52 protein-coding genes (2 of these 52 running past the window's edge) are annotated in these 57671 nt (G+C 59.0%); 16 read left to right on the forward strand and 36 right to left on the reverse strand.

Features of this window, described 5'->3' with window-relative positions; translation table 11 throughout:
- Both P9250_RS32150 and P9250_RS32155 read left to right on the forward strand, forming a co-directional pair.
- On the forward strand, positions 1–644 hold the 3' portion of the coding sequence (locus tag P9250_RS32150; RefSeq protein ID WP_310397512.1) for a type IV toxin-antitoxin system AbiEi family antitoxin. 472 nt of this gene lie to the left of the window's left edge; only the last 644 of its 1116 coding nucleotides appear in the window; the start codon falls outside the window, past its left edge; the stop codon is at positions 642–644.
- Positions 645–1553 (forward strand): nucleotidyl transferase AbiEii/AbiGii toxin family protein, encoded by a 909-nt coding sequence (locus tag P9250_RS32155; protein WP_310397514.1) that lies wholly within the window; start codon positions 645–647, stop codon positions 1551–1553.
- A gap of 876 nt (positions 1554–2429) precedes the next feature.
- On the opposite strand, the gene P9250_RS32160 is transcribed toward P9250_RS32155, so the two are convergent.
- The 5 genes from P9250_RS32160 to P9250_RS32180 form a co-directional block, all read right to left on the reverse strand.
- Entirely contained in the window at positions 2430–2924 is a 495-nt protein-coding gene (locus P9250_RS32160) for a ProQ/FINO family protein (RefSeq protein ID WP_310397516.1), read from the reverse strand.
- Between the two features lie 169 nt (positions 2925–3093).
- Positions 3094–3573, reverse strand: coding sequence for an RES family NAD+ phosphorylase (locus P9250_RS32165; protein ID WP_310397518.1), 480 nt, complete (start codon positions 3571–3573; stop codon positions 3094–3096).
- A complete protein-coding gene (locus P9250_RS32170; RefSeq protein WP_310397520.1) occupies positions 3570–4010 on the reverse strand; it encodes an antitoxin Xre/MbcA/ParS toxin-binding domain-containing protein in 441 nt (146 codons plus the stop codon). The genes P9250_RS32165 and P9250_RS32170 overlap by 4 nt, the downstream gene beginning before the upstream one ends.
- A 980-nt stretch (positions 4011–4990) precedes the next feature.
- Positions 4991–6238 carry an MFS transporter gene (locus P9250_RS32175; RefSeq protein WP_310397522.1) on the reverse strand — a complete coding sequence of 416 codons (1248 nt, stop codon included), beginning with the start codon at positions 6236–6238 and terminating at the stop codon, positions 4991–4993.
- A gap of 27 nt (positions 6239–6265) precedes the next feature.
- A complete protein-coding gene (locus P9250_RS32180) occupies positions 6266–7405 on the reverse strand; it encodes a Xaa-Pro peptidase family protein (protein ID WP_310397524.1) in 1140 nt (379 codons plus the stop codon).
- Positions 7406–7690: 285 nt separating this feature from the next.
- On the opposite strand from P9250_RS32180, the gene P9250_RS32185 reads away from it, so the two are divergent.
- A complete protein-coding gene (locus tag P9250_RS32185) occupies positions 7691–8842 on the forward strand; it encodes a porin (RefSeq protein ID WP_310397679.1) in 1152 nt (383 codons plus the stop codon).
- 15 nt (positions 8843–8857) lie between these two features.
- On the opposite strand, the gene P9250_RS32190 is transcribed toward P9250_RS32185, so the two are convergent.
- A complete protein-coding gene (locus P9250_RS32190; protein ID WP_310397525.1) occupies positions 8858–9745 on the reverse strand; it encodes a LysR family transcriptional regulator in 888 nt (295 codons plus the stop codon).
- A gap of 100 nt (positions 9746–9845) precedes the next feature.
- On the opposite strand from P9250_RS32190, the gene P9250_RS32195 reads away from it, so the two are divergent.
- Together P9250_RS32195 and P9250_RS32200 are read left to right on the forward strand one after the other, a co-directional pair.
- The gene (locus P9250_RS32195; RefSeq protein WP_310397527.1) at positions 9846–11168 is read left to right on the forward strand and encodes an MFS transporter; all 1323 of its coding nucleotides are present in this window, start codon (positions 9846–9848) and stop codon (positions 11166–11168) included.
- Between the two features lie 29 nt (positions 11169–11197).
- Positions 11198–11902 carry a DUF1028 domain-containing protein gene (locus tag P9250_RS32200; RefSeq protein ID WP_310397530.1) on the forward strand — a complete coding sequence of 235 codons (705 nt, stop codon included), beginning with the start codon at positions 11198–11200 and terminating at the stop codon, positions 11900–11902.
- Between the two features lie 473 nt (positions 11903–12375).
- Here the strand turns inward: P9250_RS32200 and P9250_RS32205 are convergent, their stop codons facing one another.
- Positions 12376–12582 carry a hypothetical protein gene (locus tag P9250_RS32205; protein ID WP_310397532.1) on the reverse strand — a complete coding sequence of 69 codons (207 nt, stop codon included), beginning with the start codon at positions 12580–12582 and terminating at the stop codon, positions 12376–12378.
- A gap of 227 nt (positions 12583–12809) precedes the next feature.
- Here P9250_RS32205 and P9250_RS32210 point away from each other — a divergent pair, with 227 nt between their 5' ends.
- Positions 12810–13070, forward strand: a complete 261-nt coding sequence (locus tag P9250_RS32210; protein ID WP_310397534.1) for a DUF4148 domain-containing protein — start codon at positions 12810–12812, stop codon at positions 13068–13070.
- Positions 13071–13544: 474 nt separating this feature from the next.
- On the opposite strand, the gene P9250_RS32215 is transcribed toward P9250_RS32210, so the two are convergent.
- The 4 genes from P9250_RS32215 to P9250_RS32230 form a co-directional block, all read right to left on the reverse strand.
- A complete protein-coding gene (locus tag P9250_RS32215; RefSeq protein ID WP_310397536.1) occupies positions 13545–14609 on the reverse strand; it encodes a porin in 1065 nt (354 codons plus the stop codon).
- A gap of 78 nt (positions 14610–14687) precedes the next feature.
- Positions 14688–16100 (reverse strand): MFS transporter, encoded by a 1413-nt coding sequence (locus tag P9250_RS32220; RefSeq protein WP_310397538.1) that lies wholly within the window; start codon positions 16098–16100, stop codon positions 14688–14690.
- A 171-nt stretch (positions 16101–16271) separates the two neighbouring features.
- Positions 16272–17156: a fumarylacetoacetate hydrolase family protein gene (locus P9250_RS32225; protein WP_310397539.1), complete on the reverse strand. Its 885-nt coding sequence runs from the start codon at positions 17154–17156 to the stop codon at positions 16272–16274.
- A 24-nt stretch (positions 17157–17180) separates the two neighbouring features.
- Entirely contained in the window at positions 17181–18419 is a 1239-nt protein-coding gene (locus tag P9250_RS32230; RefSeq protein WP_310397540.1) for an FAD-dependent monooxygenase, read from the reverse strand.
- 254 nt (positions 18420–18673) lie between these two features.
- On the opposite strand from P9250_RS32230, the gene P9250_RS32235 reads away from it, so the two are divergent.
- A complete protein-coding gene (locus P9250_RS32235; protein ID WP_310397541.1) occupies positions 18674–19618 on the forward strand; it encodes a LysR substrate-binding domain-containing protein in 945 nt (314 codons plus the stop codon).
- A gap of 18 nt (positions 19619–19636) precedes the next feature.
- Here P9250_RS32235 and P9250_RS32240 read toward each other — a convergent pair whose 3' ends face one another.
- From P9250_RS32240 to P9250_RS32250, 3 genes are read right to left on the reverse strand one after another with little or no spacing between them, the layout of a single operon-like run.
- The gene (locus P9250_RS32240) at positions 19637–20542 is read right to left on the reverse strand and encodes a VOC family protein (RefSeq protein ID WP_310397542.1); all 906 of its coding nucleotides are present in this window, start codon (positions 20540–20542) and stop codon (positions 19637–19639) included.
- Between the two features lie 30 nt (positions 20543–20572).
- A complete protein-coding gene (locus P9250_RS32245; protein ID WP_310397543.1) occupies positions 20573–21370 on the reverse strand; it encodes an alpha/beta hydrolase in 798 nt (265 codons plus the stop codon).
- Positions 21371–21398: 28 nt separating this feature from the next.
- Positions 21399–22796: an MmgE/PrpD family protein gene (locus P9250_RS32250; protein WP_310397544.1), complete on the reverse strand. Its 1398-nt coding sequence runs from the start codon at positions 22794–22796 to the stop codon at positions 21399–21401.
- A 252-nt stretch (positions 22797–23048) separates the two neighbouring features.
- Between P9250_RS32250 and P9250_RS32255 the strand changes: the two genes are divergently transcribed.
- From P9250_RS32255 to P9250_RS32265, 3 genes are read left to right on the forward strand one after another with little or no spacing between them, the layout of a single operon-like run.
- A complete protein-coding gene (locus tag P9250_RS32255) occupies positions 23049–24113 on the forward strand; it encodes a CapA family protein (RefSeq protein ID WP_310397545.1) in 1065 nt (354 codons plus the stop codon).
- 12 nt (positions 24114–24125) lie between these two features.
- A complete protein-coding gene (locus P9250_RS32260) occupies positions 24126–25469 on the forward strand; it encodes an MmgE/PrpD family protein (protein ID WP_310397546.1) in 1344 nt (447 codons plus the stop codon).
- A gap of 40 nt (positions 25470–25509) precedes the next feature.
- Positions 25510–26949 (forward strand): MFS transporter, encoded by a 1440-nt coding sequence (locus P9250_RS32265; RefSeq protein WP_310397547.1) that lies wholly within the window; start codon positions 25510–25512, stop codon positions 26947–26949.
- A gap of 66 nt (positions 26950–27015) precedes the next feature.
- Here the strand turns inward: P9250_RS32265 and acnB are convergent, their stop codons facing one another.
- The 4 genes from acnB to P9250_RS32285 form a co-directional block, all read right to left on the reverse strand.
- A complete protein-coding gene (gene acnB / locus P9250_RS32270) occupies positions 27016–29601 on the reverse strand; it encodes a bifunctional aconitate hydratase 2/2-methylisocitrate dehydratase (RefSeq protein WP_310397548.1) in 2586 nt (861 codons plus the stop codon).
- 215 nt (positions 29602–29816) lie between these two features.
- Entirely contained in the window at positions 29817–31157 is a 1341-nt protein-coding gene (locus tag P9250_RS32275) for an MFS transporter (RefSeq protein ID WP_310397549.1), read from the reverse strand.
- Positions 31158–31359: 202 nt separating this feature from the next.
- Positions 31360–32229, reverse strand: a complete 870-nt coding sequence (locus P9250_RS32280; RefSeq protein ID WP_310397550.1) for an isocitrate lyase/PEP mutase family protein — start codon at positions 32227–32229, stop codon at positions 31360–31362.
- Positions 32230–32240: 11 nt separating this feature from the next.
- Positions 32241–33482, reverse strand: coding sequence for an FAD-dependent monooxygenase (locus P9250_RS32285; protein WP_310397551.1), 1242 nt, complete (start codon positions 33480–33482; stop codon positions 32241–32243).
- Between the two features lie 182 nt (positions 33483–33664).
- Here P9250_RS32285 and P9250_RS32290 point away from each other — a divergent pair, with 182 nt between their 5' ends.
- Positions 33665–34519, forward strand: a complete 855-nt coding sequence (locus P9250_RS32290) for a LysR substrate-binding domain-containing protein (RefSeq protein WP_310397552.1) — start codon at positions 33665–33667, stop codon at positions 34517–34519.
- Between the two features lie 27 nt (positions 34520–34546).
- Here P9250_RS32290 and P9250_RS32295 read toward each other — a convergent pair whose 3' ends face one another.
- The 9 genes from P9250_RS32295 to P9250_RS32335 form a co-directional block, all read right to left on the reverse strand.
- Positions 34547–35761, reverse strand: coding sequence for a porin (locus P9250_RS32295; RefSeq protein ID WP_310397553.1), 1215 nt, complete (start codon positions 35759–35761; stop codon positions 34547–34549).
- Between the two features lie 124 nt (positions 35762–35885).
- Entirely contained in the window at positions 35886–37076 is a 1191-nt protein-coding gene (gene prpF / locus P9250_RS32300; protein WP_310397554.1) for a 2-methylaconitate cis-trans isomerase PrpF, read from the reverse strand.
- Positions 37077–37102: 26 nt separating this feature from the next.
- Positions 37103–37924 carry a class II aldolase/adducin family protein gene (locus P9250_RS32305; protein WP_310397555.1) on the reverse strand — a complete coding sequence of 274 codons (822 nt, stop codon included), beginning with the start codon at positions 37922–37924 and terminating at the stop codon, positions 37103–37105.
- A gap of 5 nt (positions 37925–37929) precedes the next feature.
- Positions 37930–38814 (reverse strand): VOC family protein, encoded by an 885-nt coding sequence (locus P9250_RS32310; protein ID WP_310397556.1) that lies wholly within the window; start codon positions 38812–38814, stop codon positions 37930–37932.
- 18 nt (positions 38815–38832) lie between these two features.
- Positions 38833–39624, reverse strand: a complete 792-nt coding sequence (locus tag P9250_RS32315) for a substrate-binding domain-containing protein (protein ID WP_310397557.1) — start codon at positions 39622–39624, stop codon at positions 38833–38835.
- A gap of 61 nt (positions 39625–39685) precedes the next feature.
- A complete protein-coding gene (locus tag P9250_RS32320) occupies positions 39686–40375 on the reverse strand; it encodes a class II aldolase/adducin family protein (protein WP_310397558.1) in 690 nt (229 codons plus the stop codon).
- A gap of 10 nt (positions 40376–40385) precedes the next feature.
- On the reverse strand, positions 40386–41183 hold the full coding sequence (locus P9250_RS32325; protein ID WP_310397559.1) for an alpha/beta fold hydrolase: 798 nt from the start codon (positions 41181–41183) through the stop codon (positions 40386–40388).
- Between the two features lie 31 nt (positions 41184–41214).
- The gene (locus P9250_RS32330) at positions 41215–42096 is read right to left on the reverse strand and encodes a fumarylacetoacetate hydrolase family protein (RefSeq protein ID WP_310397560.1); all 882 of its coding nucleotides are present in this window, start codon (positions 42094–42096) and stop codon (positions 41215–41217) included.
- A 9-nt stretch (positions 42097–42105) separates the two neighbouring features.
- Positions 42106–43377, reverse strand: coding sequence for an FAD-dependent monooxygenase (locus P9250_RS32335; RefSeq protein WP_310397561.1), 1272 nt, complete (start codon positions 43375–43377; stop codon positions 42106–42108).
- Between the two features lie 1147 nt (positions 43378–44524).
- Between P9250_RS32335 and P9250_RS32340 the strand changes: the two genes are divergently transcribed.
- Positions 44525–45376: a LysR substrate-binding domain-containing protein gene (locus P9250_RS32340; RefSeq protein WP_310397562.1), complete on the forward strand. Its 852-nt coding sequence runs from the start codon at positions 44525–44527 to the stop codon at positions 45374–45376.
- A gap of 91 nt (positions 45377–45467) precedes the next feature.
- Positions 45468–45716 carry a DUF4148 domain-containing protein gene (locus P9250_RS32695; RefSeq protein WP_409015000.1) on the forward strand — a complete coding sequence of 83 codons (249 nt, stop codon included), beginning with the start codon at positions 45468–45470 and terminating at the stop codon, positions 45714–45716.
- Between the two features lie 1000 nt (positions 45717–46716).
- Here the strand turns inward: P9250_RS32695 and P9250_RS32345 are convergent.
- Genes P9250_RS32345 through P9250_RS32360 form a run of 4 tightly spaced genes read right to left on the reverse strand, consistent with a single transcriptional unit; the run spans position 46717 to position 51992 of the window.
- Complete coding sequence (locus P9250_RS32345) at positions 46717–46977, reverse strand: hypothetical protein (RefSeq protein ID WP_310397563.1); 261 nt, start codon at positions 46975–46977, stop codon at positions 46717–46719.
- 35 nt (positions 46978–47012) lie between these two features.
- On the reverse strand, positions 47013–50081 hold the full coding sequence (gene mobF, locus P9250_RS32350; protein ID WP_310397564.1) for a MobF family relaxase: 3069 nt from the start codon (positions 50079–50081) through the stop codon (positions 47013–47015).
- Positions 50081–51637 carry a type IV secretion system DNA-binding domain-containing protein gene (locus P9250_RS32355; RefSeq protein ID WP_310397565.1) on the reverse strand — a complete coding sequence of 519 codons (1557 nt, stop codon included), beginning with the start codon at positions 51635–51637 and terminating at the stop codon, positions 50081–50083. Before P9250_RS32355 ends, mobF begins: the two co-directional genes overlap by 1 nt.
- Complete coding sequence (locus tag P9250_RS32360) at positions 51630–51992, reverse strand: hypothetical protein (RefSeq protein WP_310397566.1); 363 nt, start codon at positions 51990–51992, stop codon at positions 51630–51632. The genes P9250_RS32355 and P9250_RS32360 overlap by 8 nt, the downstream gene beginning before the upstream one ends.
- 449 nt (positions 51993–52441) lie before the next feature.
- Between P9250_RS32360 and P9250_RS32365 the strand changes: the two genes are divergently transcribed.
- From P9250_RS32365 to stbC, 3 genes are read left to right on the forward strand one after another with little or no spacing between them, the layout of a single operon-like run.
- A complete protein-coding gene (locus tag P9250_RS32365) occupies positions 52442–52852 on the forward strand; it encodes a hypothetical protein (RefSeq protein ID WP_310397568.1) in 411 nt (136 codons plus the stop codon).
- Between the two features lie 8 nt (positions 52853–52860).
- Entirely contained in the window at positions 52861–53565 is a 705-nt protein-coding gene (gene stbB, locus P9250_RS32370) for a StbB family protein (protein ID WP_310397570.1), read from the forward strand.
- Positions 53565–53954, forward strand: coding sequence for a plasmid stabilization protein StbC (gene stbC, locus P9250_RS32375; RefSeq protein ID WP_310397573.1), 390 nt, complete (start codon positions 53565–53567; stop codon positions 53952–53954). Before stbB ends, stbC begins: the two co-directional genes overlap by 1 nt.
- Before the next feature lie 93 nt (positions 53955–54047).
- Here stbC and P9250_RS32380 read toward each other — a convergent pair whose 3' ends face one another.
- The 5 genes from P9250_RS32380 to P9250_RS32400 form a co-directional block, all read right to left on the reverse strand.
- Positions 54048–54338 (reverse strand): TrfB-related DNA-binding protein, encoded by a 291-nt coding sequence (locus tag P9250_RS32380; RefSeq protein WP_310397576.1) that lies wholly within the window; start codon positions 54336–54338, stop codon positions 54048–54050.
- A gap of 138 nt (positions 54339–54476) precedes the next feature.
- Positions 54477–54896: a hypothetical protein gene (locus P9250_RS32385; RefSeq protein WP_310397579.1), complete on the reverse strand. Its 420-nt coding sequence runs from the start codon at positions 54894–54896 to the stop codon at positions 54477–54479.
- 64 nt (positions 54897–54960) lie between these two features.
- Entirely contained in the window at positions 54961–55788 is an 828-nt protein-coding gene (locus tag P9250_RS32390) for a DUF932 domain-containing protein (RefSeq protein WP_310397582.1), read from the reverse strand.
- A gap of 754 nt (positions 55789–56542) precedes the next feature.
- Complete coding sequence (locus P9250_RS32395; RefSeq protein WP_310397584.1) at positions 56543–57469, reverse strand: hypothetical protein; 927 nt, start codon at positions 57467–57469, stop codon at positions 56543–56545.
- A gap of 62 nt (positions 57470–57531) precedes the next feature.
- Positions 57532–57671, reverse strand: partial view of a ParB/RepB/Spo0J family partition protein gene (locus P9250_RS32400; RefSeq protein ID WP_310397587.1) — the 3' end only. It continues 976 nt past the right edge of the window; only the last 140 of its 1116 coding nucleotides appear in the window; its start codon lies beyond the right edge, outside the window; the stop codon is at positions 57532–57534.

Raw genomic sequence — 57671 nt, forward strand, 5'->3', positions numbered from 1 at the left:
TCACTGACGCCCGCGAGATGGTCGTCCATGCGCTTCTGATGCATCGCGGAAAGTGGCTCACGGGCGGCGAACTGGCGGAGATTGCGCAGACCTCGCAGTACACGTGCTCGATGGTGCTGCAAGAACTCGAAAAGCTCGAATGGTGTGAGTCAACTGGTGCGGGTCGCACGCAACGCAGACGCCTGACGAACGCGCGCGCGTTGCTCGACGCGTGGGTGCCGCGTTGGAAGTGCCGAATTGACAACCGCACTCGCTGGCACGTACTCGCCGATCGACCCGACCTGCTTCTCAATGGGCTCACCGAGAAAATTGATCACGCGGCCCTAGCGTATCCGTGGGCGTTCACCGGCTCGTCCGCGGCGAACGTCTACGCGCCGCTGCTGACCGGGACCGACACGGCCGAGATCATCATGCCGCCGGGCAAAGCTGAAGGGTTCGCGAAGGCGCTGAACCTCAAGCGCGCAGAGAAAGGGGCGAACGTAACCCTGATCGAACGCGACGGCACGAGTCTGCAATTCCGGAATGAGATCCCCGACTTCCCCGCGTATTTCGCAAGCCCGATCATCCTCTATCTGGATTTGCTCGATGGGCGGGGGAGGAATAAGGAATTGGCGGAACGCGTCCTCGAAAAACTGGAGATTTGAATGGCAGGGACGAAACCGAAAAGTGCCGACGGCTACTCAGCAGATGTCACCGCCGCCTGCGAGAGCACGTTGCTGACGCTCCTCGGCGCATTCGGGACGCTCAAAGACACGTTACGGCTCGTGGGAGGCCTCGTCCCGCGCTATCTCACACCTGAGCAGCCGCCGGACGTGCCGGCCCACGCGGGGACGGCCGATGTAGACGTCGTGCTAAACCTTCAGGTTCTCGCCGACGGTGACGGATACGCATCGTTGGCCGACCAACTCGAAGCACGCGGCTTTACGCGCCACATGAAGAACGGCGTAGTCTCGTCGTGGCAATGGCAGCAGCAGATCGACGAGAACACGATCGTCCTGGTGGAGTTCCTCCGCGACGCTGACGGCGACAAGCCAGGGCGGGCGGTCAGCGTTGACGGCGAGCGTGTATCTGCCGTGAACATGCCATATGCAGGCATCGTCCATGACTGGTTTGTCGAAAGGACGATCACTGGGACGCTCCTGTCCGACGGCGGTAAGGCGTCCGAGACTATCCGATGCGCTGACGTGCCTGCGTTCATCGTCCTGAAAGCGCTAGCGCTTGACCAGCGCAACGAGCCCAAAGACGCGGCAGACCTGATCCATGTGTTGCAATACTCAGGCAAAATCGATGACGTCGCCGATTTGGTAGTGGAGAGGGCGCTGTCCGGCCAGCATGAGGGCGCGGTGGAGGCGGGCCTCGCCGCGCTGCGCCGTCGATTCTGCGATGACGAACACAGCGAGGGATGGGAGAAGGTTGGCGCGGTCGGCTACGCGCGATTCCACGCGACTGGCGACGAGGACGAGCTAGCGCGCGATCAACGCGACGCAGCAGCGAGGGTACAAGCGCTGGTGGAGAGCGTCGAAGCAAAGGTCGCAGCGCGCCGCGCCGGCTAGCGAAACAATGGCCCGCACGATCCGCGGCGGGCGCGCGTGCCGAGCAGAGTAGCGATCCCGCAGAATTCGCAAGGAACGAGACAAGATGGAAAGAAGAGATGCGCGCCGCGTACGACTTCGCGCGCAACGCCGGCTGCGACTTCGTCATCGGCGTGCCGTCGATTGGCGGCTAAACGCCGGTATCCCTGACGCCGGACCAAGTCGCTCGTCTCGTCACAGACAAGCAAGCCGTTTTCGCAGAGATCATGGGCCTGAGCAACCCCAAATACATCGAGTAAGTCCCATCTCAAGGCTCCGTCTACTGCTCGGAAAAAACGCGGCAAGGTCGCCCCTGCCGCAACTTCATCGTCGGGGGACCGGGTTGAAGCCGGACGAATGGAAAGCGCTGCGAGCGGCCGGCGGACTTTGCACCGTCCACGGCGGATAGGCACCATTCGTTAGCATTCGAAATGCAACGCCACGACCGTGCGGCGACCCTCGTGAGCCTGATGCCTTTGCGCCACCTGCTCACGCTGACTGGAAGAGAGTCCAACCAGCTGAGACGTAAGCGCTTCTTCTTGCGTGATCACCGACCACGGCTTTAATCGGAAATGCTCTTTCCGCCTTCGAATGACGCATGCTTGCTGCTTTGAGACGGCGACACGTAGAACAGATGAGAAACTTAATTGGGCCCGTAAGCAAGATTGCAACGGGCTGGATTTAGATGACCGCATGGGGTCGAAAACGAGCGGTCAAGTGCTGCGAGGCTACCGTTTTATCTTTAGTTCGCGCGATAGACAAAGCGCAAAAGGCTCGATCAATAAGGACTACGAACGAAAAGGCGATAATTCGCTTTATGTCAAATACGATCTGCGGTTGAGCCTGTCTTCTTATCGGTCAACGCGGCCGACCATGTCGATTGTTCGCAATTTGCTCTTGCCTGCGCGCGAGCCGAGCCTTCTCCTGACTTGCGCCGTACTCCGCTTCAGCAGCGGATACAACGCCGGTGATTGCGCCGGTGAGATCCACGCGCATATTGCCTTCGACGAGACAGGTCCAATAGCGTTGGCCACGACACCAGAGCTTGACGCCATTACGAGCGTCTCGCTCGCTCAGCGCAAGCGAAGCCGCTTGGACAAGCACATCCTTGAGAATTCCAACCTTGAGAGGAACCTTTGGTGCGGGACTGCACGGAAAGGCGTGCGGAAAATGTCGCTGCAGCGTAGTGACTGCGCGCGTGGCCGCGTCAGCAGATGTTCCCGGACGCTTCGACGGCTGCTTAATTTCCCTTTCGACGCCTACTGGCGCCGACGTCCGGCGCGATGCGGCCTTTTTGCCCTTCGCGTCCTGGTTCTGCTGCGCCTTAAGCGCAACGAGCTGTTCGAATCCCATGGTGCATGCCTGCAATCAGTCGCCAGATTTTACCAGTCGCCTTCAAACGTCGCCGTTCGGCGCCCGTGGCGATTCTCCAAGGCGGCAGTGCCGAACGCGGCCGCAACTCTAGCTCAAACCCGTTTGCGAAAAACAAAATGAGTGCCGGTCGCGCGGCGACGACCCGTTGTCATACGTCGTTTCGAGCGGCTCGCCGCAACAACCGCGGATCAGTTTCCCATTCATCGCGGGCCCCAATCGCGATTTGCGCGAAGTCTGGATGACTGGGGTTGAGCACATAGTTAGTTTCGGCCGGGACGACCGCGCTCGGCACCGCAAGCACCGCGCTCGTTCGCTTCTGCGCCCACATAGCACCAATCTGTTGCAGCTCGGTCCTTGCGCTGAGCTCTCTCCAGTCGGGCGGCAAATTCGCAGCATCGACGCGCTCGATCAAGGTCTCAGGAAAACGCGCCGGGATCATCACATACCGGGCCCGCAGCGGTGAGTCCTGCACGAGCATCTCGAGGAGCGCAAGCGATTGTGTCTGTGCTGTATATACGAGCGCGACCCCTTTCGGGTTCCACCGCCCACCATAGAGGCGCGCACCTTCGCCGGAAAAGGCGCTATCAGCATACCGCTCTGTCACTACCCGCCATGCCGTCAAGGTCATGCAAAAACACCATGCTCGATGCGCCCAAGCGTATCCATCACGCTATCGGCGCCAATGTCCGTATCGAGAAGACTGAGCGGAGTAGCATCGCCTAGTGCCGCTGCCGGCGCCTTGAGCCACGCGATCGCCAGATCGAGATCTTCGAATACTTCCGCCGCGCGCGCCGCGACACGCGCGAGTCGTAGTAACTTGGCCGACTCCTCGCGGCTGAAGACGCCTTCGCGCTTGCGCCGCGCCAAGGTGCGCTCGGGAATATCGAGCGCCTGCGCCAGTTCTGACTGCGAAATCGCGATGGATTTGAGCATTGAGTCGAGCGCCTGGGAGGAGATGCCGTGACGGACGATATCCACCCATTCGAGGCCCGACCGCGGTGCGCGGCGCAAGACCGAGCGTCCGCCCAACAACGAATCCGCCGAAATTTTGTCGATGACGGCCATAGCGTCTCCTGCCATTTGGCATCTATATTACACCAAATTGGCAGCGTCGGTCGCTGGCGCACTTTCGCCGCTCAGAACGAGTTGACCGAGGCCGCGTGCAATCCGTAGGTATGGTGGTTGCGTGGCAGCCCTCGCTGTGCCGACAACATCTGGGAGACTGGAAATAAACACGACCGAGGCGAAAGGAATGTTGAAGGAGGCAACAGGCAAGGTACAGGAGGCCATCGGCAGCGGTGCCGGCGACGCGATGAGTCAAATCAATTGTAGAGTCGGGCAAGTCGCCGGGACCACTCAAGAGTTCGCGGGCTGCACGGTGGACATGGCTCGATCAGACCGGCGAAAATCCGCTGGCCGTGCTGGGCATCGTTGCGGTCTCGAGCTTTTTGCTAAGTCTGTTGATCGGCGGTGCAGGCGCGTCGAAACAATTATTTCGGTGAGGGCCCTCGCTCACCCATTGATTGAGTCAAAGGGGTGGCGCGGCGCTCGCCGCGCGAGTACAGTGCGCATGCTCGCTGATTGAACTAGCCCATGCAACCGAACGGCCTACGCGCGACGCAGTTTGGGTCATCAACCGATCGTGACCGTCCGTGAGGCTCCTCTGTGTTCGCCGAACCCGAAGATGCACCAATTGGCTGTTGCTAGAGGAAACATCTAGGACGACCCTCTCTTTTCCTCCAAGTTTGTGTGACGGTCTCTCGGAACACTACGAGCCTGCCAATTCGATCGCGTCCGCATCTTACGTTTGGGAATGCGAACGATCATGTTACTTATGTTAAATAGGATGTATAGATCGGTTTCTGTGACTCCATCTTTTCTGTTCGCGCAAGATGGTGTTCAAGAAATACTCGCCACCGCAACTCGCCGTTGCCTGCAAGAAAGCGGCCGCCGGCCCTTCAACTGCGGGAGGTGTGAGTGTAGGGAGGAGCGAACTCTTGGGTGACTTCGCTCTTCGACCTTAGACAACAAGTCGCCGCTGTCGCCTAAGGATGACGGGCGACAGGCACGCCGCCGGCGGTGCGCACGAGCAGCATCATCGTAGAACCTCCGATGACGGCCACCGCGGCAGCCAGCGCGAATGCGCCTGCGAAACTGCCGCTCCATGCCAGCACGTAGCCGGTGAGCACTGGCGCCACCACGCCTGCCAGATTCGCCGCGAGATTGATGAAGCCGCTCACAGCGCCCGACAACGTGTCGGGGACGATCCGGAGCACGAGCGCGTAGTACAGACTCGATGTCACATAGAGCGCGAAGATGCCAGCGGTCATCAGGGACATCACGCCGGCGACACTCGTCGCGCGGCCCGCAAGTCCCACGCACAGTGCAGTGGCGAGCAGGCAGAAGCCAATCATCAGCTTGCGCGCGAGTATTGCGTTGCCAATGAGCTTTGACAGGCCGTCGCACAACAGTCCGCCCATCGCGAGTCCTATCGAGCCCGCGAGCCAGGGCACCGTGCTGACGAAGCCCATCTCCGTCATCGAAAGGTGATAGCTCTTCACGAGATAGCTCGGGAACCACGAGAGGAAGAAGTACAGCACATACGCGTAAGCGAAGAAGGCGATGCAGGTCGCGACGATCGAACGATGGCGCAGCGTGTCGAAAAGCGCGCCCGCAGTCGGCTTCTGCGACACACCGGTAACGGCGGCATGCGCAGGCACTTCATCGATCGCGCCTGCCTTGCGTTCCGAAGCGAAGGCGTACCAGAACATCACCCATACGAGCCCGAAGCACGCAATGACAACGAACGACGCGCGCCATCCCCAAGCCGTTGCAACCAGTCCGACCACCGGACCGGCGAGCGCCGCGCCGAGCGGCTGCCCCGCATAGGCGAGGCCGATGGCGCTCGCCTGACGATCCGGCTCGAAGCGCCGTGCGACCATCTTCACGGCGGTCGCGCAGAACGGACCTTCGCCCATGCCGAAAATCAGCCGGATAACGATGAGCACGCCAAGCGACGTGGCGGCAGCGGTGGCACCGCATGCAATCGACCAGATCGTCATGGCCACGAGCATGACCTTCCACGGACCATGGCGGTCCGCCGCTGAGCCGCCGATGAACGACATCGGCGCATAGCCGAGAAAGAACACACTGAAGACGATGCCGAGTTGCTTCGGTTCGAGATTCAGCGCGGTGGCAATCAGCGGCGCAGCGACGGACAGCGCCGCACGGTCCAGATAGCTGATAGCGCCACCGGAGAACAGTAGGGATACGATCGACCAGCGAGCACGCATCGTGCGCCTCCTTCGAAGTGGAACGGCTCAGTGCGGCAAGCGGACGGGTTCGCCGAGAACGGGAATGTCGAGCGGCGCGAGACCATGCGTGAGGAGGCGGCAGCCGTCGGCGGTGATGACAACGAGATCCTCCGTGTGATAGAGATTACCGTCCTGATCGCGCGTCATGGGTTCGATGTTGATGACCATGCCGGGCTGCAGCAAGATCTTCTCGCCGGGCCGGATCATCGGGCGTTCGTGTGCCTCGATGCCGAACGAATGCCCGATATGCGGCAACGAGCAGGGCAGGCCGTGCTTCTCGAAGGCGGCGCGGCACGCGAAGTAAATGTCCTCGGCCGCGACCCCGGGGCGCATTTGGCCGATGGTATCCCGCTGGATCTCGATCAGCGTGCGATACACCTCGCGATGATGCGCCAGCGGTTCACCCGTTGAACAGGTGCGCGCAACATCGCTCGCATATTGTCCGTAGGTCCCGCCGATATCCAGACGCAGGATCTCGCCGGGTTGCGTGGCGTCGTCGGAAGGGTGGTTGTGGACCAGCGGCGTGCGTGGGCCCGACGCGAGATGCAGATGCTGCACGCCGTTCGCGCCATCGTCGAACATGCGCTTGATGATGCGGTTGGCGATGGTCCGGTCCGTGTCGCCGACACGGCTCTCTGCGAGCCCGCGCAGGATCGCGCCGTGCGTCTCCTTCGCGATCTTCTCCAGCAGTGCTATTTCCTGTTCCGACTTGATCGCGCGCACGGCTGCGACGGACTCGCTGGTATCGAGCAGATGCGCGTGCGGCAAAGCTTCCTGAAGGCGCGCGAACGAAGCCGCCGGCAGATAGTCGAGGTCAAGACCCAGCGTAGCGTGCGCGAGCTGCAGTTCCATGAGGGTGTGGGCGAGTTCGTCGACGGGATCGTCAGCGAATTCGGTATAGCCGCGCACCTCCGTGCACCAGCCCTCTTCACGCACGAGACTCTCTTCGATCGAACAGACGATCACGCGTGCCCGGCTGTCGCGCGTCAGGACGATGTGCGCCTGGCGCGGCCGGATAGTCTTGATGGTCGTGACGAATGCGCCTGCGAGATAGGTGAAGTTCTCCGGGCTGGTGCAGACGATCGCATCGATCTTGCGGGTGTCCATCATGGCTTGCAGAGCACGAACATCGGGAAGCGTCTTCAAAGCAGTCTCCTATGAGTGAAATCGCCATTCATTCTTCTCGGCGATAAAACGCACGGCAATCAGGAAGTCATTGGCGTCAGATTCGGAAATTCCTGACGATGCATGCTTCAGGTTTTGCCTGACGTACCTACGGAAATTTCCAGTTTGAACTCTGATTTTTGAGCATCAACACTCCGGCCTGCCGTGAATGTCGGATGCGCGGCACGAGTCTGCGCCATGCAAGCGCGCAGTCGGAGAACCTTCGTTAACACGCAATGTGCTGGCGATTCAATCGGTCGAGTGATGATGAAATCAAGCGTGATCGGCGGGTGCGCGGCGGCGCTAATCAGCGTCGGCGCACAGGCGCAAAGCAGCGTGACCCTCTATGGCGTGGCGGACGACGGCTTCGTCTATGCCAACAATGCGGCAGGGCACGCGCAGTTTCAGATGAACAGCGGCAACATCATGGGAAGCCGTTGGGGATTGCGCGGAACGGAAGACCTGGGCGGCGGTCTTGCCGCGTTGTTCGTGCTGGAGAACGGCTTCAGCGTGGCGAACGGCAAGTTCGGACAGGGCAACGATGAATTCGGCAGGCAGGCTTATGCCGGACTCGCTTCGACACAGCTTGGTTCATTGACCCTGGGACGCCAATACGATTCGGTGGTCGACTATACGGGACCGTTCGAAGCGGGCACGCAATGGGCGACGTCGTTCGGCGCGCATCCCGGCGATCTCGACAACATGAACAACTCGAATCGCGTCAACAATGCCATCAAGTACGCGAGCGCGAGCTTCGGCGGATTGAGCTTCGGCGGCGTGTATGGTGTGGGCGGTGTGGCAGGCGCGTTTCATCGCAATCAGGTCTGGTCGCTCGGTGCGCGCTATGCGGCCGGTGCGCTCACGGTCGGCGCGGCCTACCTCAACGTGTCCGATCCGAACTACGGGTTCTTCGGCAACAACGCGTCATCCAGCGCCACCGCGAGCAATATGACGTCGCGCGTGTACAGCGGCTATGCGTCGGCGGGGAAGCAACAAGTGATCAGCGCAGGCGCGGCGTATGCCATCGGCGGATCGACGCTTGGGTTCACGTATAGCAACACGCAGTTCAAGGACATCGGGAGCGAAGCGGTGAGCGGCGTTCCAGCCACCGAAGGCAGTGCGCGCTTTCATAACATGGAAGTCAACTACAAGATCCAGATCACGGCTGCGCTGCTGCTCGGGGTCGCGTATGACTTCACGTCGGGCTATGGCGTGAATCACGCGCACTATCACCAGGCGGTCGCGGGGCTCGATTACTTCCTCTCGAAGCGCACCGACGTGTATCTCACTGGCATCTATCAGCACGCGAGCGGAACGGATTCCACGGGCAACCGCGCGGTCGCGAACGTCAACCTGCTGTCCCCGTCCTCGACGCCATCCCAGGTCGCGGCCATCGCCGGATTGCGCGTGCGCTTCTAGGCACGATGGCGGCGCTCAATGCGCAGCCGCGATCAGGCAGTCCAGCAACGAAGCCGCCGTATTGGGCAAGTCGACGCGGCGCTGCACGACGGCCGCGGTGTCGTACCCGACCCAGTCCTCGGCCAGTTCGATGATGCGGCACTGCTCCGGCGAGAAGCGCAGCGCCACGCGCCGCGGCACGATGGCAACGCCGACGTTGTTGAACGCAAGACGGCAGATCGCATCGAGATTGCGCGCCCGCGCGCGATAGCGCATCGACGCGCCGAGTTCGCGGGCGCGCGCTTCGAGTTTTTCCTGCAGGCGGCTTCCGGGGCCCAGTCCGAGGAAGTCGAAGGAGAGGAGATCGGCGAACGTGCTGCGCGTGCCGAGCGTGTCCGCGAATTGCGGACCGCACAGTGCAACGAGCGTGTCCTGCAGCAGCGGGATGATTTCCAGCGCGCCGGTTCCGACGAAGTCGCCAATGATGCCGATCTCCGCCGCGCCGCTCGTCACAGCGAAGACGATGTCCTCGCTGTGCTGTTCTTCGATGATGAGGTCGGAGTTGGGGTTGTCGCTGAAGAACGCGGGCGCGGCGTTCTGCAGGATTTCGGAGACGGCGTACGTGGTGGTGTAGAGACGCACGTTGGTGCGCAGGCGGCTCGTGAAGTTGACAAGGTCTTCGTTCATGAAGTCGACCTGCTTGAGCACCTTCACCGCGTGATGCAGCAGCACCCGTCCCGCTTCCGTGGGCACCACGCCGGAGCGCGTGCGCGAGAGCAGCGGCACGCCGACCTGATCTTCCATCTGCCGGATGCGTTCGCTGACCGACGCGACGGTGAGGTGAACGCGGGTTGCCGCTTTGGTCATGCTGACCGAGTCCACGACCGCCTTGAAGATGCGTAGATCAGTGACGTCGAATCGCATTGCGCTCCTTAGGAAAAACTTGAAGTCGTTTAACTTTTTCTCGATTGTACAAGCAATTTTGAGCCTCCAGACTTCAATGAAACGCCAGAATGGATCGAACATGAACTCTGCAATGGATGCTGCCGACAAGACTCTCGGGACCGTGCCCCGCAAGGTATCGGGCACGGAAGTCATCGTCGCGACGACGATCGGCAACGCACTCGAATTCTTCGACTTCACCGCTTATAACTTCTTCGCGGTGCTGCTGGGCAAGCTGTATTTTCCGACCTTGAGCCCCTTGTTCCAGCTGGTGATGTCGACCGGCACGTTCGCCATCGGCTACTTCTTCCGGCCGCTGGGCGGCGTGCTGATCGGCGCGTATGCGGACAAGATCGGCCGCAAGGCGGCATTGACGCTCACCGTGGGCATGATGGCGCTGAGTTCCGCGCTGATCGGGCTTGCGCCGACCTATGAAACCATCGGCATCTGGGCGCCGCTTTTGATCCTCTTCTCGCGCATCCTGCAAGGCATCTCGGCGGGCGGGGAAGTGGGCGCATCGACGGCGTTGCTGGTCGAATATGCAGGCCCGCACCGGCGCGGCTTCTTCGGCAGCTTCCAATTCGCGAGCCAGAGCCTGGGCATTGCGTTCGGTGCAATCGTCAGCGCGTTGCTGTCGCGCTATCTCGATCCGCTCGCACTCGCATCATGGGGATGGCGCACCGTGTTCCTGATGGGCACCATCATCGCGCCGGTCGGCATCTACATTCGCCTGCGTATCAACGAGACGCTGCATGTCGGGGACACGGCGCAGCAGAAGCAGACGCTCGGCGGCATCCTGCGCAGCCATGTGAAGGAGCTCACGCTTGGCACGCTGCTGACCTTCGGCGGCACCTCGGCCAACTTCATCATCCTGTTCTCGCTGCCGATCATCGCGATGAAATCGCTCGGCATGTCACAGGCCGACGCGGTCCTCGCAGGCGTCGTGACGGGTATCACCGGCTTTGTCGTCAGCCCGCTCGGCGGCTATGTGTCGGACATCGTGGGCCGCAAGCCGGTGATCTGGATCTCGCGCGTGCTGGTGATCGTCGCGGTCGTGCCGCTGTTCGTCTGGCTGAAGCACGACCCGACGCTCGCACGCCTGCTGGTCGTCGAAGGCGTGCTTGCGGCACTGGCCGCGTTCGGCGGCGCAACCGCGATCGGCAGCATGACCGAACTGTTCCCTGCCTCCGCGCGAGCCACCGGCATGGCGATCATCTATAGCCTGGGGGTGGCGTTGTCAGGCGTGGTCGCGCAATTCGTGTCCACCTACTTCGTCGGCGTCAGTGCGGACATCATGCCCGCGGCGTGGTACGTCGTGATTTGCCTGTTCTTCACGAGCTTCGTGCTGTTCTGGCTGCCCGAGACGAAGCATTCGAACGAAGCCGCCGATGCTTCGGCGGTCTGAAGGGTTGTTTCTCTGTTCAAGGAAAATCGATGACTTATAGCATTCTGGCCCGGTGCCGTGAAACGGGCCGCTTCGGCATGGCGATCGCAACCTACTCGGTGGCGGTGGGTCAGTGGTGCGATGGCCTGCACCGTCATGCGGGCGTGACGATGAGCCAGGCGTTCGTGCGCACGACCAACAACGCGCTTGCGCTGAACCTGCTGAAGCTCGGACATTCCGCACGCTACGTCACCGAGGCGCTGGTGCGCGACGACGATTTCGCCTCCTACCGGCAGATTGGCACGATTTCGGAGGACGGACGCGCCGCCTGCCACACCGGCGAGCACACGCGGGGCTGGGCGGGGCATTGCGTGGGTGACGGCTTCGTGGCGATGGGCAACGTGCTGAGCGGAGAACCGGTGGTGCTCGCGATGGCGGAAGCCTACGAGCACGGCGCTGCCGAGCCTTTCGAACAGCGCCTGCTGCGCGCGCTTGAAGCGGGGCGCGATGCCGGCGGTCAGAGCAACGGCAGCAGGCCGCTGGCGGAGCGCTCCGGCGCGCTGCTGGTGAGCGCATCGGACTCGCTCGACGCCGTGAACATCCGCGTCGATCTTCACGAGTGCGCAGTGGATGAGCTGCGGCGCGTGTATGTGTTCTGCAGTCAGTACGCGGACTACTATCGCTCGCGCGGTGTGCATCCGCCCGGTGCACCCGCGCAGGAGGCGTTCGAGCGAGAGAGCGGGATAGCGGCGTAGCATCCGTGCGGTGTTGGCGGCGGGATCGCCGGCGCTTCCGACTGGTTCGGTTTGCTCTCTCACATTGCCAAGACCCAGGCAACATGACTTGCCGTACCGGCACGTGCGTGGCCTGGATCGCACGCTGCTTGCGCGTTTGCTTCTAGGCGGATAGATCCAGGCATAATAAAAGCTGATCGTAATTGCCAAGCGCCTGAACTCGGCGGGAGCCGAATGGCTTGAGCGTGCAACATGCTCGGATGCCGTCCGGGCCTCGCGCAACGAGGCCAATGAACTTGGACGCTGCTTGAATTACAGTCTGTTTGGCGACACGCAAGCCAGCGAGTGACCAAACCCGAGTCGCACGTCAATATTATAAGGACTACATACGAAAATGCGTTAATCATAATTATGTAAAGTTTATTGAGGCCATCGCCCGGAAGATGTACTCAATCTTCACTGCATTACTTTGCATGCACACCCGCTCTTATGATTCAATCGACAGCAACGTGAAAACGAGGCGCCATCAGCGCTTCAACGGCTTCCGACATAATCACGCCTCGGAGTGAACCGACCAGCGCTCTGAGTTGACGGCGACGCACTTCGCTGACGAAGGCTCCGGCAACGATCGCGAACTGCACTCCATGACCACGCATGCTTTCTTCTTGATCTTTGAGCCGTCCGTTCAGCGAGTCATCCAACGGGTATGACGGCGCTGAAACCCTATGGCTGCGCCTCGACGGAAATCACAGTAGATGAGCGGACGGCGAACAGTTACGCGTCATGTGAGTCACGTTGGCCGTAACGCCCTGTAACGTCCTCACGACCTTGACGACGAGAGAAAGCCATCCATCGATAGCGTTTACCCGTAGACTGATAACGATTTAGATCGCGTCGCTATCACGCTTAACTCTTTCGGAGGTTGTCGATGAAATTAATGTTATTGTTCGCAGCGTTCTCTGTCGCTATGGTCATTCCCTCGCTTTCGCGCGCAGTTGATAAGGAGCCACTGACTCGCGAGCAAGTTCAAGCACAACTTGTCGCTCTTGAGCAAGCCGGCTACAAACCTAGCGTTGATAACGAATATCCCCGGAACATCCAGCAGGCCGAAGCCGCGGTCGCGCGACAAGATGTCGAAAAATTGAGTTACGGTGCAGTTCGGAACGCAGTTGCCAGCTCGGGAAAATAGGTCAAAAGGCGGCAGCGGCAAAGGAGTTCCCGCTATAAAAGGTGCGCTCATATCTGGCAAGGACGTCTCAAAGATGGGCGCCTTTTGTCGGACGAGACGATGGTGGCTTAAAAGCTATCGTATAGGGCCGGTTAGACCGCATCGCGTCGTTCAGCGTAAGTGCTGCAAATCGTTAGAGAGCATGGTTCGCAAGCGCATAACGGTCTAGACGACCAAGCCGAGCTTTACGGCTTACAACAAAGCGGAAATATCGCGCACAGCTTGCGACGAGTTCTAAAGAGAATCACCAGTGTCTGATGACCGCCTCTAGCGAGCCATCGACTGCCTGCGTCAGACTCCTTTCGGAATGACGCCGAGTAGATTCAAGTCGAGCATCTTAAAGTCTACGGACGTCTCAAGCGCTGCTTCATGATATCTGCCGATTCAACACGTCCGATCGATGCTGAGCGGACGTGCTTTGAAAATTGACGAGTTTTAGAAGCGATGCCGCACGCCCAACATCGCACCGGTTTGAAATGCTCCTTCCGTCACGGTGTTGTAGCCGCCAAGACCGAGGCTGCTATGCTGCTTATTCGCGACCACACCTAGTTGCAGATAGATGTCCGTCCCCTTCGAAAGCAGGTAGCTGCCGAGGAAGGAAACCAGTAGCGGATTTCCATGACCGGTGTTGCGATCGGACTCGTAGAAAACGTCGCAGTTGAGATACAAGAATGGCGTGGCTTGGTAACGTGCCGCCACCCAATAGAGCGCTTCCGACGTATTTCTCGCTGCGCGTTGCGTGTACAGACGATACGCAGCGATGAATTGCACCGGCTTGAAATCGTACGCGAAAGCCAGGCCGTAACGCGTGGTTCGGGTGTTTCGCGCGGCGACCGTATTGCCGTTCTGCACGTCGTACAGCAGGCCGATGTTTGCTGCGCGGTGATCGTAGGTCAGCAGCAAGCTCTCTTCCTTGCCGATCTTATAGTCGCCCGCAACGGGCCCCACGCCCGTGACTGAATTATATCCGAAGCTATAGAGATTCTTGATGCGGAACGTGCCGCCGCCAATGCCGAACTTGTTCACGTAAGTCACCGAATTGTCGGCGCGGCTGGTCATGGCGGAATCGAGCACCACCGCCGACCAGGCGGCAGGTCCTACAGCGTCGTACAACACGCCGAAGTCGTAGATTGCCGTAGTCTGACGACCGAGCGTCAACGTACCGTATTTCGATGAAGAAAGGCCGACATACGCCGAGCGCCCGAAGAGGCGGCCCGAATTGTTCGCCGCGCCGTTCATTTCGTTGAAGCCGTTTTCGAGCCGCGCAACGGCCGCGAGACCGCCGCCCAGATCCTCGGTCACACGAATGCCCCAGCGCGATGTCTGCGCGCCGCCGGATTCCGTCGCGAACGTCGACGCGCTGCCGCCCGTACTCGTCCGATTATGATTCGTCCATTGGACACCCCCATCCACGATGCCATACAGCGTTACGCTGCTTTGAGCCATCGCAGCACTACTCGCAATAGATGCGATCGACATAGCAATTAGCGACTTTCTCATTGTGAGTCTCCGATATAGTTTTTATGAAAGCTTGAAGGTGCTGGAAATGAGCGGCAACACCTCCTCGAACACTATTTCCTAGTGTCCAGCGGGCGCATCATCCAGCGATCTTTGACGGCTATCGCCTCTGATCACGAAAAGAAGGATGACTGCCGCAACCAGCAGCGGCATCGAGAAGTAGTAGATGATCTGATGGATCTCTCTACCGAGCGTGAGAAGCCAGCCGAGAACGAGCGGTCCGGTAATCGATCCGCAACGGGCGCCTGCGAGAATGAGTGCTGTCGAAAGCGCGCGAATGCGCGTGTCGTATAGCTCGTTGCTCAGCGTAAAGAAGACCGGCATCACGGCGCCCGAGAAGAACGAGTAGCCGATGTCGAAGCCCAGGATCATCGGGACAGGTGCCTTATATTCGAACGACAGGCCAAAGCCGACAAAGCAAGCTGCGCTCAGCGCGGAGAACAAAAGTATTGCCCACTTGCGTGGCATCTTGTCCTGAATCCACATGCCGAGAATTTGACCGATAGGCGTCGCGACCAGAACGATCAGAGTGAATTTGAAACTCGTGGTCAACGTGAAGCCTTGCTTCACGAAGATGGACGGTAGCCAGTGGCCAACGCCGGTCACCTGCACATTGTTCGCGAGCTGAAACAGCGCTAGAGCGCCGATGGTGACGGCCGAAAGACGCAGCAGCGAGAAGCGCTTGGGCCAGGTCAGCTTCTCAGGCTTGCCCTTGCCATCGACAGACGGCGGCACGAGTTCGACATCGCGATAACCTGACTTGTCGGCAAGTTGACGAACGATCTTGCCGGCCTCTTCCGTGCGGCCTTGCGAGAGCAGAAAACGCGCGGACTCGGGGATATAACGGCGAACGTAGACGATCATCAACGCCGGCAGGACGCCGATCCATAGCAGCGCACGCCAGCCGAATGTCGGAATGACGAATGTCGCGACGATCGCGCATACTGTCCAGCCGGACGCATACGCAATCGACCCGGCGCCGACGAAAATATGGCGGAGTCGCTTCGGCGCCATTTCCGACAACAGGGCGAATGCAGCCGGGAATTCAGCAGCCATGCCAATGCCCGCGATAAAGCGCGCGCAGAGCAGCGTGTTATAAGTCGGAGCCAGCGCGGCCAGAAAGGTGCCGAACGCATAAAAAAATATGGCCCACTGCAGGATAGGCTTGCGTCCGATCTTATCTGCCCACGGCGCAACCAGCAACGCGCCGCAAAACAAACCGAAGTTCGTCACCGAGCCAATAACCCCCGCCTGCATATGGTCGATGCCGAATTCCCTGGAGAGCAGCGGAAGCGCAAAGGAGATGGTTTGATTTTCGAAGCCGTCCAGAATCTGCGCGACCATGCAACCGACGAGCAAAATCCAGAGCACCGGGTTCATGGGCGATTCGTCGATGAACTCGGTGTAGGTCATGCGTCTCACCTCGATAGCTGGCGAAACGTTACGTTCTTTCTCTATCGATACACTTTCCATCCATGTCTCCTTCTGGTCCATACTTAGTAGACCTTGTTAATGGAACGAGTCATTCTCCATCTGGTTTATTGTCTGGAAGGCTTCTTAAGTATCTCCTTGTAGACGCGCGCTCGCTTGATGAAAACAGCGAGCGCGCAGCCTTGTTCAGAATGTCCGGCTTAAGGACGCAAGTTACCCGGCATCAACGACGTCGAGTTCCATTGTTCCGATCTTGCTGATGGTGCCCTTCAGCTTGTCGCCATGGAACAGTTGCGACACGCCCGCCGAAGTGCCGGTCGTGAGCACCGTTCCTGCTTTCAGCGTCCGGTCCATCGTCAGGAAGCGGATCAGATCGCGGACGCCGTTGATCATGTCGGCCGTATGCGCATGCATGACCTGCTTACCGTTCTGATGTACCTCCACGAAAAGATCCTGCGGCTCGCCGACTTCATCGCGGGTCACGAACCACGGTCCAAGGCCACAGAACGTATCGAAGCCTTTACGAATGTTGCGCGTGTTGTGAACGCCATGACCCCACGGGTCGCGCGTGCTGATGTCCCAGCAAATCGTATAGGCGAACACGTAGTCGAGTGCTTCGTCCGCACTGACGTTCTTCGCATCACGACCGATGACGACAGCAAGCTCGCATTCGTAGTCCACGTGTTTTGCAACCTTCGGCAATATCACTGTCCCGCCGGGGCCCACGAGCGACGACGACGGCTTCAGAAACACTTCCGCCATCAGTTCGTCGGACGTCAGTTTGGAACGGTCATAAGCCTGCACGCGGCCCGTCATTTCCGTCTGATGCGAACGATAATTCGCCGCTGCCGCCCAGATCGCCGGCGGATTGTCCGTCGGCGCGAGCAGCTTCACAGACGCGAGCGGCAAGGATGGCATCCGGCGCGCGCTGTCGATTGCTGCCTCTGCTTCCGCATGGTTTGCAAGTGCGTCGATGACTTCAGTCATCGACGCTCCATGACGCGTGATATTCGCAGCCGCGAGCGCTTCGCCCAGCGGATAAACGACGTCATCCTCGATCAGGCCTGCTCGGCCATCGTTATAACGGCAGATCTTCATATTCGTGGTCAGTGTCGGTTAGCGTCAGACTTTCCATTCCGTCTCGGCATTCGGGCCATCGGCGTACAACTCGTTGACGAACGGCGTTTCATCCCACTGCGTCGCCGGGTCGAAGCCATACAGCCAATCGTTCTTGCCGTACTGATGCGAGGAACCGTGTTGATCGACTTGAGCCTTTTGCGCCTGCGTGTCCTTCATGTGCTTGAATCGAAGGTTGGTCAGCGAGAAGCGCTGCACGCCGTGGACGCGCGGAATGCGAACGCGACGGAAGTTCTCGAATGCTTCCTCGACCGAGCAGCTGGATGACATCCATCGGCCGAGAATGTAGGCATCTTCGAATGCCTGACACGCACCCTGGCCCGCGTTCGGCACCATGGCGTGCGCGGCATCGCCGATCAACTGGACGCGGCCGAAACCCCAGTTGTCGTTGATCGGACGCGCGAAAAGTCCCCACTTCATGCAGTCGGTCACGAGGTCGAGCAGTCGCTTCAGGCGCGGCTCCGGATTTGGGAAACTAGCGCGCATATCGTCCGGATTGCCCTTGCCGTTCCACGTTTCTTCCACCCAGTCGCCGGTATCCTGCTGCGTGACGATGTTGATCAACGTCTTGTTGCGGATGTAGTACGCGCGAATATGAGCGCCCGGCCCGACCCATTCGACGTGACCGTTCGGTGCCAGAATGTCTTCCGGCACCTTGCTCGCATCGAGCAGCGCACGCCATGCCATCTGACCCGTATAGACCGGCTTGTCGTCGCCGTACAGCGTCTGGCGAAGCACCGACTTCACGCCGTCAGCACCGATCACATAGTCCGCTTCGACCACGTTGCCGTTGTCGAACTTGAGCACGACGCAGTCTTCGCGCACATCGGCGCTGATCAGACGGTGACCGAGATGAATGTGCGATTTATCCACGCTCGATGCGAGTGCATCGAGCAGATCGGCACGATGAAACGAGTAATACGGCGCGCCCCATTTTTCAGCGAGCTTGAAGCGGTCCCGCGATTGGATGAATTCGCCCGTTTGCATCTGAAGCATGTATTCGCCCGGCGAACGATGACCCACGGCATCCACCGCTTCCTTCGCGCCCAAACCCCACAGCGCCTTGACCGCCTGAGGACTGCAGCTCACTGCTGCGCCGATCTCTCCCAACGCGGGCGCTGCTTCGAAAAGTTCAGCCTCGATACCGAAGGTTTTCAGTGCGTTTGCCGTTGCTGTTCCCGCGAGCCCGCCCCCGACGATCGCGATGCGGCATTTCGTAGTCATAGCTCTTCCTTCAAAAGTCGTCGTTAAGAATCTCAAGTGACTATATGGAGTTGCCGGCGATGCAACAAGTCAACATTTCAGGCGGAATCATTAGCGAAACTGATGCGTGTAGATAAAAAACGGCGTTGGCGTTCCAAATCGGTATAAGTCCCTATTCCAGCCATAACGTTCCAATAGACACGCGACGATTAATGTTGCGGCTTTTGACGACCGCAAGGTAGAGTCAAGCGTGCTTAACTGCGTCTCTAACCATCATGTCAACACAACTCGACCGCTATCTTCACCTCAACCTGAAGACACGCCATCTCAGGTTATTAATCCTGCTCGAGGATCTCGGAAGCCTGAAGAAAGTAGCCGAGGCGACGCATGTCACACTGCCGGCCGTATCGAGAGCGCTTGCGGAACTGGAAAAAGGATTAGGTCTCGATCTTTTCACCAGGTCGCCACAGGGTTTTCGCGCGACGCCTTATGGAGAATGTCTTATTCGATACGCACGCAACATACTCACCGACATACAGCAGGTACGTGATGAACTCAATTCGCTGTATAACGGCTCGGGCGGAAAGATAAATATCGGAGTTTATCCCGCTTCTACTTCCGTATTGACGCCCAAGGCATTGCTGCTGCTGAAACAACGATCGCCCACCACGAATGCGCAGGTTATCGAGGCCACACGCCACGTTCTGCTCCCGCAGTTGTGGGAAGGGAAAATCGATCTTATAGTCGGTCGCTTGCCGGCAGTCCCTCCGTCAAGCGGTTTCGACGAAAGGCCCCTGCTGGAAGAAAAACTCGTCGTCGTCACTGGCCCTCAACATCCGCTCGCCAGGCGAAAACGTCTTCAATGGTCCGATTTGCAATCGTATCCCTGGGTATTGCCGCCGCATGCCTCGCAAATACGCGAACCGTTTGAGCGCGTTCTCGAGAAGCAAGGACTCGAATTCCAGAAGAATTACATTGAAACAATGTCGGTTCAGGTTGCGCGTTCATATCTCTATTGCAGCGACGCGATTTCCGTACTGGCCAACACTGCGGCGCGAGACCGATTTCAGCCGCTCGCCGTCTTGCCCTTGCCACTTCCGCAAATGTTGCGGCCTACCGGCATAATGTGGAACCGAAATCGTCCCTTTAGCGCGGCAGCGAAGTTAATGATGGACTGTCTAGAAGACGCCGCTAAAGAAATACGTGAAACCGAAATCTGACTCGGCAGGAGATTTCCGTTATTCTCCGAAAAGCGCCGCCGAGAATGGCACGCTGGTTTCGGGGGCATGAAACGCGGAAGTAGGCCGCGCAAGACCCCATTGATCGCGACGCCCTTTAGGAAAGCCCCATTCGTCCGGGCCTTTGAACTTGTAGCTTTCGTCGACCTGCTCGACTTCCGCTGTGTATTCGACAATAAAACCGCCCGGCCCGACGAAATAGCAGAAGACGTTATCGCAAGGACCGTGGCGACCCACGCCCCAACCGATCGCATGACCCGCTTCCGTCATGCTTCCCGTCGCGGACATCACAGAATCGATATCCCGCATTGCGAACGCCAGATGGTTATACGAGCTCGATTTTGAAATAAACAGCGCAAGACTGTGATGGTCCGAATTGCAATTGAGAAACGTGATGGTCTTGCTTTGGTCGATGACGCGAAAACCGAGTTGTTCAACGAAGAACTTTGCTTCGCGATCGGGGCTATTTAAAACGATGTGCGATATCTTTCCGGGACGGTCAGCTTCGTCTCCGTATTCCGCATGTTGCTTCGATTCCGCAATCACCCGGAAAACACGGCCTTCGTCCGGATCGCGGAACGAAAACCCATATCCACCGCCGATGTCATCGAGCGGGGCGACTGTCGCTGACGTTTCCACGCCGGCATCCCGCAACGATGCAAAGAGCGCATCCGCGTGTTCCCGGGACTCGATCGAAAGGTCGATGCGGAGTAATCGGGGCTCCGTAAAGCGATGAAGCGCGAGCGTATAAAAGTCCCGCCCCGTGCCTCGCAGATAAACGTCATCAGGCGAAGCCGAGACTGCCTTGAGACCCCAGTTTTCTTCGTAAAAGCGCGTCGCTTCTTCGAGGTCGGGCAACCCGAAGTGAACACTGCGGACGCCGTTGATGCCGGTTTTCGTCGCCATAGTTTTTACCTCCAGCGTGATGTCGTGAACCTAGCGAACTTTCTCAAGCCAGTCGAGAAGCACTTGATTGAACACCTCATTCTGTTCGACGTTCGGAATGTGCCTGGCGTTGGCGAATTCTTCGAAATGGCCATTGACGAATAACGACGCGATCTTGCGGCTCGCTTCGGGACTCGCGCTCGGATCTTCACTGCCGCACCCGACAAGCACCGGCAATTTTACTTCGTTGAGACGCCCGGTGTAGTTGAAGTTCGCGAGTGCCTGCGCGCAACCGATATATCCCGACACGCTACACCCCGCTACGGTGGCGCGAATCTGATTCCAGCGCAGCGGGTTCCTTTCGCGATACTCTGCCGTCAACCAACGACCCATCGTGTCATCGGCCAACCCCTCGACGCTGCCGGCCTGCCTGAGCTTTTCAATGCGATTACCCCAATGCGTCGCGGCATTAGGGAAGCTTTCGCTTTGCGTGTCACAAAGAAACGCCGAACAGAGTCGATTCAAATAGCGCAACGCCAATGACTGGCCGATCGCGCCGCCTATGGATAAGCCGACGAAGTGAAATCGCTCGATGCCCAATGCGTCTGTAACGGCAATAACATCGTCGGCCAGTGCATCAATCGTATAAGGGCCTTCGGTTGCGCGGCTGCCGCCATGACCGCGCAAATCGGTACGAAGCACCCGATAACCTGCGGCCAGCAACGCCGGCACCTGTTCTGCCCAAAGCCCCATGTCCGCGGCCAGTGAATGCATGAACATCACAACCTGTCCATTCTCCGGACCGATAAAGTCGTAGCTTATGGTGCGATCGGCAAGCGGAAGCAGCATTGCATTTCTCTCCCTTGGTTTAATATTATTACTTCGCAGCGAGTAAATCCGGCAATCCATCCGTACTGGCTTGTTTTTCCAGATTCAGAATGAATTCGGCAAGACGTTTCGCCTGTTCTTCCGGAATAGCTTGCGTGGAAAGCTTCATAAACTTGGCGACGACTTCATCTTCGCTTGCAAAATCTTTCTCGTTACCGCGTCCGGCCTCGACCGTGCGCCTGAGACGCGTGCCGTCCTTCAGCACCACTTCGACGTGGACCATATGGCGGGATTTCGAGCCGCGCGAAGTGATTTCCGCGTCGTGATGCACTTCGACCTTCTCGGCAATACGCATGCGATCAGGATCGGCCACCTTGTCTTCGGTGAATTGCGCGACGAATACATCGCCTTCCAGCAGCAGCGTTGCAACACAGTACGGCAGATTAAGCTGCGCCGACGTAAGACCTTGCGGCACATATCTCCAGCCGACGTGATCCATCGTCACTTGCGAACCGTGCACAATCACTTTCTCGACATCTTCCGCACCGAAGGGACGTTCCGCCTGCATCAACCGAATTGCATCCAGCGTGGTGTGATTACTCGCCACGCACGAATAGAATTTCAACGCGATGCCCATGGTCTGCCACACTTCGCCGAGACCTGCAGTCAGTTGCGCCTTGTCGAAGCGATCTGTCGATCGCGAAAGTGTCGTGCAGAAACCGCCGTATTCGCTTTCGAGAACGTTGATGATTCCGGTAAAGCCCTTCTCTGCAAACAGCGCGCCGTAGAGACCGCTTTGCGAAGCGCGACCGGCGTGCATGCGCTTGACCATTGCACCGTACTGCGCCGCCATCAGACCGGATGCCTGCGTGCCGGCGATGCCCAGCGCATGAACGGTTTGCTCAGCGGAGAGGCCGAGCGCCCGCGCCGCGCCCGACGCGGACGAGAACACGCCGACAGTCGCGCCCGAATGCCAGCCCTGTGCAATGTGCTCCGGTCCCATGCAAATGCCCACACGCGGGCCGATTTCGTATCCGGCGACGGCAGCCGCCAGAAAGTCGCGGCCCGTGATGCCGGGCTTGCTTTCGGCGATAGCGATCAACGCCGGCAGCACGACGGCGCCCACGTGCAGCACGCCTTGCCGATGCACGTCGTCCAGCTCGAAGCCTTGCACTTGCGATCCGTTGACGAGCGCAGCATGCGGCGGCGACAGCCGCTGATTCGTGCCCCATACGCGGCTCCCCTTCGAGTTATCGACAGCGGCGAGACTATCCTGAAGGATGCGGCTCCACGGCAGCGAGGCCGCATAAAGCGCGCAACCGGCGGAGTCGAGTATAAGAAGCTTGATTCGCCGGATGACTTCGGCGGGAATCTGCTCGTACTGAAGCGAAGAGACGAATTCCGCGATTCGGCGCGTTTGCGGATTGTCGTGAGTGGTGTCAGCCATTCTGGTATCGAATCCTTGAAGTGCCTCGAAGCACGGGGCTATTGAAAGAGCGACGGTGCAATCGTGCCAGCAACCGCCTCTTAAAGCTATTGAGTAATCCCGTACCTGACCTAAAGCATTTCGTTAATCCGCGTCCACGATTAACCAAAACGTGTATCGCGGTTCGTTAATCGTCAATCGACAGGGCATGACCCCGGAAGGCATCATGAGACGTGTACTTTTCCCATAGTTCAACGAATCGGATTGCCTGACATGACCGTCAAAATCTTACTGACCGGCGATATCAATCTCATGAATGTCGCCGATCCCTCGGTTCCCTTTCGTCGCGTCACTGCCGATCTCAAGGCAGCAGACTTCGTTTTCAGCAACCTCGAATGCTGCCTCTATGCGCCCGATCATGGCGTTTCCGTGGATCTGAATCGCACCAATGAAGGCTTCTTCGCGGATCCGGCAGCGGGCGTTTCTTTGCGGGAAGGCGGTATTCAGGCCGTGGGAATGGCGAACAACGTAAATTACGGCGCCGAAGCGATTCTTTCTTCCATCGACAATCTCGCGAAGCTCGGTATTCCGCGTACGGGCGCGGGCCGCAATGCAGACGATGCGAGCGCACCCGTAATCGTCGAACGTAACGGTCAACGCATTGGCGTGATTCAACGTACTGCCGTCTATTGGTCGACGAATCACGAAGCTTCGGCTGTGACGCCAGGCGTCGCGGCCATAAAAGGACACACGGCTTATCAGATCGCCTTTCATCGGCTTGGACCGGATCAACCCACGCCCAATCGCCCCGGTGTGCCTCCCGTTATCCATACATGGACCGATCCGAAATATCTAAAGATTCTCAAGGATCAGGTCGCCAGGCTGCGCAAGGAAGTGGATATCGTGATCGTTTCGCTTCACTGGGGCCTCGACAAGGAAGTCCTCGAATACATGACCGAGTTGGCTCATGCGTCTGTCGACGCAGGCGCCGATATCGTCATTGGGCACGGGCCGCATTATTCCTTGCCGGTGGAAATCTACCAGGAGCGCCCCATTTTTTACGGACTCGGCAGCTTTTCATTTCACACAGGCCACGCCGGAAAAAAGCATGGAGACTGGGTTGGGATGATGGTGAATTTCACCGCCGACAAACGAACAGGCCCGCGCACGAGTTTCCGGTTTGTTCGTCATAACGACGACAACGAAACTTATCTGTGCGACCCGGATACCGAAAGCGAAGCCCTCGAAGAATTGCGTGCTCGAAGCGCGTTACTCGGCGCTGGCCTTGAAATAGAAGGTCAGGATATCGTACTGACTCATCTCACTCATGAATTCTGATCTGGAATCGCAATGGCACTCACTGCATCACAGACATTGGCTTCCTTCGCAGTTGATTATCGCGATCGACATATTCCAGACCATGTATTGAAACATGCGAAGTATTGCCTGATCGACACTGTCGCCGCCGCCACGTACGGGGCGGAATTCCCGTGGAGTAAGGCGGTAATCGCATACGCTGAACGATATGGAATCGGCGGCACGAGCACGGTGCTCGGCACGCCCTCGATGCGCGTGCACGCCCCGATGGCCGCCCTGGCGAACGGAGCATTGGCTCACGCGTTCGAAATGGACAGCATCCGCGAGCCGAGCGCCGGCGTTCATGCGGGCGCTACCATCGCGCCGGCCGCGTTCGCCGTGGGCGAAGAGTGCGACGCAGACGGTCTTTCGGTCTTGAAGGCGTTTATTCTGGGAACGGAGGTGGCATCGCGCATTGGTGTGGCCAGCCATCACAGCCCCGAAAAGATCGGCTTTCACGCACCGGGCATGACCGGTCCTTTCGGCGCGGCAATTGCGGCCGGACTGCTGATGGGACTCGATGCCGAAGGACTCACCCATGCGCTGGGCCTCGCGGGTTCGCTGACATCCGGCCTCATGACGTTCAGCAAGGCGAGGCATGGTTCCATGGTCAAACGTCTGCATCCCGGTCGTGCGGCGGAATCCGGCGTGCTGGCTGCACGTCTGGCCGCCTCGGGATTCGAGGGTCCGGAAAGTATCCTCGATGGCAAGTTCGGTTTCCTTGACGCATATTGCCGCGATCTTCCGCAGGAAGTCAGCGCATTGACGGCGAATCTGGGCGAGGATTGGGAAACGCTACGCACAGGTCTCAAGCGTTATGCGTGTCACGCGAATGCGCAGACTGCGACTCAATCAGCCTTTACGCTTCGAAAGCGACATGCGTTTCAGCCTCAGGATGTCGATCACATTCTCATCGAAGGTCATGAACGTTTGATTGGCCGGCATGACAATACGGAGCCTCTCGATATCATGCAAGGGCAATATAGCGTGCCTTTCTGCGTCGCTTTGGCGCTGTCTCGCGATCCAAACGACCCGCGCTCATTCAGCGGCCAATCCGTTAACGATCCGAAAATCCGTGCGCTTTCCTGCAAAGTGCGTGTCGCGACAATGCCGGTTAAGTCCGTTCGCCATACGCGCGTGACCATCCGTCTTCTCGATGGAACGGTGTGGGTCGAAGATTGCGAAGCCTATAAGGGCATGCCGACCAATCCGGTGACGCTCGACGACATCGAGGTCAAGTTCAAGAGCCTCACGCGCTCACTCGGTGATTCGCATTCGGATGCTCTATTCCATCAACTGATTACGCTGGAGAAACAAGATCGCCTGTTGTTTGCGTAAAAACGCAGTGCGACTGCGCGCAATCTAAATCGGGATGTCCATGAGTTCCGTTACGTCACCTACCAATGGAAGTAAGTTTCAACTCGTTCCGATCATTATCGCCATCCCGATGTTTCTTCAGGCGGTCGATACCTCGGTATTAGGAACCGCACTCCCCTCAATGGCCATTTCTCTGCGCACAGAGATTCTTCACCTCAACATGGCCGTCACCTCTTACTTGTTGAGCCTGGCAGTTTTCCTCCCCGCGAGCGGATGGATTGCGGATCGTTGCGGCGCCCGGCGAGTATTCTGCTGGGCAATCGGCACATTTTCTCTGGCCAGCGCTTTGTGCGGAATGGCGACATCACTTGAGCAAATCGTCGCTTTCCGGATATTGCAGGGCTTGGGCGGCGCCATGATGATGCCCGTAGGCCGCCTGATTCTCCTTCGAAGCGTGCCCCCGGCTCAGATGGTCGCGGCCATGGCTTGGTTCACGATTCCCGGTGCGGCCGGCCGCGTCTCCGGACCGCTGATCGGCGGCATATTAGCAACCTTCACCTCCTGGCGATGGATCTTCTTTCTGAACATCCCATTCGGCGTGCTGGGTATCCTGCTGTCGCTCAAATTTGTTCCGCACATCAAGGAAGACGTCGATGAGAGATTCGACATCTTTGGCTTCGTTTCAATGGGATTGTCGTTGGCCGGAATCGTGTGCGGTCTGGAAACTATTGGCCGGAACTTCGTTTCGGTATCGGCGACATGGGCGATGATTTGCGTCGGTCTTATTTCTTTTCTGACGTACGTCATACACAACCACCGCGATGAAGCGAAGGTGATTATTCCGCTCGGCATATTCAGAATCAAAACTTTCTCTCTCATGACATTGGGCGGAATGCCGGTAAGGATCGCGGTGGGCTCGGCGCCAATTTTGGTTCCGCTGTGGATGCAGATTGGATGCGGAATGTCTCCGGTCGAGTCGGGATTGATGAGTGCAGGCCTTTCGTTCGGTCTTTTCGGCGTCAGAATGGTGATAGAACGGTCCGCGAAAGCTTTCGGTTTCCGCTCGATCATGCTGGCTTCGACTGCGCTGATGGGAAGCATGTTCGCCGGTTACGGCCTGTTCACACCTCGGACGCCGCATCCGGCTATATTCATCGTCTTTTGCATTAGCGGGATATTCCAGTCCATGACGATGATCTCGATTAACACGCTGACGTTCACCGACGTCCCGAAGAACTTCTCCAGCAAAGCCACCGCGCTTTCGACGATGCTGCAACAAGTATCAATGAGCTTCGGCGTGGCATTCGCGTCGCTGTGCATGACGTTCACTGCGCGTTTTCACGGCCATTCGCCGCAGAATCTGGTGACTGCCGACTTCCCGCCCACTTTCTTTATTATGGGCGCATTCACGCTCGTCTCATTGTTCTGTTTTGGCCGCATCGACCGAAAGAAAGGCAGAGAGTTCATGCAAACGGAACATGATCCGCAGATCGAAAAATAGTCGCGCAAATAAAAAGAGCCGCAGGATTCAACCTGCGGCTCGATGCTAGCGGTTCTATTTGTCCGCTTAGCCAGTCACGGTATCAGCCACTTCCTTAAAATCTTCGATCTGATCGAAGTTCATGTACTGGTAGATCTTGTCGCCGTTTGCGGTGAGCACGCCCATGTCGGCCATGTACTCGTCCTTGGTCGGAATCTTGCCCAGACGCGAGCAGATTGCCGCCAGTTCCGCCGAACCGAGATACACGTTTGTGTTCTTGCCCAGACGGTTCGGGAAGTTACGCGTGGACGTGGACATGACCGTTGCGCCTTCGCGCACCTGCGCCTGATTGCCCATGCACAGCGAGCAGCCCGGCATTTCGGTACGCGCACCCGCCGTGCCGAACACGCCGTAGTGACCTTCTTCGGTCAGTTGCTTCTGATCCATCTTGGTCGGCGGCGCGACCCACAGCTTGACCGGAATATCGCGCTTGCCTTCCAGCAGTTTCGAGGCCGCGCGGAAGTGACCGATGTTTGTCATGCACGAACCAATGAACACTTCGTCGATCTTCGCACCCGCCACGTCCGTCAGCGTCTTCACGTCGTCCGGATCGTTCGGGCAGGCGACGATCGGCTCATGCACATCGGCCAGATCGATTTCGATCACGGCGGCGTACTCGGCGTCTGCGTCCGGTGCGAGCAATTGCGGGTCGGCGAGCCATTGTTCCATCGCCTTGATCCGGCGTTGCAGGCTGCGCGGATCCTGATAACCCTGCGCGATCATCCACTTCAGCAGCGTGATATTGCTGTTGAGATATTCGATGATCGGTTCCTTGTTCAGATGCACCGTGCAACCGGCAGCCGAACGTTCCGCGGAGGCATCCGACAACTCGAACGCCTGCTCGACCTTCAGATCCGGCAGCCCTTCGATTTCGAGAATGCGGCCCGAGAAAATATTCTTCTTGCCTTGCTTGGCGACCGTCAGCATGCCCTGCTTGATGGCGTACAGCGGAATGGCATTGACCAGGTCGCGCAGCGTGACGCCCGGCTGCATCTTGCCCTTGAAGCGCACCAGCACCGATTCCGGCATATCCAGCGGCATCGTGCCGGTTGCAGCGGCGAACGCCACCAGACCCGAACCCGCCGGGAAGCTGATGCCGATCGGGAAACGCGTATGCGAGTCGCCGCCCGTACCGACGGTATCCGGCAGCAGCATGCGGTTCAGCCACGAGTGGATCACGCCATCGCCCGGACGCAGCGCAATGCCGCCGCGCGTGCTGATGAAGTTCGGCAGTGTCTGATGCGTCTTCACGTCCACCGGCTTCGGATACGCGGCGGTGTGGCAGAACGACTGCATCACCAGGTCCGCAGAGAAGCCAAGGCAAGCGAGGTCTTTCAGTTCGTCGCGGGTCATCGGGCCGGTGGTGTCCTGCGAGCCGACCGACGTCATCTTCGGTTCGCAATAGGTGCCCGGACGCACGCCTTCACCTTCCGGCAGACCGCATGCACGACCCACCATCTTCTGCGCCAGCGAGAAGCCCTTGCTGTTCGCCGCCGGTTGCTGCGGCAGACGGAACAAGGTCGATGCCGGCAGACCCAGCGCTTCACGCGCCTTCGCCGTAAGACCACGACCGATGATGAGCGGAATACGGCCGCCGGCGCGGACTTCATCGAACAGCACGTCGGACTTGACCTGGAATTCGGCGATCACTTCGCCGTTCTTCAGCGCCTTGCCTTCGTAAGGACGCAGTTCGACCACATCGCCCATTTCCATCTTCGATACATCGAGTTCGATGGGCAGCGCGCCCGCGTCTTCCATGGTGTTGTAGAAAATCGGCGCGATCTTGCTGCCGAGGCACACGCCGCCAAAGCGCTTGTTCGGGATGAACGGAATGTCTTCGCCCGTGAACCACAGCACCGAGTTGGTGGCCGATTTGCGCGAGGAGCCGGTGCCGACCACGTCGCCCACGTAGGCGACCAGATGGCCCTTCTCTTTCAGCGATTCGATGAACTTCACCGGGCCGCGCTTGCCGTCTTCTTCCGGCGTGATGCCGGGACGCGCGTTCTTCAGCATGGCCAGCGCGTGCAGCGGAATATCCGGGCGCGTGGTGGCGTCGGGGGCCGGCGAGAGGTCGTCGGTATTGGTTTCGCCCGTCACCTTGAACACGGTGATGGTCAGGCTTTGCGGCACTTCCGGACGGCTCGTGAACCATTCGGCCTCGGCCCAGCTTTGCAGCACGGCGCGCGCGTGGGCGTTGCCCTTGTCGGCCAGTTCCTTGACGTCGTGGAACTGATCGAACATCAGCAGGGTTTTCTTCAGCGCGTCGGCCGCGACGGGCGCCACTTCCGCGTCCGACAGCAGTTCGATCAGCGGCTGGATGTTGTAGCCGCCGAGCATGGTGCCGAGCAATTCGGCAGCGCGCGCACGCGAGATCAGCGCGCATGCCGTCTCGCCCTTGGCGACAGCCGCGAGGAAACCGGCCTTGACGCGCGCGGCGTCGTCCACGCCTGCGGGCACGCGGTTGGTGATGAAATCGACGAGCGTCTGTTCTTCGCCTGCGGGCGGGTTGGTAAGCAATTCCACCAGTTCGGCGGTTTGCTGAGCCGTGAGCGGGAGCGGGGGAACGCCGAAAGCGGCGCGTGCGGCGACGTGATTACGATAGTTTTCAAGCATGAGCACCTGCTGTTTTCTACGTTTTGACGGAGAGCTGTTGATGGACGCGGGGATGGCTTCCCGCGCTGCTTCGGACGCAATTTTACGCGCGATGCAGTTTCACGGCAGAGGTCTTGTATCTTATGTCTTATATAAGACACCCCGGATGACGATATTCGGAACCGGCATCGTCAACCGATCCGTCCCCGCATAAGGCATTTCGCAGCGGTAAATCGTTACGCGCCCTCGACCTCTTCGAGCGTCTTCTGACGCGAGTCCACCTTCACCGTCAGTACGAGAATGACGGCGGCGGCGACGAGCGGCATCGTAAAGTAATAGATGATTTGATGGATGACGGTGCCGAACGTGAGGAAGAGGCCCAGAATGTACGGCCCCGAAATCGAGCCGAGACGGGCCGCCGCAATCACCAGCCCCGACGCGAGCGCGCGGCATTTGGTCGGGAAGAGTTCGGACGTCAACGTGTAGAAGATCGGCACCACGCCGCCCGAGAAGAACTGATAGCCCACGTCGCAGCCGATGATGACTTCGATCGGCCACTTGTATTCGAACGACAGGCCGAAGCCGAAGAAGCACAGCGCGCTGACGCCGGAGAGCAGCAGCATCGCCCATTTGCGGGGCATCTTGTCCTGAAGCCACATGCCGAAAATCTGGCCGAGAGGCGTGACGGCCAGCACGATCATCGTGAACGTGAAGCTCTTCGTGAGCGTGAAGCCCTGACGCACGAAAATCGACGGCAGCCAGGTGCCGAATCCGACCACCTGAATGTTGTTCGCAAGCTGAAACAGACCCAGCACGACGATCGCGAGCGCCGACAACTTCAGCGCCGAGAACTGCTCGCCGATCTTTGGCCTGACTTCGGCGCGCGCTTCTGGTGCGACCAGTTCGATGTGACCGTAACCGGCATCGGCGGCGATCTTGTTGGCGATTCTGGCCGCCTCTTCCGTGCGTCCCTGTTGAAGCAGAAAGCGAATCGACTCGGGAATGTAGCGTCGCACGTAGACGATCATCAGCGCAGGCGTCACGCCGATCCAGAACAGCGCGCGCCATCCGAACGCGGGTACGACGAACGTGGCGACGACCGCGCACACGAACCATCCGAACGAATAGCCGATAGCGCCCGAGCCGACGAAAATATGCCGCAGCCGCTTCGGCGAATATTCGGCGAGCAGCGAGAACGCTACCGGAAATTCAGCGGCAATGCCGAGACCCGTGATGAAACGCGCCATCAACAGCACGCCGTAAGTCGGCGCAATCGCGCTCAGCAGCGTGCCGAACGCATAGGCGAACAGCGCCCATTGAAAGATCGGGCGTCGTCCGATGCGATCCGCCAGTGGCGCAAACAACAACGCGCCGAGCAACAAGCCGATATTCGTTACCGACCCGATGAGCCCCGCCTGCGCGGGCGTGATGCCGAATTCCCTGATGACGAGCGGCAACGCAAACGACGTCGTCTGAAAGTCGAAACCATCGAGCATTTGCGCCAGCACGCAACCGAGCAGCAGCGTCCATAGGAAACCCGTCATGGGGCAACTGTCGAGGAATTCCGTATAGGTCATCCTCTTGACTCCCGCCAATGTCGACGATGGCGCCGACCGCGCAACTTCCGCACCGGCGCCCGCGATATCCGTCCGACCTTGGGCCATGTCTGCCATTTCCGTCTCCTTGAGGTCTTCGCCTGAACGAAGCACCGTTTTCATGCTGGGTTACAACGGAATCGACCTTCCGTTTTTATATAGTCGATGCAGCGAGGCGAAGGCCTCAGGCGTAGCGTCGTTCGAGTTCGTCCCACGCGGGTTTGCCGACGAGCCGCTGACGCTCCGCGAACGGCGCGACAAGTCCGCCGGATTCGAACAGTTGCTTCTCGTCGCGTAGCGTCGTCAGCGCCTTTTGCATGCCGAGTACGGCACCCTGAAGCGCGGCGTTGGCATAAAGCACGATGCCGTAACCAAGTTCGCCCAGCTGATTGGCGCTGAAAATAGGCGTTTTTCCGCCGATGACCATGTTCATCAACTGAGGCTTCGACAAGCGCGAAGGCAACGCGCGCACTTCCTCAGGCTTCGTCACCGCTTCGACGAACAGGATGTCCGCGCCCGCTTCGGCGAACTGTTGCGCGCGTTCGATGGCCGCTTCGAAGCCGTGCGTCGCGGCGGCATCCGTGCGCGCCAGAATGAGCAGACTCGGATCGTGGCGCGCATCGACGGCCGCGCGAATCTTGCTTACAGCTTCTTCGGTCGAGATCACGTCCTTGCCGGAAAAATGGCCGCAGCGCTTGGGCGCGACCTGATCTTCGAACTGGATGCAATCCGCGCCCGCACGTTCGAGCGTGCGCACGGTATGCGCGACATTGAGCGCATTGCCGAAGCCTGTGTCTGCATCGACGATGAGCGGCAACGAGACGGCATCGCGAATACGTGCCGTGTGGTCCGCGATATCCGCAAGACCCATGAAACCTTGATCCGGCATGCCGAAGTGCATGTTCGTCACGCCTGCGCCCGTGACGTAGATCGCCTCGTAACCAAGGTCTTCGATCACGCGCGCCGACAGTGCGTTGAAAGCGCCCGGCACGATCACGCCACGGCGCGCATCGACCAGCGCTTTGAGTGTTCGACGGCTCGAAACATTAACCATGCTCATTCCTTTTATGCGACGGCGGCGGGTGCATCGGCATACGTTTCTGCCACAACGGGCGTCTTGTTCCAGTCCGTGATGGGATCGAAGCCGTAAAGCCAGTCGTTCGTGCCGTGCACGCTGCCCTTGCCCGATACGATCGCTTCTTTCTGCGCCTGACTGTCCTTCATGTGCTTGAAGCGCATGTTCGCCAGCGACAGACGTTGCACGCCATGCACGCGCGGAATGCGCACGCGGCGGAAGTTCGCGAAGGCTTCTGCGGGGTCGTCGTTAGCCTTGAGCCAGCGGCCCAGGATGTACGCATCTTCGAACGCCTGGCCTGCGCCTTGGCCTGCGTTCGGCACCATCGCGTGCGCTGCATCGCCGATTAGTTGAATGCGTCCACATCCCCAGTTATCCGTAATGGGTCGTGCAAACAGGCCCCATTTCATGCACTTCGTCACGAGACCCAGCAGTTCTTTCAAACGCGGCTCAGGGTTGTAGAAGCTCGCGCGCATCTCATCCGGATCGCCCGTCTTGTTCCAGCTTTCCTCGACCCACGCATCGGTGTCCTGCTGCGTGACGATGTTCACCATCTTCTTCTCGCGGATGTAATACGCCCGCACATGCGCGCCCGGACCGATCCATTCCGTCTGTCCAGTCGGCTCCAAAATCCAGTCCGGCACGATGCTCGCATCGAGCAACGCGCGCCACGCCATTTGACCTGTGTAGCTCGGATTGTCGTCGCCATAGAGCGCCTGACGCAGCACCGACTTCACACCGTCCGCGCCGATCACATATTCGGCTTCCACACGCGTGCCGTTCTCAAATACGAGTTCGACGGCATCGCTGCGTTCATTGACCCATGCAAGCCGATGACCCAAGTGAATATGCGATTGATTCAGCCCTGCGGCGAGTGCATCGAGCAGATCGGCGCGATGAAACGAGTAGTACGGTGCGCCCCATTTCTCCGCCAGCTTGAAGCGATCGCGAAACTCGAGAAAGTCCCCCGACTGCATGTTGCGCGTGTATTCGCCCGGCGAACGATGCCCCACTGCATCGATACGCCCTTTCGCGCCCAAACCCCACAGCGCCTTGACCGCTTGCGGGCTGCAACTTACTGCCGCGCCAATCTCGCCGAGCGCGGGCGCGGCTTCGAACATTTGCGCTTCGATTCCAAACGTATGCAACGCGTTGAGCGTCGCGGCACCGGCGAGTCCTCCGCCGACAATCGCAATCCGGCACTTCATCACCATGCGTGTCTCCTGATTCATTATCTGCAGGCTGCATGCAATGCTTTCTTCATGCAGCCGTTCAAGTCAAACTCACTATACGTGAGCGCCTTTAGTGCCAACAACTCAACAATTCGCTAGAATGCATTAGCGTTGCTTATAAGATTTTTTCTCTAAGAAAACGCCTTCCGCGCAACGAATTCAGCTCCTTCGGAACCTTGGAAATGGCGGTCACAGTCAATCTCGACATGGAACTGTTGCGCACATTCGTGGCTATCGTCGAGCGCGAATCGTTCGCGGCGGCGGCGGAATCGGTGCATCGGACGCAATCGGCCGTTACGCAACAGATGCAAAGGCTCGAAACGCAATTAGGGAAGACGCTATTTCTTAAAAGCGGACGTGCCAAACGAGTGACTAGCGACGGTCTCAAGCTGCTGGAATATTCGCGGCGGATGCTCGCGCTGAACGACGAAGCCTGCGCGGCCATCATGGGGTCAGTGTTGACGGGCGAGGTGCGTATCGGCGCGCCGGAAGACGTCGCCGACTCCATGCTTCCCAATCTCCTGCAACGCTTTTCGAAGGCGTTTCCAAGCCTGCGCATGACAATACATGTCGGACGCAGCCCCTTTCTTATGCAGGCGATGAAACGCGGCGAGATCGACATGACCATCTCGCCGCGCGAATATCCGGAGCATCGACGCATCAACTTGCGTACGTCGCCGACCGTATGGATCTGCGCGGCGGATTATCACTACGACCGCAGCCTGCCGCTCGATCTCATCATCGCGGACGAGCCAAGTCTCTTTCGCCGCATTGCGCTCGAGCATCTGGAGCGCGCGAAAACGCCGTGGCGCGTGAGCTATGTTTCGCCGACGCTTCCCGGCATTCGCGCGGCAGTGCGCGCGGGACTCGGTGTAACGGCTCGTTCGGTCGAGATGATGGGAGCGGACTTCCGCGTGCTCGGTGAAGCGGACGGATTGCCGCGCCTGCCTGACGTTTCCTACAACCTGTATCTGGCTTTGTCGCCGAGTACGCCGGCACGCCGCCTGTTCGACTCGCTCGGCACGCTGCGCCTATAACGGTGCGGTCTTCCGCTTCGATCGCGATCAAAAGCGATGAATGATGCCCGCGATTCCCACGAACTGACTCTGCGATGACGACGGCGTGCTGTTCGCGCCATCGCCGACATTCGCCGTCGCGTCGATGATGCCGCCCACGCCGTTAGCATTGAGCGTGTACGTCTTGCCGCTTGCGCGCTGATAGCCTTCGACCATGTAAAGGCCGGTGCGCTTGGAGAGGCTGTAGTACTGCATCAGGTTGAACTGGCTGTAATGCGCCGCGCTCGTAATGCCGTTCGCTTCCGTGGCGCGCGTGTACGCATAGCCCGCCGCGAGATCCCATTCGATACGCGGCTTCCAGTGCAGCACGACGCCGCCGGTGTTGAAGATCGCTTCATCGCGGAAGCCCGAATTCACGCCCGGAATGTATTGCACGTTGGAATACGCCAGCGAAATATCGAACGCAGGCGAGAACTGCCAGCCGCCCGTCACTGCCACGCGCTGCTGCGCCTGTGCATTGCGATAGCCATACGTCAGCGCCGACACGCCCGGCTCCGCGCCGCCGCTGCTCGCCGTCGAGTCCGCGCCCCACGCGCCGCCGCCGAGCGTCGAATTATTGATGCGCAGGAACGCAGCCGCGATCCCGAACGGTCCGCTGATGTATTGCGCGCCCGCGCTCCACGTCGAGCCGCGATTGAACGAGCCTGCCACGCCGCCCAGCGCGTAATAGCCGCTCACCGTGAGACCGTGGAACGATGGCGAGACGTACAGAATCGAGTTGTTCGCGCGGTAGCTTGAGTCCATAGAGTCGATATCGCCCGGATGCGCGCCCCCATAACCGGTCAGCCAGTTGATCGGGCTATACGGTACGAGCAACGTGTAATAGGACGTGTACTGGCGGCCCACCGTCAAAGTCCCGTATGCCGCATTCGTCAGCCCAACAAACGACCGGCGTCCGAACATGCCGTTGGTCGGCACTGCGGCGCCGGTTCCGGAGTTGAAGCTTGATTCCAGCGTGAAGATCGCCTGCGTGCCACCGCCCAGGTCTTCCTTTCCGGTCAGGCCGAAGCGGCTGCCTTGCCAAACGCCGTTGCTCATCTTGACGACCGAGTGTCCTCCGGAAGTCGCGCCGAGAGAGGCGGAATTGCTCATATACTCGAAGCCCGTGTCGATCAGCCCGTACAAGGTGACGCTGGTCTGCGCCGATGCGATATTTGCTGCGAATCCGGTCAGTATCGCGATGGCCAATGTTTTCTTTCTCATCTGTCTCTCTCCATCAAAGTATGGTCACTGTCTTTCTAGTTCGCTTCGTTTTCCTAACGAAGGTTCTCAATAAATTTTTTTTTTCTGGCCCGTTCATGCGAACGGAGCGTTAATCCCCCTGCAATCAGAAGCTATCGCCCGGCACGCGCACGAAACCTTCCATCAGGATGCGCGCGCTGCGGCTCATCAGCGCTTTCGTGACGCTCCACTGTCCGTTCACGCGCTCGGTCTGAGCACCCACACGCAAGGTTCCCGAAGGATGCCCGAAGCGCACCGCTTCATGCACTCCGCCTCCCGCCGCGAGGTTCACAAGCGTGCCGGGTATGGCCGCCGCGGTCGCGATGGCAACCGATGCGGTTCCCATCATCGCGTGATGCAGCTTGCCCATCGACAGCGCACGCACGAGCAGATCGAAGTCGCTGGCATGAATCGGCTTCCCGCTCGACGCCGAGTAATCCGCAGCCGGCGCGACAAACGCGATCTTCGGCGTGTGCTGGCGCCTGGCCGCTTCCCCGGGCGTCTTGATCAGGCCCATGCGCAACGCGCCGGCCACGCGGATGGCTTCGAACTGCGCAAGGCGTTCCGCATCGCCGTTGATGTCGTCCTGAAGTTCCGTGCCCTTCAGTCCGATGCCGGCGGCGTTGACGAAGATAGCCGGAATGCCCGAGTTGATCATCGTCGCCTTGAGCGTGCCTAAGCCGGGCACGTCGAGGTCATCGACGATATTACCGGTAGGAAACATCGCGCCGCCGTCCTCGCCTTCATCGGCGGGGTCCATGAATTCAAGCACGATTTCCGCAGCGGGAAAGGTGACGCCGTCGAGTTCGAAGCCGCCCGTTTCCTGCACCAGACCGCCGCTCACCGGCACATGCGCGATGATCGTCTTGCCGATATTCGCCTGCCAGATGCGCACGATGCACGTGCCGTCCTGCGGGATGCGCGCAGAGTCGACGAAGCCCGCATGCAAGGCGAACGCCCCGACCGCCGCCGACAAATTGCCGCAGTTGCCGGACCAGTCGACGAAAGCGGCATCGATGGAGACCTGGCCGAAGAGGTAGTCGACGTCATGATCCGCGCGCGCGCTCTTCGCGAGAATCACGCACTTGCTTGTGCTGGACGTAGCGCCGCCCATGCCGTCGATCTGCTTGCCGTAAGGGTCCGGGCTGCCCACCACGCGCAGCATGAAGCGGTCGCGTGCCTCGCCTGCCTGCTGGCACGACGCGGGCAAGTCCTGCAAGCGGAAGAAAGTTCCCTTGCTCGTGCCGCCGCGCATGTACGTGGCGGGCACTCTGATCTGTGATGCAGTTGTCGTCATGATTCGACCTGTACTCAATGCTCTCGTTATTGCTCTGGATGTTGCTCTTCTGCGCCATGCAAATGCGACAGATAGTTCTGCCACGGCCGGTCGCTATCGAAGTTTTCCTTCGCGTTGACGGCGAGTTCGGGACCGTCAATCGGCGTGATGTGCGGATTCAACTGCATGCCTGCGAACTGCGCTTTTGCGTCGATATGAATGTAGAGCGCACGCACGGTCGCCTCGCGCACCGACTTGCCGACCACGGTCTCGCCATGGCGCGCCATCAGCACGGCCGGGTTCTTGCCGAGCTTAGTTGCCAGCGCATCGCCAAGCTTCGCGTTGGTAACTTGCACGCCGCGCTTGGTCGCGTCGGGCGGGTAGGCATCGCGCACTTCGAACAGCGGCGTCTCGGCCGGCAGGAAGCCCGCCTGCGCGACCACGGGCTCCAGTGGCACATTGGCGATACCGAACGGAATCACGGCGAGATCATGCGAATGAATCACCGACTGAAGCTCAGGATTCGCCGCATAAACCCGGCAATGAATGAAGCGTTCGCCATTCAGCCGTGGCGCATTCGGCGCGACCGCGCTGCAGTTCTTCGAAATATCGACCTCGACGATATCCGCGCGCGTTACGAGCGCGGGCGCCATTGCACGCGGCATGAACATGTGATCCGGGTTCTTTACTGAACGCGTGCTGACATGCCCGAAGCTGTCGAGAATGCCTTCATTTGCAAGGATATGGCTCGCGGTCACGACGTCCGCGATACGCGCTTCGTCGGGGTCTTGCGCTTGTGTTTGCGTCTGCGCATAGCCATGCCTTGCAAATAGTATCAGCGCGACGCTTACGAAAAGACGATTCTTCATGCCATTCATGCCGCGGTTGGTCCGTAAGGAAACGTATCGCACGACGCGCTCAATGCTTCCATGTCGCGCGTGAAAATGCCCCACTGGTCGTTGCGTCCGTCAGGAAATTTCCATGTATCTGGCGTGCCCGTTACATAGTCGTCGTCCACGCGCATGATTTCCGCCGTATATTCGATGCACGCGCCGAACGGCCCGACGAAATACGCGAACACATTGTCACCCGGACCATGACGGCCCGGACCCCAAACCGTGCCGCAGCCCGCATCTTTCAGGCGTCCCATGCCGCGCAGCACGGCATCCGTATCCTTCATTTCGAACGCGATGTGATTAAGCGTAGGCTGCTTCGAATCCGCGTACGCGATTACGTGATGCAGGTCGTCGCAACGCAAAAAGGTCATGAAACGCGTGCTGTCGCTCACCTTGAAACCGAAGACATCGGTGAACATGCGCGTTGCTGCTGCGCGATCCCGCGTATTGAACACGACATGCGCAACGCGAATCGGATTCGCGCGTTCGGTCGGCAACGGCTCGGGCGGGGGTTCCGCTTCGGCGACGAAACGGAACGGCTCGCCTTCAAGGCCGGCCGCGTAGAAGCCCGCGCCGCCGCCGGGTTCATCGAATGCATGGATCCACGGACCATGCCGAAGGCCAGCCTGGTTGACGCGTTCGTACACCGCCTCGACTTCTTCGCGCGTGCCGGCGATGGTGGCGGACAGAATCGCCCGGGCCGGTCCTTCCGTGATGGACACCGCGTAGTGCTGCGCCGCCGTGCCGCGAAGGAACGTCGTGTTTCCTCGCGTGCCGACTTCCGTCATGCCCCACGGATTCTTAAGAAATTCGACGGCCGTCGCGCGATCCGGCATCTGTAGTTCAACGCTGCGCAAATGCATAGTGTGTCTCCGAAAGAATTAGTGTGCGGCCGGGTTGACATCGATAATCATGGCCGCCGGTGGCTTCGTGCAAGACGTGCCTCCCATTGCGCCTTCGACGCATTGCAGACCGCTTTGTTCGATTGCGGGTGCTGCATCGGCGGAACTCAGTAATTGAACCACGGATTGCGCCAGCTCGATATGGCGGCTCCACGCCGGCACGCCCGCCGCCACCCAGACGTTCGCCTGCAACTCGTCCGGAATGGGCGTGATATGCGCTATGCCCGGCACCGGCCGCAGTTCGCTGATCTGCTGAAAGGCGATATCGGCATCGCCGCGTGCGACCACTGCGCCCGTGCGTTCCCCGTTTCCGACAAACCGGCTCTTTGGTAAGCATTGCTCAGCAATACCCAACCGCTGATACAAGCGCGTGGTGAGGTACTTTCCGCTCTCGCTCGCGGAGTACGCGATTACGCGCGCCCCAAGGAACGTTCGCCGGAGCGCTTCGACGCTGTGCGCGGCAGGCGGCGGCTCGCCATCGCGCACGGCGATCGCCACCGACGACTTCGCGATGACCGCGCGCGTATCCGCAATGATGTAGCCCTTCTCGATGAAGTGCTGCATATTCGGCTCCGCGACGATCACGAGGTCCACCGTCTCGAAGCGCGCCAGCCGGTTGGGAATCGATGTTTCGCCCGTGCCGATGGATGTCGTCAACGTGACGACCTTCTTTCCCGTGAGCTTTTCGAGCATCGGGATCATCGCGAGATAGGCAGCGGTAAAAACCCCGGACGTCATCACGCGGAAAGCTTCTTCGCTATCGACCGTCATTTAGTACTCCTTATTGTAATGAGTGTTGCTCCGGCTTTCGATGAAACCGGCGCAGGCAATATCAGGCGTTGCGGACTTGCTCGTCCTCGTCTTCGGCTTCGACCAGCGCCCACACGCGGCGGAACGGCCCGCGCGTGCGGATCAGTTCGGCGCCCGCATCAGCGGCCGTTTCATCGTCGATCCATTGCGGCGTGCCGAGCGTCGCGCTGATACAGGCGCGATGCGCGTTTTCTTCGAACAAGAACGCACTCGCCACCGCCTCTTCGACGCTCGCTCCTGTAATCGTTGCACCGTGCGCGCACATCAGCACCGCGCGATGCGAACCGAGCGCTTGCGCCAGCGTTGCGCCGCGCTTGCGATCGCTCACGAGACGCGGATCGTGATAGACCGGAATGCCGTCGTGGAACAGCGTGCCCATCAGATGAATCGGTCGCAGCAACTGACCGCTTGTGGTGAACGACGTCGAATACATGCCGTGATAGTGGATGACCGAGTTCACGTCCGGACGCGCGCTTAGCACTTCCAGATGAATCGGAAATTCGCCGGGCGGATCGCCCGCGCCTTCGAGCTTGTTGCCTTCGAAGTCCATTACAACGAAGTCCTCGGGCTTAGCGTTCATGCCCAGCGAATGCCGCGTAATCATGAAGCGGTCGTCCGGCAAGCGCGCGCTGATATGCCCGAATCCTTCGATGAAGCCGCGGCGATAAAGAAATCGCCACGCCTTCAACGTCTTGGTCATGAGTTCGTCCATCGTCCTTTCCTCACGCACGCGCGGCGAGCCATTGCAGCAGCACGCGATTGAACTGCTCGGGCTGTTCGACATTGGGCACATGCTTCGCGCCCTCGAATTCTTCGTAGCTTCCGCTCTGGAAAAGGCTTGCGATATGACGGCTTTCGGCGGGCGTCGCGCGCGGATCCTGCGTGCCGCACGCGACCAGGACGGGCGTGCCGACCGTGCCGAGACGCTTTGTGAAATCGAAGTTGCCGATGGCACTCGCGCAGCCGGTGTAACCCGTCGGCGTGCAGCCGGCAACGGTGTCGCGAATCTGCTTCCAGCGAACCGGATGCGCCTGCTTATAGCCCTCCGTCAGCCAGCGCTGCATCGTGCGATCCGCGATAGGTTCGAGCGAGTTCGCGCGCGTGATCGACTCGATCATCGGGCCCCAGAACGTCGCGGCATCGGGCGGCGATTCGGATTGCGTGTCGCAAAGCATCAGCGACGTCAGGCGTGGCGCATGACGCAGTCCGAGCGACTGCCCGATCATCCCGCCGATGGATAACCCTACGAAATGCGCACGTTCGATGCGCAGTGCATCGAGCACGTCGATGACATCGTCGGCAAGTAGATCGATGGTGTAGGGCGCGGGCGTCGCCGTGCTGCCGCCATGGCCCCGCAGATCGGTGCGCAGCACGCGGTAGCCTGCGGCTAGCAGCGCCGGAACCTGTTCGGCCCACAAACCGAGATCGGCGGCGAGCGAGTGCGAGAACACGACGACTTCACCGGTTTCAGGCCCGACGATGTCATAGCTGATGATGCGTTGATTCAGCGGCAGAAGCATGAGTTATCCGTTACGTGTCGAGTTACGTTGATCACTTGCTGGCGGCGACGTTCAGCTCCATCGAGCCGATGCCTTCGATCGTGCCTTTCAGACAGTCGCCGTCGAATAATTGCGACACGCCCGCGGGCGTTCCGGTGGTGATGATCGTGCCGGGCTTGAGCGTCGTCACGCTCGAAAGAAAGCGGATGAGATCACGCACGCCGTTGATCATGTCCTTCGTGTGCGCCAGCATTACAGTGCGACCGTTTTGTTCGACCTCGATGCGCAAGTCTTGCGGCTCGGTGATCTCGTCACGCGTGACGAACCACGGCCCGATGCCGCAGAACGTATCGAAACCCTTGCGAATATTGCGCGTGTTATGACGGCGGCCCCACGGATCGCGAATGCTGATGTCCCAGCACATCGTGTAACCATATACGTAATCGAGCGCCTGCTCGGCCGTCACGTTCTTCGCCGTGCGGCCGATGACGACGGCCAGCTCGCATTCGAAGTCCACATGCTTGGCGATCTCCGGCAGGATCACGGTGCCGTTCGGCCCGACGATCGACGAAGACGGCTTGAGGAAGACTTCGGCCATCAGGTCATCGGCGGAAAACTGCGAGCGGTCATATGCGCCGACGCGATCCGTCATCTCGGCCTGATGCGAGCGATAGTTCGCGGCACCCGCCCAGATTGCAGGCGGATTTTCGATCGGCGCAAGCAGCTTCGCCTGAGCGAGCGGCACCGGCTGTCCGCGACGCGCGGCGGCGAGCCCATCGCGCGATGCAGGATGATTCGCGAGTGCATCGATCACGTCCGGCATGGTCGCGCCGGCTCTCACGGCGCCAGTCGTTGCGAGCGCATCGGCGAGCGGATAAATGTCATCGCCCTCGATCACTCCGGGCAGGCCTTCGTTATAGCGGCAGAGCTTCATCGTTTAATCTCAATGGGTGGTCAGGAGCGACGCGTTCGTGTCGGTGGTATTGGTGGCATCGGCATACGCTTCTGCCACAACGGGCGTCTTGTTCCAGTCCGTGATGGGATCGAAGCCGTAAAGCCAGTCGTTCGTGCCGTGCACGCTGCCCTTGCCCGATACGATCGCTTCTTTCTGCGCCTGACTGTCCTTCATGTGCTTGAAGCGCATGTTCGCCAGCGACAGACGTTGCACGCCATGCACGCGCGGAATGCGCACGCGGCGGAAGTTCGCGAAGGCTTCTGCGGGGTCGTCGTTAGCCTTGAGCCAGCGGCCCAGGATGTACGCATCTTCGAACGCCTGGCCTGCGCCTTGGCCTGCGTTCGGCACCATCGCGTGCGCTGCATCGCCGATTAGTTGAATGCGTCCACATCCCCAGTTATCCGTAATGGGTCGTGCAAACAGGCCCCATTTCATGCACTTCGTCACGAGACCCAGCAGTTCTTTCAAACGCGGCTCAGGGTTGTAGAAGCTCGCGCGCATCTCATCCGGATCGCCCGTCTTGTTCCAGCTTTCCTCGACCCACGCATCGGTGTCCTGCTGCGTGACGATGTTCACCATCTTCTTCTCGCGGATGTAATACGCCCGCACATGCGCGCCCGGACCGATCCATTCCGTCTGTCCAGTCGGCTCCAAAATCCAGTCCGGCACGATGCTCGCATCGAGCAACGCGCGCCACGCCATTTGACCTGTGTAGCTCGGATTGTCGTCGCCATAGAGCGCCTGACGCAGCACCGACTTCACACCGTCCGCGCCGATCACATATTCGGCTTCCACACGCGTGCCGTTCTCAAATACGAGTTCGACGGCATCGCTGCGTTCATTGACCCATGCAAGCCGATGACCCAAGTGAATATGCGATTGATTCAGCCCTGCGGCGAGTGCATCGAGCAGATCGGCGCGATGAAACGAGTAGTACGGTGCGCCCCATTTCTCCGCCAGCTTGAAGCGATCGCGAAACTCGAGAAAGTCCCCCGACTGCATGTTGCGCGTGTATTCGCCCGGCGAACGATGCCCCACTGCATCGATACGCCCTTTCGCGCCCAAACCCCACAGCGCCTTGACCGCTTGCGGGCTGCAACTTACTGCCGCGCCAATCTCGCCGAGCGCGGGCGCGGCTTCGAACACTTGCGCTTCGATTCCAAACGTATGCAACGCGTTGAGCGTCGCGGCACCGGCGAGTCCTCCGCCGACAATCGCAATCCGGCACTTCATCACCATGCGTGTCTCCTGATTCATCATCTGCAGGCTGCATGCAACGCTTTCTTCATGCAGCCGTTCAAGTCAAACCGACTATAAGGCAGGCTCTCGCGCCTAAACAATCCAGCAATTCGTGAAAATGCATTAGCGTGACTTATGCATTCTTGGATTGCGTCGGCGACATGTCGGCGAGCCATTCAATTGCGGAGAATTTAGCGCTCCGCTTATATCGTTAACCCGTGGTGCGCTTGCGGCGGTGCTTATTCAACGTCGACGATTGTTTAAAGGTATTGCAATTTTGAAACGCGACGCCGTCTCTCCTGAGCAGCGAGCGTTCTGACGCGGCTACAGCGCAGACGGAAAATCGCTCAAGCCCTAGAAAGAATCAACGTTTCGAACCCTTAGCGTTGCGCCAGGATGATCAAAGCGAAGTCTATCTTTTCGGGCAGATAGACTTATCTAAATACGTTCGTATTCCGAAGTTCATGACGGGAGCTAACTTCTCTAATGAATCGCCCAAAGAATCAGTACTTGCTGCAACGCATGAGTCGGTTTTTAAGCTGCGTTGCAGGGGTATCCCATCAAAACTTCGCGTCTTCTTGGACATACGCCTAGACGCACATAAATACTCTAAGGTTCGCGCACCGGCAAACATGTCCGTCAATAAGTGCGCGGAGCGGATTTAGCACCCCATGGCACTGGCGCGCGGCCTGACCGCCGAGAGCACGTGCGATACACGTGATACGCAATCGTTCGCCATGGGAAGCACTTCGACCGGTATAGCAAGGAGTCGCCTCTCGGCACGACCGATAGGAGTACTTTTCGGTCATAGTCGCGATAACGCCGTAGTCGACGACTGGTGGCGTCAGTACCTGAATGTGGCCGATTTCTGCAATCTGCAGAGAGTATCTGCTGCCTTGGCAAGGATTTAGTCGTGTGCAACTTAGATCAGAATGCCACCGGCAGAACTGTGAGACAACAAAATGGCCGCGGGCCCTGAACTCAGCTTCAGCGGCTCTCGTGCGACCGCAGGGCCTCTCCATGCGCCGCGATCCAATCCGCAAATCTCCTGCAGCGCCCGCCCGTCAGATGCATTAGCATGTCTTATGAGTCCAGAAACGTTCTGGTACGCAACAGTCGGCGCACCGGCTGACTATCGAAAAGAGTCCAACAGGGGGAGACCGGATTAATGAGCCTTTTGAATCTCGACTTGGAGTTGCTGCGCACGTTCGTGGCGATCGTCGAGCGTGAGTCGTTTGCGGCAGCCGCCGACTCGGTACATCGGACGCAATCCGCTGTCACGCAGCAGATGCAGCGCCTGGAGACGCAACTGGAGAGGCCGCTATTTCTGAAACGAGGGCGCGAGAAGCGGCTGACCGAAGATGGGTTGAAATTGCTCGAGTATTCGCGCCGCTTGCTCGCACTTAACGACGAAGCTTGCTCGGCAATCGCCGGTGTGACTTTGACGGGAGAAGTCAAATTAGGCGCGCCCGCCGACGTCGCCGACTCCATGCTACCCAATCTACTGCAACGCTTCTCGAAGTCCTTCCCGAGCTTGCGCATGACGATCGACACTGGCCGCACCGCATTCCTAGTGCAAGCGATGAAGCGAGGCGAAATCGATATGACCATCTCTGCTCGACCGCATCCCGAGTTTAGACACTTGACGCTCCGCACATCTCCGACCGTGTGGATTTGCGCCGCCGATTATAACTACGACCGCTCGCAGCCGCTCGATCTCATCACGTCCGACGAGCCCAGCTTGTTCCGTACGATGGCGCTCGAGCATCTGGAACGCGCGGGCATCGCCTGGCGCATCCGCTACGTCGCACCGACCTTGCCGGGCATACGCGCCGCACTTCGCGCAGGTCTTGGCGTGACAGCCCGCTCCGTCGAAGTGATGGGTCCCGATTTTCGCGTGCTCGGCGCAACGGACGGATTACCGCGTCTTCCGGACGTCACTTACAGCCTGTATCTGGGGCTCTCGCCGAATCCCGCAGCGCGCCAGCTATTCGACTCCTTGGGCGCCATGCGGATCTGAGCATGCCAGCGGCCGCCCATCTGGGGAAAACGTATAATGGTTTGCGCTACTTGCCCATTCCTGCAAAACCCTTTCAGTAAGGTGTCAAGCTATGAAATCTACTATCGAAGTAACCGCTGCAGCTTTCGCTGTATGCGCATGCGCTGTCGCGCACGCGCAAGCGAGCCAGCCTATCACTCGTGCGCAAGTCCGCTCCGAAGTGGTCAGGCTGGTGCGAGAGGGCTATGAGCCAAATCGCGACGACTATCCGGAAACGCTGCTCAGTGCGCAGCGGCAGCTCGCTAGACAGCGCGACTCAAGTCCCGGCCAAGACCCTCGCGGAAATCTCAAGACGCGGTAATACGTTACTTACCGCTTTGCAAAGTCTTCATCGCCTTTTTACTAGTGACGTTTTGATGCTATGGGCGAGCATGGACGATCGGCTTGAGAAAGTCTTCTCGCGCCTCTGTTGCGACATCGCTTTGCTTCGCGGGACGACTCTACAGCGGGCTTCCGTCCAGCCTACCTGACAAACCCAAGCTCGCGGCGGAACGTACGCAGACCTCGATGGAAAATTGCGAGGTTCTCTGGGAACGGCGCGCTGCACGGAGCCCGGCTACGACACTGCGCGCGCGAATGGTTTGCGCTAATGGCCGCGACACCCGAAGTGAAGGCGCTGAGGTACTTTGAGCTGGGTCTGCTCAGGCAATCGGTCGGGCGGATTTACGCCATTATTAGAAGCACCCGCATCGACACAGCATATTGTGATGCCATCGGCGCAAGCACAGGTTCCTTATCGCGCAAGAACTGCGCAGCGGCGTGGCCTCAATCGTTAGCGATACGTCAATTGGCCGCGGTCGTTTGGACGGGTGCCGCTTACAAAGCAGCGCTCTGCGCGCTGGAAACACCTGCTGCGGTATCATGTCGATCCCGTCGAAAACGAGCTCAACGAGGCGCGGGTTAATACCCGCAACATTAAAATCGAGCTTCAATCCTGATCACCGCGGCGTCTGCTCCCTCAGAGGAAGACATGGGCGTAACGCTTGCTGCCGGAGCGTTACTGCCAGCGCCGACACTGTGCAGCCGCTCACCGAGAAGCACCCTACGCTCCTTACGCGACAAAATTTGATGTCGCACCGTTTCCACAAGAACCGTAATCCGGCGGTGTGATTGCTGCTGGAATATCCATCGCTTCTAATCGTTGTCTTTCCGGTTCGCGGAGGCAGTTAGGCCTCGCAAACGCCACTAGCAAGATAACTACTCTTATCGCGATAGACGCGTTTCAGTCGAAAACTGAAGGTCGGCAAAATCATCTGGCCGCGGACCGTCCCCTACAACTCAAACAGAAACTCGTTCGCGACCTACTTAAGCGGCGTGAGGCCAAGTTCACGACCGCGCTCGAGCTCGTACATGAGCTTCCGAAACCTCTCAACGCTTGGCCGCTTGCAGAGAATCCCATCGATGCCATACGGGTTCGTGTACCAGACGATCTCGTCGGCGTCATCGAACACGAAGTAGTGTTGATGAATCGTGATCGACCTACCGGCGAAAAGCGCATCGACGATCTGTTCAGGGGTCAAAGAGCTGCCGGGTTCGTCAATTCGAAGATCGGGAATTTTCATTCGGGGAACCTCCTGACGGTCAAACCGCGTTCGTTTCACTGACCGATACCCACCTCCGGACCAACCGCTGCTTTCTCTTTAGCTCGGATCTTTTGACCTTCAATCGGCGGACCGCTTTTTTCGTGCCCTTGCTCAATCCAGTGCTTGAGCTGATTGAGTTCAAGCGCAGCTGTCTTGGTCGCTTCTCGTAACACAGCGCTAGGCAACCGCGCACGGTTGTCGGTGAATATCTCTGCCTCGTATCTGGCGCGCGAGACTGCGACGTAGTAGACGTCTTTCGCCGTGGTGAGGGATCGCGTATCGAGGTTGATCAGCACCTTATCGCTCGTTAGACCTTGAGCACTGTGGACGGTCGAAGCGTAGGCGAGCGCTGCATACATGGCTCGCGTCGCATCGAGCTTGATGGACCGCCCATGCGACTCAACAACGATCTCCGTCTCTTGAACGTCCCGGACCGTCAGTCGATCACCATTCGCAAGATCCCGATCCTTGTCGTTGCGTGTGACTTTGATCTGATCGCCCACCGCCACCTCGATACGCTCGGGTCGATAGACGGATAGCTGCGTGGTCTGGGCTGGCGAGAACGTCAACACTGCGCTGTCCGGTGCGCGGACGGTGAGCCGATTTCCGGGTCCCGTGTCCAGCACCTCGTATTGCTCGCCGCGGCGCAGACCGATGGCGTAGTCGCGTTCCGGGATGATGACGGCGCCCTTCTCATAGTATTTGCTGTGTCGCCGCTCGGCTTGTGTTGTATCGAGCCGGTCGAGTAACGTGTACTCGCGACCGGTTCCCTTTAACCCTAGCGCCTGTTGTATTCCCTCGTTGATCGCCTTGCGACTCTGGTTCGTTCCGGTGATCACGAGCGTCTGTACGCGGTCTACCGGCAACAGGTCGACGTAGGTCTTTACGATCTGAGCATAGCGCTCGGCCGCTTCCTTTACTTCGTGGATCCGCGTCACGTGCGCGAGCGAGTCGGCAGTCTTGCCCACCGCAGCCAGCTCAACTGCCTTCAACAATTCCGGATCCTTCTGACGCTGGATCGTCCGGATCTCGGTCGCTTGCATCCCAGCTTTCAGGAGCTGTTCGAACGGCTTGCCCGCCTCGATCGCTTTCGTTTGCGCCGTGTCTCCCAGAAATACGACGCGCGCATGATGCGCCTCAACAATCTTCATCGTTTCGAGCATCTGACGAGCCGGGATGACGCCGGCCTCATCCACGAAGATGACCGTGCCGCTGTTGAGCTTCTTGTTTTTTGCCTTTAGAAACGACTGGAGCGTACGAGCCTCGATCCCCTCGGATTCGAGCGCCTTCTTCTGACTCCCGTAGGGCGCGAGCGCGACGACCGAGAAACCCTGCTGCTCAAGCAGCTCTTTCGCCGCCTTGGTCATGAAGCTTTTCCCGACACCTGCGAAGCCGGGCACCGCCGTGAATCGATTAGTCGAATCCGCGATGCGCGCAACCGCCCGCGCCTGCTCGACGTTCAGCCCTGCGCGCTCTACCGTCTGGGTGCGTGTCGCCAGATAAGCATCAATCTGCTGTGCCGTGATGCGCGAGGTGACCGCCCCGCGCCCCGCCGACTCGAGTGCCAAGATGTCGCGCTCGCGCCGCTGAGCGATGTGCGTCGTGTAGCGCGCCCCTAGTCTCTCCAGTCGTCCTTGCGCAATGCCGGCGTCGACCAGCGCCCGCGCCTGTTCGCGGGTCCGTCGCCCCCGGGTGCCTTCACCCTCGCTCTGGTCACCCATCAACTGAGCGATCCATTTCTCGCGTGACATCGCGGGTCCCGTCGTCCCAGTCGACGCCGTCTTATCGTCTGCACGCTCGGCCGGATTCAGCGATCGATAGAGGGCCTCCTCTCGGATGAGATGTCCGCTGCGTTGCGCGCGGTCGATCGCGGCGCGAATGTCGGTCGCACTCAGCCGCCCGTAGCCGTGCCTGAGCGCGACCGCAAGTAGCTGTTCGCGCGTGACGATCGCCTGTCGCTCAGTCAGACTCTGAATCGCGAATTTCACGGTTTGGTCGGCGTGAAAGACGAGCGGCTGGTCGATCTGTGGCGGTCGGCCGGATTGGCCGGATTCATCCGCAGGGACGTTGTGTAATCCATCACGGGGTTCATTGCCGGATTCATTGCCGGATTCATTGCCTGACTCTTTGCCTAATCGATCGCGCAATCCGCTGTCCGGTGGGCTAGCGGGGCCATCATTCCCCACTCCGGCCCATTCACGGCGATCGAAATCGATCCCGAGTTCTTTGGCGCGCGCAAGCCAGGACTCGCGCACGTCATCCCGATCGATGACGCTCTTCCGCTCGCGGGTTTGCATCGCAGCGAGATCGCGCTGCTCCGGGGTGGCGCTTTCGCGACTCAAGCCCCATTCAGCCAGCTTCGCGTCGATCTGGTTGCGCCTCGCGCTGAACTCGGTGATCTGGTGCTCTGTAAAATGCGCGAGATCGAAGGTGCCGTTGCGCTCGAACTTCAGTTTGAAGCCTTGCAACTCGAGCGCCTTCGCGAGCTCTGCCTTATAGACGTTCCCGAGGTGGCTCAACGAATTGACGATGCCGTCATTGACCAGCGCACGCCATTCGCCGTTCGCACGTTGGGTCATGTTGAGCACGAAAGCATGCGTGTGCAGATCCGGGTCCACTTCGCGCGAGGTCTCATGCCGGAAGGTTGCCGCGACCAGTTTATGGGTGTGCTCGACGCTCGTCTTACCGTCCAAGGTAGAGCGGGCTGCAGCCAGCATCTCGGCCTCGCGCAACGCAGCGGCCACCGCGCTGTCGTGCGCCGCAATGATCCGCGCGTCACCGTGTACGAGCGCCTGCAGCGAGACGCCCTTAGGGGCTGAGAACGTTAGGTCGTAACCCAGCCGCTCCTTTCGGGCCTCCGAGGGCTTGGTTCGGCGCAATTGCGTGCGCTCATTGATCCGGCCATTCAGCAATTCAGCAAAGCGGCTCTGCTCAACCGCTCCAGCCAGCCCAAGCGCCTCTGCCCCCTTCCCATGCCACTGCATGGCGCTGCCATCCTTCGCGTAATAATCGTCGGCGCTGTCGGCGTAGTAGCCCACGACCTTGCCGACGTTCTGGCGCTTGATCGTCGTGATGTTGAGCATCAGGCCGCCCCGAGAATTTCGCCATCGGGCGACACGATCCCGGGAACGCGGCGCTTGCGCGTGTAGGTCACCGATTCGGTTTTGAAGCGAGCGATGGGCAGATCGCCCGGAAAGGCGAGATACCCTTCGAGGTTCGGAAGCCGCATCAATTCGGACGCAAGCACGACCGACTCCGGCTTGATCTCCTCATTTTGGCTGTTGGTACCTAACCCGCCGAATGCGCGGCGGCTGCGTCCCGAGCGATGGCGCATGATTTCGTGTTGCCCGAGGGCGCGCGACATCTTCTCAGCCGTCTTCTCGCCCATGCGGCCGACACCCAGCGCCACCATCGTGCGATGGTTGCCGAGCATGGTCTCAGCGAGATTCTCGCCGTACACGTCCACCAGTTGGGTGTAGGTTTGATATCCGGACACGACCCGCAACCCCTTCTTCCGCCCCTTGGTCAGCGCGTCGCCCAGGGTGGGAAGGCGCGCCAGCGACTCCAGTTCGTCCAAATAGACCCAGAGCCGGCGATTCAGGTCGGCGCTCATCCCGAGCACGCTGCTGAAAATCGTGTCCGCAAAGCACGAGATCAGCGGAACGAGCGCCGCCCGCATATTTTCGTCCCAGGTGATGAACAGATTGCCTCCCTTAGGATCGGCGATCCAATCGCGCAATGAAAAGTCGCCATGCGGCATGTCAAGATGCGGTGGCAACTTGTTGGACAACACGAATCGCGCACTACCGGACGCGCGGCTGTTCCCCGTGAAAAGTGCCTGAGCATTGGTGCCCTCAACATAGGCTTCCAGTTCTTCAAGCGTCTTGCGATTCGTCCACTCGAATACCTCTTCCATCGTCGGATTGCGCGAGGTCGCATACACTTTTCGGGCGACCTCTGTGAATAGCAGCCGACCGTAGTCATTCCACTCTTCCGATTCGACGCTGCCCGATCGCTGGATGATCGACGCCGAATAGCGCTTGAAGTCAAATTCCGCGCGAATTTCATTGAAAAACGACCAGCCTTCCGATCTCGCGTCGTAGGGGTTTAAGACCTTGTCGCCATTGCGGTAAAAGGTCGAGAGAAACTCGCCGTCGGGATCCAGTACCACCATTCGATCACCACGCGCGAGCGCACCTAAAATCATCTCTCTGAAGATCGTTGATTTTCCCGTCCCTGTTGACCCTCCGATGGAAACATGAGTGTTTTCTGCCGCGAGAGGGATTGGTACGCCGGCGATCGTAATTTGATGCTTTCCCTTTTCCTGCGTCTTTCTCGCCAGTTCGTTTGCCGTGACGATTTCCGTTCCGCGAAAGAATTTTGAAAACGCCGCGCCTTTGAACGGTCCGTTCGCGGCTTTTGTAGCGATCACCAATCCAATAATCGCCACTACTTCGCCACCAATCAACGCAGCCCAAAGTGGAACCAGATGAAAGGTGTTCGAGATCAGATATGGAACAACGACCCGTGCATCCTGCGGCGTAAAACCGAAGACCGCCTTTGCCGTTACAAACCAGGCGAAAAGCGGAACGAACACTAATGCAGCCATGGCGGCCTGTCGCTTTTGAATATCATCCACGAGTGCTCTCCGAAGCAGGCTGCCATGAGCGAATGTCCAGGCGGTCGAGCTCAGCACGCGCGCCGCGCAACTTGTCGGGTGGTAGCGCCATTCTGAGTAAGATCAATATCTCCATCAGCATGTGAGAAGAAGGCTCGTTGTCATAGGAATCTGATCGACTTCGAGAATCACTCGACATCTTTGAGACGGAAAGCGTCAACTCGTCCAGTTGCGCAATCAGAGCCTGCCGCTGGTCCTGGGCTTCTCCAAATAGCGCGTGCTTGATGTAGTCCGATACGTTCCCTTCGTGTCGCGAAGATCGTTCCTCTAGCTCAATCTTCTGTGACTCGGAAACACGCAGGCTGATGGTGGGCATGAGGGCACTCCGGTAATACGCTTGTCCTACACCCTAATCCTTATGCGATAGCACGTTCAAGGGGTTGTGTAGGACCCCGGTTTTACAGCATGCTTTTGGTCGGTCGGCAAAGACTGCGCTGAATCAAGCACTTAGGCAATGCGAAGCATTGCGTATGGTGTATAGCCTTTAAGGGCCATGGCGAACCGCTGTTTTAAGGGGAAGTCGGGAATGTTTACAACCTATTCGCGCATCCAAATAACGTTCTTTCCTATCCTTCACGCATCGCGTGAAGGCATCTGCGTGAATGGGCCGAAAGAGGACACTTAGGAGACGCATCGATGACCAATCGAGGCTACAGCGAGGACTGAATAGCACGTTTCAAGAGACAACATGCTTGCGTCAAGTCGCTGTGATCATTAGAGTGACTTCAAACTCGCGAAGACGTTACTCAACAGGAGGGATTGCCAATGCCGCTATCGCAACTCAAACCGAAAAGCGATTCGGCGGTCGTGCGCAACATGCTTGGAGAGATTGAAACGGCGTTAAATGTAGGTGCCTCACGTGAATCGATCTGGAAGACGCTTTGCGAAGAACAGGGACTCACACTGACGTTCGAGGGCTTCGTAAAGGCTTTGTGGCGGGCTAGAAGATCTCAGGAACAGCCGACCTTGCGTCAATCGCAACCAGCGGAGTTGGAATCTCGCACATCGGCTCTGATCAGTCGCTCGACTGAACGATTTTTTCCGGTCGAGAAAAATCAAGAGGCATCTGATAAGCCGCAAGGCGCCGAAGCAAAGCCCAACCGCATTAAGACAACGCGTGACTTTGAACGTGTTCACAGCATGGATTTCAGTGAGTTCGACGATAAATTCAAGTGAGGTGCAAATTGAAGATTGCCGTCTTAAATTACAGCGGGAGCGTGGGTAAAACGGTCGCCGCGCATTACCTTCTCAAGCCGCGCATGCCGAATGCAGCGTTCTTTTCAGTCGAGACGATCAATCAATCCGCGAGCGATCTGGGCGCGGATCAAGTGTCACAATTGCAGGGAAAGAAGTTTGGCGAATTGCTTGAAGCATTGGTTCTGGAAGACGACGCCATCATCGATATCGGTGCATCTAACATCGAACCGTTCTTCGAAGCCATGTCACGGTTTTCCGATGCTGAACAGGAGTTCGATCTGTATGTGATTCCGGTGACACCAGATCAAAAGGCCTGGCAGGAAAGTTTAAAGACCGTCGAGGCGCTTTCGAATATCGGTGTTCAGCCGGCGAAAATTCGCCTGTTGCCGAACAGGATTGCGTCGGAACCGACCGGCGAAATTCCAGCCGTGTTCAATTACGTCAAGAAAACCAAAAAGGCGTGGATCGATCCGAATGCGTACCTGTTCGAGAGCGACATCTACGGCTATTTGGCCGCCAAGCGGATCGGCTTTGACCAGTTGATCGATGATGGCGTGGATTACCGGACGCTCGCCAATTCCGAGTCCGACCCGGACAGGGCCAAGGATTTCGCTCGCATGTATCGGTGGAAGAAGCTGGCCATACCGGTGCGGAACAACCTCAACGACGCATTTTCGACCTTGGTGTCGTGATGGATCGGCCGCCGTCCAAAGAGGAAGTACTGCTTGAGTGGTTCCTTGGCGACTCAAAGGCGATCGCCGCCGACCTGAAGGCGGCGGCGGCCGACGCTGAAAGCGTGCGCGATGGGATTGTCACTGCAAAGGGCGAACTGGATGCGACGGTCCAGGCAGCGACACGAGAATTGGTGGCGGCCCACCGCGAACTGGCGCAGACCCTCCGCGATGCAAAAGCCAGCAACGCAGACGCTGCGCGATCCGTCGCCGCAACGAGTCAAGGTGCGGTCTCGGTGGGCGTGCGCCGGTCAATTCCCCTGCTGGTGGTGTGTTGCGGCGCAACCGCGACGATCGGCGCTACTATCGGCGCGGCGGTCGCTATCCTGCTTGTCCGGCATCTCGTCTAGAACGGTACGGCAATTTGGCTGCGACCCTGACAAGAAATTGATGTGAGCCGGAGCGACGCGCCTCGGGTCGTCTCGGCGCTGAGTACTTCTCGGTTAGTCTGTTTGCTTGATGCGCGCCTTCGCCTCATCAGCCATCTGCCGAACTTGAGTTGCAAGTTCAGGTGGCAGCCAGACCTCGACCTGCACCCAATTCGCCGGGTACTCTTGCGACACGGCCAGCACGGATTTAATCACTGCGCCGACGCGCTGTTTCGTCAATCCGCTTTCATTGGCGGCTTCGGTCTGCGAGATGCCATCGACCAATACGCGACGGGCAACTTCAACGTTGCCGACCGTCATGCGTTTGAGACGGGGCATGAGTGACTTAAAATCCTTCGCTGTCATGCTCTCTCCTGCCATGTTTGCGCCCCCATCTGAATGCGTGGATTCGGGGCTAGATTATCTGCTTGGAGTCAATAGCGGTCAATAGATGCCAAAAGAACGCCGCACGGCGTTCTGCGTGCGGCGTGCTGTCCTCTCGCGTTAGTGGTGCTGGATCTTCTGCGCGATCAGTGGATGAGGGAGCGTGGCGACACCGCGGAATCGCCAGTAGCGCGACCCTTTTCGGGCATAGATGAAGGTGACGTTTCCCTCGACGGGTTCGCTACCTTTGAACGATTCGACGCCATCGCCCAGTTGCCAGACGAGCGGCGGCCATGGGCCGGACATGGCTGCGTGATATTCGGCCTCGGTGATTTCCTCCGGGTGAGTCGATAACGCACGCTCCTGCTGCTCGATGAAAGAATCCTCCTCACCGATCACCACGCCCGGATAGCGCTGCGCGAGCTGGTCGAGCGTTTCGCGTGTCCAGTTTGTGACGTAAGTGGTGGTTGTGCCGTCCGTCAGTTCCAACGCGTAATCGATCGCGGTCGGCTCGCCCGGAATAAAAAAGACCTTGCTCATGGTGTTCTCTCCATGTGTCCGAGGAACTACCGGGCGGCTGCATTCGCCCGGTAGCCTATCCGCGTTAGCCGATCATCTTGCGCATCTCATCGGCGAGAACCCACAAAGCCCGATTCAGTTTGACGTTCTGGTCGATGCCGCTGACCGCTCGGGTGGTGGTCGTGCGGCCCGTCGCACTTCGTCCGCGCAGCCCACCCTTCACCATATTTTCTTGTACGCGGTTAAAAGTCGTCCACAGGTCCGACCCACCATCCTCCATGCGGCGGGGCCGGAGAATCTGCGTTTCCGTTACGGGCGCGGCGGCGTCTTCCGTGTCGTACTTCAATTCGAGGGCCGCGCGCGCAAAGGCGTTTTGTGCGCCGGTGTCGAGCGTCACGCCTTGCATGCCTTCGCGTTGCTCGTCTACCACCTCGAAGTTGTCGAGCACGCGAAATGCACCCTCGATCACTTCGCCAACAACGTCACCCTTATGCGGGACGCGGACCTCTCCGACATTCGTGCCGCACACCATGCCGTTGCAGCAGACGAAGCGGAACATACCGGCGAGCATCTGATAGCTGCTCGTTCCATCGTGGCTATTCAGCAAAATGATTTCGTTCGCTTCCTTGCCGCTGATCTGGTCGGCATGACGGAGACGAATCATGTGCTTGGTGAAATCGCGCTTGTCTTCGCTGCGCACGCGCGTCTGCGCGACCATGAAGGGCTGGAAACCTTCGCGGCGCAGGCCGTTGAGTACATCGATCGTCGGAATGTAGGTGTACCGCTTCGAGCGGCTTTCGTGCTTTTCAGCAGCGAAAATCGACGGCGCGATGCTTTGGATTTGCTCGTCCGTCAGGGGGATTTCCGAACGGAGAACGGGCGCGTTATAACCGAACTTGGATGCGAGTTGCATTTACAGTACTCCTAAATTGCGGTGTTGTAAAAAGTCCGGGAGCGGTTGCCGCCGCTTGATTCCCGGTATCGAGACGATGTGCTGATTAGCGTGTCGATGTAAGTATGATAGGACGAAAGCCTCTAAAAGTCAATACCTGTAAATATATATATTTATTGTATTTACTGCCTGGGGCGATCAGTTTGCTTTCAAGGTCCTGCCCCGAGGACGAGTGAGGGAGCGGATCGTTGGTTTCAGACGGGCGCGTAAGCGTCTGTCTCACTTCCTCCGGCGTAAAGCACGCGAGGACCCTGGTTGGTTCTGCTCGTCGGAGTCGGTCGGTCGCGGTAAGCCCGTTCTGCTGCGCGCATCGGCGCGGTCAAGGGAACGTGGAATACCGCAGACCGCGCAGCGGTCGGGGATATGCCGCGAAAGTCCTTGACCGGGCAAGCCGGGGCGTGTGGCAGATTCAAGGGCGTGAGCGACTGGCCGACTCCGACGAGCAGATACGCCCGACAGCCGGTGCGACATAACCAGCAAGACCCATCACCTAGCAACGGCGCGCGCAGCGCCGCCACGCGCGCAAAAGAGTCGGTGTTTCACTTGGTGTTTTGCAAGCGGATCGATATAATGAGTTGGATCCCGTTCTACTCCTGCGGTGTTGGACGGAAAGGCTCGAAGCGTTGCCGCGCTCCGAGCCTTTTGTTTTTTATCGATGACCCTGACGACTGAACGGCCATGAGACCGCTCGTCCCTCAGTACGTCTGGGCAGTCGTTAATCTTCTTCCCCTCTGATTTCTTCGCGTTCACACCCCGCTTGTTCGTTTGGTTCGGCCGGGTAGTCTTGGTCGGAATCCACCTCGTCAGTCTCGGCAGACGCAAAGCTGTAATCGCCCGGCACCTCGCGATTGACCAATACTTCCGGAAGCCAGCCAGTGTCAGACAACAAGCGCTCGGCCATCGATGCAACCTCTTGATTCTTGTTTGATGCGAGCGGTGCCGCAGCATCTGCCGATACGGCGACAGTCACAACTTCCGAAATTCGATCCTTCGAGACGTGATTTAAGTAACTGGCTTGCGTGGCCTTCCAGTACTTCGTCATGTCGAGATTCAACACGTCGCATAGGGCGTTCACCGTATGCGCGCGATCGATCCCGCTTACGCTGTCGAGAGTCGCGGCGACGCAGAATGCGAAAAGGTTCGAAGTAATGTCATCGCTCTGCTGCAAGAGCCATGGCAGAAGCTCCGAGCCTCTTGTCGGCAGCATCGAAGACCATTTTGCACGCCCGGCGTCGATCTGCTGCCATGCAGGGCTGTCTGCCATATCGTCGGCCTCGCGCAGCAACTTCTCGTGCGACGACGTGAACTGCGCTTCCAGCATCGTCCCGTTGAACACGTATCCATACTTTTCCCGGAAGATAGTCGGGATCATGTGGTGCATGAGCACGGCGAGTGCGACGCCCGGTTGCGCGGCTAATTCAACTTGAACGGCGGCTGTACGATGTGCGGTCAGGCGTCGGCAGAGCTTTTCGCTGTGAAGGGGTTTCTCCTTCTTTGCCGGTTCGACCGTATCGCCGAACCCGGTCGAGCTAACTTCGCCAGAGGGCTTGTCCTCAGGCTTCACGAAGCCACGTTCGATCACGACCTCGCCCGCGTAGTTGAGGAACACGAATGCGCCGCCCGTCTCCAGTTGCTCGGGCAACCATGCTTCCAAGTTCTCAACAAAGGCATCGCACGCGTCGCTCGTCGCGTTTGCTGCTTGCTCTAACGCATCGCGCTTTTCCTCGTCTCGTCGCCTGACTCGTCGTCGTAGTACGCATTAAGCGCATTGGTCGCCATGTCCCGAGCTTTTTGGAGCTTGGCGAATTCGCGTTCCTCCTTCGTCGTCATGTCGCGCGTGCGCG

This window comes from Caballeronia sp. LP006, from assembly GCF_031450995.1.
Taxonomy (GTDB): domain Bacteria; phylum Pseudomonadota; class Gammaproteobacteria; order Burkholderiales; family Burkholderiaceae; genus Caballeronia.

Bases quoted from the DNA above. Each gene is read 5' to 3' on its own strand.
- P9250_RS32155 (WP_310397514.1), top strand. From the start codon at position 645: ATGGCAGGGACGAAACCGAAAAGTGCCGACGGCTACTCAGCAGATGTC.
- P9250_RS32160 (WP_310397516.1), bottom strand. From the start codon at position 2,924: ATGGGATTCGAACAGCTCGTTGCGCTTAAGGCGCAGCAGAACCAGGAC.
- P9250_RS32165 (WP_310397518.1), bottom strand. From the start codon at position 3,573: ATGACCTTGACGGCATGGCGGGTAGTGACAGAGCGGTATGCTGATAGC.
- P9250_RS32170 (WP_310397520.1), bottom strand. From the start codon at position 4,010: ATGGCCGTCATCGACAAAATTTCGGCGGATTCGTTGTTGGGCGGACGC.
- P9250_RS32175 (WP_310397522.1), bottom strand. From the start codon at position 6,238: ATGCGTGCTCGCTGGTCGATCGTATCCCTACTGTTCTCCGGTGGCGCT.
- P9250_RS32185 (WP_310397679.1), top strand. From the start codon at position 7,691: ATGAAATCAAGCGTGATCGGCGGGTGCGCGGCGGCGCTAATCAGCGTC.
- P9250_RS32190 (WP_310397525.1), bottom strand. From the start codon at position 9,745: ATGCGATTCGACGTCACTGATCTACGCATCTTCAAGGCGGTCGTGGAC.
- P9250_RS32195 (WP_310397527.1), top strand. From the start codon at position 9,846: ATGAACTCTGCAATGGATGCTGCCGACAAGACTCTCGGGACCGTGCCC.
- P9250_RS32200 (WP_310397530.1), top strand. From the start codon at position 11,198: ATGACTTATAGCATTCTGGCCCGGTGCCGTGAAACGGGCCGCTTCGGC.
- P9250_RS32210 (WP_310397534.1), top strand. From the start codon at position 12,810: ATGAAATTAATGTTATTGTTCGCAGCGTTCTCTGTCGCTATGGTCATT.
- P9250_RS32215 (WP_310397536.1), bottom strand. From the start codon at position 14,609: ATGAGAAAGTCGCTAATTGCTATGTCGATCGCATCTATTGCGAGTAGT.
- P9250_RS32220 (WP_310397538.1), bottom strand. From the start codon at position 16,100: ATGGAAAGTGTATCGATAGAGAAAGAACGTAACGTTTCGCCAGCTATC.
- P9250_RS32225 (WP_310397539.1), bottom strand. From the start codon at position 17,156: ATGAAGATCTGCCGTTATAACGATGGCCGAGCAGGCCTGATCGAGGAT.
- P9250_RS32230 (WP_310397540.1), bottom strand. From the start codon at position 18,419: ATGACTACGAAATGCCGCATCGCGATCGTCGGGGGCGGGCTCGCGGGA.
- P9250_RS32235 (WP_310397541.1), top strand. From the start codon at position 18,674: ATGTCAACACAACTCGACCGCTATCTTCACCTCAACCTGAAGACACGC.
- P9250_RS32240 (WP_310397542.1), bottom strand. From the start codon at position 20,542: ATGGCGACGAAAACCGGCATCAACGGCGTCCGCAGTGTTCACTTCGGG.
- P9250_RS32245 (WP_310397543.1), bottom strand. From the start codon at position 21,370: ATGCTGCTTCCGCTTGCCGATCGCACCATAAGCTACGACTTTATCGGT.
- P9250_RS32250 (WP_310397544.1), bottom strand. From the start codon at position 22,796: ATGGCTGACACCACTCACGACAATCCGCAAACGCGCCGAATCGCGGAA.
- P9250_RS32255 (WP_310397545.1), top strand. From the start codon at position 23,049: ATGACCGTCAAAATCTTACTGACCGGCGATATCAATCTCATGAATGTC.
- P9250_RS32260 (WP_310397546.1), top strand. From the start codon at position 24,126: ATGGCACTCACTGCATCACAGACATTGGCTTCCTTCGCAGTTGATTAT.
- P9250_RS32265 (WP_310397547.1), top strand. From the start codon at position 25,510: ATGAGTTCCGTTACGTCACCTACCAATGGAAGTAAGTTTCAACTCGTT.
- acnB (WP_310397548.1), bottom strand. From the start codon at position 29,601: ATGCTTGAAAACTATCGTAATCACGTCGCCGCACGCGCCGCTTTCGGC.
- P9250_RS32275 (WP_310397549.1), bottom strand. From the start codon at position 31,157: ATGACCTATACGGAATTCCTCGACAGTTGCCCCATGACGGGTTTCCTA.
- P9250_RS32280 (WP_310397550.1), bottom strand. From the start codon at position 32,229: ATGGTTAATGTTTCGAGCCGTCGAACACTCAAAGCGCTGGTCGATGCG.
- P9250_RS32285 (WP_310397551.1), bottom strand. From the start codon at position 33,482: ATGAATCAGGAGACACGCATGGTGATGAAGTGCCGGATTGCGATTGTC.
- P9250_RS32290 (WP_310397552.1), top strand. From the start codon at position 33,665: ATGGCGGTCACAGTCAATCTCGACATGGAACTGTTGCGCACATTCGTG.
- P9250_RS32295 (WP_310397553.1), bottom strand. From the start codon at position 35,761: ATGAGAAAGAAAACATTGGCCATCGCGATACTGACCGGATTCGCAGCA.
- prpF (WP_310397554.1), bottom strand. From the start codon at position 37,076: ATGACGACAACTGCATCACAGATCAGAGTGCCCGCCACGTACATGCGC.
- P9250_RS32305 (WP_310397555.1), bottom strand. From the start codon at position 37,924: ATGAAGAATCGTCTTTTCGTAAGCGTCGCGCTGATACTATTTGCAAGG.
- P9250_RS32310 (WP_310397556.1), bottom strand. From the start codon at position 38,814: ATGCATTTGCGCAGCGTTGAACTACAGATGCCGGATCGCGCGACGGCC.
- P9250_RS32315 (WP_310397557.1), bottom strand. From the start codon at position 39,624: ATGACGGTCGATAGCGAAGAAGCTTTCCGCGTGATGACGTCCGGGGTT.
- P9250_RS32320 (WP_310397558.1), bottom strand. From the start codon at position 40,375: ATGGACGAACTCATGACCAAGACGTTGAAGGCGTGGCGATTTCTTTAT.
- P9250_RS32325 (WP_310397559.1), bottom strand. From the start codon at position 41,183: ATGCTTCTGCCGCTGAATCAACGCATCATCAGCTATGACATCGTCGGG.
- P9250_RS32330 (WP_310397560.1), bottom strand. From the start codon at position 42,096: ATGAAGCTCTGCCGCTATAACGAAGGCCTGCCCGGAGTGATCGAGGGC.
- P9250_RS32335 (WP_310397561.1), bottom strand. From the start codon at position 43,377: ATGATGAATCAGGAGACACGCATGGTGATGAAGTGCCGGATTGCGATT.
- P9250_RS32340 (WP_310397562.1), top strand. From the start codon at position 44,525: ATGAGCCTTTTGAATCTCGACTTGGAGTTGCTGCGCACGTTCGTGGCG.
- P9250_RS32695 (WP_409015000.1), top strand. From the start codon at position 45,468: ATGAAATCTACTATCGAAGTAACCGCTGCAGCTTTCGCTGTATGCGCA.
- P9250_RS32345 (WP_310397563.1), bottom strand. From the start codon at position 46,977: ATGAAAATTCCCGATCTTCGAATTGACGAACCCGGCAGCTCTTTGACC.
- mobF (WP_310397564.1), bottom strand. From the start codon at position 50,081: ATGCTCAACATCACGACGATCAAGCGCCAGAACGTCGGCAAGGTCGTG.
- P9250_RS32360 (WP_310397566.1), bottom strand. From the start codon at position 51,992: ATGCCCACCATCAGCCTGCGTGTTTCCGAGTCACAGAAGATTGAGCTA.
- P9250_RS32365 (WP_310397568.1), top strand. From the start codon at position 52,442: ATGCCGCTATCGCAACTCAAACCGAAAAGCGATTCGGCGGTCGTGCGC.
- stbC (WP_310397573.1), top strand. From the start codon at position 53,565: ATGGATCGGCCGCCGTCCAAAGAGGAAGTACTGCTTGAGTGGTTCCTT.
- P9250_RS32380 (WP_310397576.1), bottom strand. From the start codon at position 54,338: ATGACAGCGAAGGATTTTAAGTCACTCATGCCCCGTCTCAAACGCATG.
- P9250_RS32385 (WP_310397579.1), bottom strand. From the start codon at position 54,896: ATGAGCAAGGTCTTTTTTATTCCGGGCGAGCCGACCGCGATCGATTAC.
- P9250_RS32390 (WP_310397582.1), bottom strand. From the start codon at position 55,788: ATGCAACTCGCATCCAAGTTCGGTTATAACGCGCCCGTTCTCCGTTCG.